This window comes from Clostridium sp. CX1, assembly GCF_025398335.1.
Lineage (GTDB): Bacteria > Bacillota > Clostridia > Clostridiales > Clostridiaceae > Clostridium_AM > Clostridium_AM tanneri.
In genome coordinates this window covers 57,672-115,342 of record NZ_JAODOO010000006.1, presented here as the reverse complement: position 1 = coordinate 115,342, position 57,671 = coordinate 57,672, and the positions used below count along the sequence as shown (strand labels likewise).

The following is a 57,671-nucleotide window of genomic DNA, read 5'->3' as shown; positions in this document are numbered from 1 at the left end:
ATACTATCCAGGAATTGATGCAGCACTTGCTGTTGTATTTGCAACACAATGTACTAGCTTTATAGATTTAACACCAGCACAGCAAAAGGGAATGGCTGTTGGCCTAATTATATTTTTGACTATAGTAAATCTAGTATCAACCAAGTTTGGTACTAAGTTTGCCGTTCTATTTACAATAGGCAAGCTAGTACCTATTGGTGTTATAATAGTATTTGGTTTACTTATGGGAAAGGTTCACAACTTTACGCCTATGTCCACTGAAGTGAGTACCGGCGCTGGATTTGGAGCTGCGCTGCTAGGAGTATTATTTGCTTATGAAGGTTGGATTGCCGTTGCTAATATGTCTGAAGAAATGAAAAATCCTGCAAAGGATTTACCAAAAGCTATAGTCTTTGGTCTTACAATCATAACAATTGCATATTTAGGGGTCAACTTAGCAATAATAAATACTATGCCGGCAGCGGATGTTGCAGTTTCCCAAAAAGCAGCTTCAGATGCAGCAGTTATACTTTTCGGACCAATAGGAGAAAAGCTTATTGCAGCAGGTATACTAATATCCATAACTGGGTGCATAAGTGCATTCATAATGACTGGGGCAAGAATTCCTTATGCTATGGCTGCAGACAACCTATTTGTATTTAAAAAGTTCTTTGGTAAGTTAACAGAAAAGGAAGCAATTCCTGCTAATGCCATAATATTTGAGTCAATATTGGCTTGCTTATATGCTTTATCAGGTTCTTACGATACATTAACGGATCTAGCTGTATTTGTTATGTGGTTGTTCTTTATCTTAGGAATATTTGGGGTGTTTGTACTAAGAAAAAATCATAAAGAGCTTATCAGTGAAGATTCTTATAAGGTTCCTTTTTATCCTATAGTACCGATAATTGGAGTAGCTGGGGCTCTCTATGTTGTGATTAGTACACTTATCACAGGAACTGAAAATGCTTTATTTGGTCTTGGGGTTACTTTAATAGGCTTACCTGTTTATATGTATATAAAAAATAAAGATACTAGTTCAAACAGTTCTGCTAGTGTATAATTATGCTAGTTAACAACTTTTTAACCTGACATTATTGGAGGAGTCAGAAGGATTAGATTGTATAATTTTTCTGACTCTTGAACTTTGCAACATTAAATAATATTTCGAGGTGATTAAATGATAGAAGCTATGATATTAATGTGCAGCATAGTGGCTGTGATATTAACTATAGTTGTGTTATTGGTGTTTTTTATAATATTTTTTCGAAAAAAATAACTATGGCGGGAATAAAAGGTTCTGTCCATAGTTTTTTTATTGTCTATTAAGGAATCGCAGGACAAATTAATTGCATTAATTGGAGATTTATGATATATTTTTAACATAAGCACATAAGAGTAATTTTTTTACAAAATATTAAATTCAGAAATTTATAAATTTTTACATAAATCGACATTGTATTTATCCATAAGAACGTTATAAGACTATGATGAAATGTGAAGGTGTATACTATGGAAGATTGGCTTTATAAAAAAGATGATTACATACCTAAGAAGGATAAAGATAGCTTTATAGATAAAAGCATAATGTCTATTATTCATATACTGTCTCTAATAAAGAGAAATGGTATAACTGGCAATGGTTTTGTATACAAGCTAAATCCTCTTATTAAGCTTATCTTTACAGTATTAAATATATTGTTAATAGCGTTATCTCAAGAGTTTACATATGTTTTAATTATTGATGCATATCTATTATTACTAGTTGCCTTATTAGATGTAAGAGAAATAAAGAAAATATTAGCTTTAAGTTTAATGGTGCCATTATTTACTATAGTAATGTTGACACCTTCTATAATAATGGGAAACGTTAGAAACAGTATTTTACTACTCTTTAAGGTTACAGGAACTATAATATCTATAAATCTGTTATCTTATACCACAAGATGGCATGATATCACTAAGTGTCTAAAGATTTTTTTTATACCAGATATATTTATATTAGTATTTGACATTACAATAAAATACATTTATATATTAGGTGAGTTTTCCCTTGAAATGTTTTATGCTTTAAAGCTGAGGTCTGTGGGGAGAAATAGCAGTAAATATTCTTCCTTAACTAAAATAATGGGTAACTTATTTTTAAAGTCAAAGGAGCTTGGAGATGAAATGTATTCTGCAATGGAATGTAGAGGTTTTACTGGAGAATACAAGGCTTATTCAAAATTTAGTTTTACTTTTAAAGATATTTTATACTCTTTTGTAAATGTATTAATAATAATGATGTATTTTTACTTTAAGTAGGATGTGAGAAAATGATTGAAGTTAAGAACAGTTGGTTTAAATACAAGGATATTGAAGTTTTGCGAGATATAAATGTAACCATTAAAGAAGGAGAATCAGTAGCGTTAATAGGTCCAAATGGTAGTGGAAAGTCAACTTTTTTAAAGTTGATAAATGGCATAATATTTCCAACTGAAGGAAAATATTATTTTAATGGAGAAGAAATAAACAGTAAGGTACTGGGAAATAACAATTTTTCAAAGGGTTTTCACAAAAAGGTTGGTTTTGTATTCCAAAACTCTGATGCTCAGCTTTTCTGTTCTAATGTTTATGAAGAAGTAGCCTTTGGATTAAGACAAATGGGTATGGATGAGAAAGAAGTGGAGAGAAGAGTTGGTGATTGTTTAAGACTTTTAGATATTGAGGATTTAAAGGATAGAGAGCCTTATAACTTAAGTGGTGGAGAAAAGAAAAGAGTAGCTATAGCTAGTGTACTTGCTTTAAATCCAGAGGTTTTAGTTTTGGACGAGCCTATGAATGGCATAGATCCAAAGGGAAAAAATTTTTTAAGAACCCTTTTGACTAGGTTAAATGAAAGCGGCAAGACCATAATATGTTCTACTCATGATTTTCAGTATGTAGAGGGAGTATTTAAAAGAGCATTGGTGTTTTCAGAAGATCATAAAATAATAAGAGACGATAACTATGAGGTAGTAATTAATGATACTGATTTTTTAGTTCAATATAATATAAAATAAATAGAGCTTGTAGTTTCTGCATTTGTAACTGATATGGAGTTAATGGATACCTTAGAAGCCATTGACATATAATGAAGCTTATAATAAACTAAAAGTGTAAAATAAAATAATTTATATAGGTGCCTTTTAAAAAAAGGTGAAAAGGGAATGCGGTTAGAATCCGCTACAGCCCCCGCTACTGTATTTGAGGACGAACCTTTGTTAAACCACTCTATTTAGAGGAAGGTAAAGGGGAGGAAGAATCATAAGTCAGGAGACCTGCCTAATATGTTTTATGGACTTTCGGAGGGAGAGTACTTTTAATATGATGTCTGGCTTTAGCCGGTTTTTCAGTGATGTTAAAAGCAGTAAACTTTCAGGGTTTACTGCTTTTATTTTTAGTAATACTAAAGTTTAACTATAAATAAATAGAACATAGAGTGGTATAAATGCTACATGGAAGTTTTATAAGGGGGAGATAGTCATGGCTAAGATAATGATACAAGGAACGGGATCATCAGTAGGAAAGAGTATATTAGTAACAGCACTTTGTAGAATATTTAAGCAGGATGGATATTCAGTTTGTCCTTTTAAATCACAAAATATGTCTTTAAATTCTTACATAACTTTAGATGGAAAAGAGATGGGACGTGCTCAGGTACTTCAAGCTTATGCTTCGGGACTTCAACCAGAGGCTTATATGAATCCTATACTTTTAAAACCTACTTCAGATAAAAAGTGTCAAATCATAGTTAATGGGAAGGTTTATGGTAACAGTACAGCTATGGAATATCACAACATGAAGTTAGAGTTTAGGGATATGCTTAAAGAACAGTTCGAAAAGATGGAAAAGGAATTTGACATAATTGTTATGGAAGGGGCAGGGAGTCCTGCAGAAATTAATCTAAGAGATAGAGACATTGTAAATATGGGAATGGCTGAACTTGTAGATGCTCCTGTGCTTTTGGCAGGAGATATTGATAAAGGAGGAGTATTTGCATCTCTTGCAGGAACTATGGTGCTTTTCACTGAAGATGAAGGAAAGAGGGTTAAAGGTACTATAATAAATAAGTTTAGGGGAGATGTGGAGATATTAAAACCAGGGCTTACTATGCTTGAGGACATAATAAAAGTGCCTTGTTTAGGTGTAGTCCCTTATTTTAATCTAGCTCTTGAAGATGAAGATGGTGCAGTACAATTTAATACTAAGGTTACAGCACCTATAGATATAGCTGTAATTAAACTTCCTCATATATCTAATTTCACAGATTTAGATGCCCTAAAAAGTGAAGCAGATGTCTCAGTGAGATTTATAAATTCCTTAGAAGAATTTGGTCACCCTGATTTACTAATAATTCCAGGAAGTAAGAATACTATTGAAGATCTACTTAAGTTAAGGGAGTGCGGTCTTGAGAGAGCTATTAAGGAATATAGCAAAACAGGTTTAGTAATGGGAATTTGCGGTGGGTATCAGATACTTGGAAAGCTCATAAAGGACCCTTATGGCGTTGAAACTGAGGTTAAGGAAGTAGAAGCTATGGGACTTTTAGATATAGAAACAATTTTTGAAGAAGAAAAGGTAACTACTAGAGTAAATGCTGAAAGTATAGAAGACTTCAATGTGTATAATGAGGATAATTCCATGGAAAATATAAAATTAAAAACCTATGGATATGAAATTCATATGGGAATATGCACCTATGGAAAGAATGCAAAGCCTCTATTTAGAATACTAGATAAAAATGGAGAAAAGGTTGAAATTCTTGACGGAGCAATTAATACAGACAGAAATATAATGGGAACTTATATACATGGAATTTTCGACGGAGTAGATTTTAGAGAATATATGTTAAATAGAATTAGAGTGAAAAAGGGAATGAAAACAAAAAAATCCGGTACCTATGAGAGTCTTAGGGAATTAGAACTAGATAAACTGGCAGATATCGTAAGGGCTAATATAGATATGAACAAAATTTATGAAATTATGAACATAAAAAAATAATTTAAAAAGGTTGGAGGGAACGGTTTGATTACATCTTTTTTTATCACTAATACAATAGCTATATTTTTAGCAGTTATACTTGACTGGATAATAGGAGATCCCTATTGGTTCCCTCATCCTGTTATATATATAGGAAAGCTTATATCCTTCTTAGAAAAGAGGGGAAGAAAGTTTTGTAAAACAAATAAAGGAATTAAGTTTTTTGGAGGATTGATAGTAGTCATTGTAGCATCCATAAGCTTTATGATTCCATTTATATTATTAAAGTTAATAGGGGATATTACTTGGCTATATATTATTATAAATACAGTTATAATATGGACAACTTTAGCTGCTAAGTGCCTAGCACAGGAAGCTAAAAAGGTTTACTATGCATTAAAGGATAACAATTTAGGAGATGCCAGAGTAAAGCTATCATATATAGTGGGAAGGGATACAACAGAACTTAGTGATAAAGAGATAATAAGAGCAGATGTAGAAACGGTAGCAGAAAATGCTGCAGATGGAGTAATAGCACCATTATTTTATGCCATTATAGGTGGAGCACCACTGGCTATGATGTATAAGGGCATTAACACTATGGATTCAATGCTTGGTTATATGAATGAAAAATATAGACATATAGGCTTTTTTCCAGCTAAGGTAGATGATGTTTTTAATTTTATACCTGCTAGAATTACTGGTTTTCTTATATGCGTAGTTGCTTTTGTGGTAAAAGGAAATATGGTGGAAAGCTTTAAGATAATGATTAGAGACAGAAAAAATCATAAAAGTCCTAATTGTGCTTATCCGGAAGGGGCAGCTGCAGGAGCTATGAAAGTACAGCTCGGTGGCACCAACGTGTATTTTGGGGAAGTGGTCTATAAGCCTACCATTGGAGATAAGATAAAGGAGTTAAGCTTTGAACATATAAATGACTCTGTAAAACTTATGTATGCAGCAGAAACTCTGATGATGATTTTATATGCAGCTGTAGTTTTAACTACTATCAGCTCATAAACTATCTGTTGTTAGAAAATAAAAGAAGCTGATATTAGTTCAAAATAAGAGTATAGGAGGTGATAACAGTGGAGCATGGAGGAGATGTATACACAGAGGGAATATTAAAGGGAATAGAGCTTTTAGATTTTAGCTCAAATATTAACCCTTTAGGAATACCTAAAAGCTTTAAGGAACATGTAAATGAAGCCTTGGAAAGTATGGAGAGATATCCTGATATAAAGTATAGAGAGTTAAGAAAATCCTTAAAGGAGTATATAAAATTTAGTGAAAGTTATTTTATATCTCAACATAAGGAAAGTACATATGGTCTTGGTAGCGGACTGCAGATAAGTGAGGATAATATAGTTCTTGGAAATGGTGCTGCAGAAATTATAGATCTAGTTATAAGCTGCTTCAGTAAAGTATGCATACCTATACCTTCCTTTATAGAGTATGAAAAAAGTGCAGCAAAATGGGGCTGTAGTATTGCATATTCTCTTATGAAGGAGGATATGACTTATAATTATGAAGATATATTAGAAAAATTAAAGGAATCAGAGGCTTTAATTATAGCAAACCCCAATAATCCTAATGGAATGGTATTGGATAAGGAAGTGTTTAAATCTATATTGGATTACTGCGAGAAGAATTGTAAGGTAGTTGTCATAGATGAGGCCTTCATTGAGTTTACTGGAAAAAGAGGTTTTAGCTTTTTAAAGGAAGTAGAAAAATATAGCTGTTTATTTATAATAAGGGCTTTAACGAAATTTTATGCTATGCCAGGAGTAAGATTTGGATATGGTATAACTAAAAATATGACTTTAATAAATAAAATACAAGATAAACAAAATCCATGGAATATAAACTGTTTTGCAGAATTAGCAGTAAAATATGTTTTAAAAGATAAGGGATATATAGAAAAGTCTATAGAATGGATTGATAAGGAAAGGCAGTTTATGCTCTGTAACCTTGAAAAAGTAAGTTTTATAGAAAAGGTGTATAACAGCTACAGCAATTTTATACTTTGTAAATTAAAAAACACAAACTGCCATGAGCTATATGAGCTTTGTTTAGAAAAGGAAATTGCAATAAGAAAATGCAATAACTTTAAAGGTTTAAACGAAAACTACATAAGACTAGCAGTTAAAGATAGAAAAAGTAATGAAAGAGTTTTAGAGGTTTTAAACTCCTTGAATCTTTAAGGGCTAAAATGAAAATCCTAGAAAACTACAAATAAGAAAGTTTACGGAGGAATATATTATGAAAAAAAGATATAGTTTGCTCATGGTAATGGCCTTAGTATTAAGCCTTTCGCCAAGGGTTTACGCGATGCATATATCGGAAGGATTCCTGCCTCCTATATGGTGTGGTGTATATTTTCTGTTATCGCTACCTTTCGTAGTAATTGGACTAAAGCATATTAGAGTAAAAACAGAAAAAAGTAAGGATTTAAAAATGCTTTTAGGTCTTGTTGCTGCTTATGTATTTGTTTTATCTGCCACAAAATTACCTTCTGTTACAGGAAGCTCTTCCCATCCAACAGGTACAGGCTTTGGAGCCATATTATTTGGACCTTTTGTTATGGCTGTTATATCCGTAGTTGTGCTTTTGTTTCAGGCCATATTTTTAGCACATGGAGGAATAACAACATTAGGAGCAAATGTATTTTCTATGGGAATAGTTGGACCTATAGTTTCTTACTTAGTCTTTACAGTAACTAAGAAGAAAAATAAGAAGGCAGCGGTGTTCTTAGCAGCGATGCTTGGTGATTTGGCAACTTATATAACTACAGCAATTCAACTAGGGCTAGCTTTTCCAGCTAGTAATGGGGGATTCCTAACTTCCTTTACCAAATTTATTTCCATATTTGGAATAACTCAAATACCTCTTGCTATAATAGAGGGTATTTTAACAGTTGTAATATTTAAATTCATTGAAAATTATGCAGCTAAAGAAATAAGTGATTTAAGAGAGGTGTAAGGTGTTGAAAAGGAAAAGTATAAGTATAGGAATTGTCTTTGTAGCTTTACTAGTGATGTTATTTATAGCAGGTTCAATTGGAAGTAAAGCTCTTGAGGGCACAGATGACCAGGCGCAAGCTGCAGTAGCACATTTAGATGAGAATTACAAACCTTGGTTTAACAGTGTATGGGAACCATCATCAGATAAAGTTGAAGAGGCTATATTTGCACTTCAAGCAGGGATAGGTATAACTTTTATAATATATTATTTAGGAAGAAAAAAACATGCTAAAACTAATAATGGCACTATCAAGAATTAATAAAATTTCAAAGATACATCCAGTGGAAAAAATACTTTTAAGTATATTTCCAATAATAGTTATAGGATTTTGTCAAAGGGCTATTCCTATTATTGGAAATATAATGGTTTTTATAATACTTCACTTAATATGTGAAAACAATAAAAAGATAGTTGTGAAATTTACTTTAGGGATAACAATTTTTGCTGCAATTTCATCCATTACTTTTGTTTTTGATTATGGATTGAACTACTCTGTAATTATTTTGTTAAAAAGTTTATCAGCGGGACTGTGTTTATCATTTTTTTCTTTAACTACAGCTATAGATGATGTGCTGCTTATTCTTTCTAAAAATAATTACCTTAGAGATATATGTGACATAGCAAAGAGTATGGAAAGATTTATATTACTAATCGATGAAGAGTGGAGAATTCTATATAATTCTATCAAGTCTAGAGGTGGATTTGACGGAGTAAAGTTAAAGATTGAGAATACTGGAAAGATGACAGGTTTGTTATTTATAAATACAATGCACAGATGGAAGAATATAAAGGATGGTATAGACAGTAGGGGGTATAAAGGATACATGCCCTATTTAAACAAAGATTTCAATTTTTCTTATCTAAGATTTGGAGGTATATGTATTTATCTGTTAGGGTTATCTACACTTATATATATTAATATTTAATTCTGCATAATAGTTTTTTTATCCTAAAGTTAAAGTTTTAATTTCAAGTATAATTAGGGGTTGGTAGTATGATACAGCTTATAGCACTAAAGAATGACATAGGAATTGAAATAAGAGAGAAATTTTCTGTAATACAAAAGCGATGCGAAAGTTCATTGAAAAAATTGTCTCAAATATGTGAAGAAGTAGTTATGATAAGTACCTGTAATAGAACAGAAATATACTTCAATTCTTCCTATGACGATTTGAGTATAGTAGAAAAGATATTTGAAACTTTAAATTGGGATAAAAGTTTAATGAAATATATTTGCCACCATAAGGAAGAAAAGGCTGTTAGACATCTTATGGACGTAGTTTGTGGGTTTGATTCTCTAATATTAGGAGAAGATCAAATATTGGCCCAGGTAAAAGAAGCTTATGAAACTGCTAGAACAGCAAAAACAGTACATAAGGAACTTCAGAAACTTTTTCTTACTGCAATAACCTGTGGAAAAGAGTTTAGAACGAAATCCAATCTATATAAGATACCAGTATCATCTTCTTCAATAGCAGTTAGTGAAAGTAGAAAAAAAGCCATGAATAGATTTATGATATTAGGTTTCGGTGAGGTAGGGAAGCTAACTGCAAAGTATATAATGTCCGGTGACTTTGAGGTTTTATACATAGCAGTTAGGGATATTAGTATGGTAAATATAGAGGATAGCAGAGTTAAGGTGATACCTTTTGAAAAACGATTAAAGTATTATGAAGATGTAAATTGTATAATATCCTGTACTTCAGCACCTCATACTGTAATAAAGAAAGATGATTTGCCTAACAATAGGAATATGCTTTTATTTGATTTAGCAGTACCGAGAGATTTAGATAGAGATGTGTGTGACTTAAAAAATGTTCAGGTTTATGATATTGACACAGTAAGCCTTATGGACGATAACAACAGAAAATTGAGAAAAGACATAATGAAAGAAAATAGACTTATACTAGAGAAATATATAAAGGAATTTGAACAGTGGCAAAGTTTGCAGAGTATTTCTCTGGAAATAGTGAAATTAAAACAAGCAGGAGAACGGGTATATAAAGAAAGATACAAAACCTTTAGAAACAAAAAGGATACAAAAGACACTGATAAATTAGCGGAAGTACTACTAAAGAGTACATCTGACGCCTTTATAAATAAGGCTATAGAGGTATTAAAAGAAGAACAATTGAAGGGACGTGTCAGTGATTGTATGAAAATAATACAGAGGATATTTTATGTAGTGGAATAGAATATACCTTTCTTTCTCTAATATCTGATAAAGTGAAGGTTCTCATAGTAGGTGGAGGAAGAGCAGCTTTAATAAAAGCTAAAACCTTTTTAAAAAAAGGATGTAATGTTTCTGTAGTGGCAAAGGATTTTATAGAAGAATTTATAGAGTTGAAAAATAAAGAAAATATAACTCTTATAGAAGGAGAATATAACAGCAATCACATAGATAAAAATCATTTAATAATAATTGCAACGAACTGTGCAAGTTTAAATGATGAAATAAGAAAGGATTGCGATAAGGTTTATAAATTATACATAGACTGCAGTAGTCCCAAAGATGGATTATGCATAACCCCTTGTCAAAGGAGTTCTAAGAATATCTCCTTTGGAATTCACACTAAAGCAGGAAGTCCTAAAACATCAGTTTATGTAGCAAATAAGGTTGAAAAGTATTTAGAGGACTTTGATAATTTTATAGAATTTACAGCTTGTATAAGAAATAGGATGAAAAATAGCAGTAACAAAAAAGAAATAATGAATTTTATATGCAGTGATGATTTCTACTTTTTCTGTGAAAGAGGAAAGGAAAGAGAGATTTTCAGCATGTTTTATGATTTAGACTAATTCTTACTCTAAGTAATATAAATGGGATGGTGATATATTGTGACTTTAAAAATTGCAACACGTAGAAGTAAGCTAGCTCAGGTTCAAGCAGATACTATAATAACTATGTTAAAGGAACAGCAAAGCGTAGAAGCTGAAAAGCTCCTTATAGAAACCACAGGAGATTTAAGATTAGATGTTACCCTAGATAAAATAGGCGGAAAAGGGCTTTTTGTTAAAGAAATTGAAATGGCACTGTTTGAAGATGAGGCTGATGCAGCTGTGCATAGTATGAAAGATGTACCTTTTGAAATTCCTGAATTCTTTGAAATAGCAGCAATTCCTATAAGAGAAGATGTAAGAGATGTATTTGTATCTATTAATGGCGTTCATTTTACTGAATTGAAAGAAGGAGCGAAAATCGGTACAAGTAGTAATAGAAGAGCTGAACAACTAAAGATATTAAGACCAGATTTACAAGTAGTACCAATAAGAGGGAATGTTCAGACTAGAATAGATAAAATTGAAAGAGAAAATTTAGACGGCATAATACTTGCAGCAGCAGGACTTAAGAGATTAGGAATGGAGAATATAATTACTGACTATTTTTCAGTAGATGGAATTATTCCAGCGGTTGGTCAGGGAGCTTTAGGTATAGAGATCAAAAAGGGAAGTAAGAATGGTGAATTGTTTAAAAAGCTGAATCATGAAGAAGCTAGAATATGCGTTGAGGCAGAAAGAAGTTTCATGAGAGAACTAAATGGTGATTGTCATTCCACTATAGGAGCTTACGCTGAAACAGAAGGAAGTTTAATGAATATCTTAGGCATATATAATGTAAATGGAAGATTAATAAAAAAAGAAGTAACGGGAAAAAGAGAAGATCATATAGAATTAGGCAAAGAACTAGCTAGAAAAATTTTAAATGGATAGAAGATAATTGTAGTAATATAAAGGACATAATAAGGAGGATAAAGATGGGTAAGGTTTATCTTATTGGTGCAGGACCTGGGGATGAAGAACTTATAACATTAAAGGCGGTAAGAAAGCTTAGTGAGTGTACAGCGGTAATGTACGACAGACTGTCCGGTACAGGAGTTCTAAAGTATTTAAATAAAGATTGCAAGATATACTATTGTGGAAAAGAACCAGGTTGCCATTATAAAACTCAAGATGAAATAAATGATATGCTAGTTAAACTGGCGAAAGATGGCCATATTGTTGGGAGAATTAAAGGGGGAGACCCATATATATTTGGAAGAGGTGGAGAAGAAGCCTTAAGACTTATTGAGGAAGAGATTGAATTTGAAGTTATTCCAGGAATCACCTCGCCTATTTCTGTATTAAATTACGGAGGAATACCTGTAACTCATAGAAAGATAGCTAGAAGCTTTCATGTTTTCACTGGAATGAGTGCTGATAAGCTAGAGGTAGATTGGAAAGCAGTTGCTGGTGTTGGAGGCACACTTATATTCCTAATGGGATTTGAGAACTTGGGAGGGATATCAAAGAATCTACTGGAAAATGGTATGGATGAGAATACTCCTAGTGCAGTAGTGATGAGAGGAACTACTTCTAAGCAGAAAAAGGTTGTAGGAACTTTAAAAGATATAAAAGACAAAGCTATAGAAGCTGGGCTCCACTCACCTTGTATTATAGTTGTTGGAAAAGTTGTTGAATTTAATGATAAGTTAAATTGGTTTGAGAGGAAGCCTCTTTTTGGACAGAATATCTGTATTACACGTTCAAAGGAACAATCAAAGGAGATAAGAGAAAAACTTATAGACTTAGGAGCACAGGTTACAGAGATAAACTCTATTGATATAAAATATACTTCTGAAAACCTAGATAATTTTATAAATAATTTAGCTGATTACAATTACATTGTTTTTACTAGTGTAAATGGAGTAAATAGCTTTTTTGATTACCTGAGACAGAAGGACTATGATATAAGAAATATAAAGGGAACCTTTGCAGCTATAGGACCTGCTACAGAAAAAGCAATAAAGGACAGAGGGATTATTCCAGAAATAATCGCAGAAAAGTTTGTTGCTGAAAGTCTTTTTGATAAAATGAAGAACTTTGTAAAGGCAGGAGATAAAATATTATTACCAAGATCAAAACAGTCTAGGCCTTACTTAGCTGAAGTTCTGAAAGAGGTTGGATGTTATGTAGATGAATGCTTCACATATGAAACTATAACAGGAGAATTGATAGATCCTAGTTCTTTTGAGGAAGTAGATACAGTTATTTTTACAAGTCCAACTACAGTAAATAATATGATAGAACTTGTAGGTCTGGAAGCTGTAAAAAAGAAGAAAGCTATTTCCATAGGACCTATAACTGGGAAAGCCTTGGAAATTAATAATATAACCTATGAAATATGTGAGGAATATACCACTGAGGGAGTTATTAAAAAGTTATTAGAATGCTAGTAACCCGATAAATCAATACTTTAAGCTTATAATTAAAATTAATTATATAAAAGTTGATAATAAATTATTTAACTGTCAACTAAAAATAAATTATAAAGGGGTAATGACAAATGTTTAGAAGACACAGAAGACTTAGACAAAATGAAGTTGTAAGATCCATGGTAAGAGAGACTATACTTGATCCATCAGATTTTATATATCCTCTATTTGCAGTAGAAGGAACAAATATTAAGAAGGAAATCTCATCATTACCAGGAAATTATCATATTTCTGTAGATAGATTACAAGAAGTAGTAGAAGAAATTACAGAAGCAGGAGTTAAAAGTGTAATATTATTTGGAATTCCAGATCATAAAGACGAATGTGGTAGTGGAGCTTACGATGAAAACGGAATAATACAAAAGGCTATAAGAAAGATAAAGGAAGTAAATAAGAATATTTATGTTATTACAGACGTTTGTATGTGTGAATATACAAGTCATGGACACTGTGGAATAATTCATGGTGAGGATGTAGAGAATGATGAAACTTTAGAATACATAGCTAAAATATCTTTATCTCATGCTAAAGCAGGAGCAGATATGATAGCTCCATCAGATATGATGGATGGCAGAATAGATGCTATAAGAGAAATATTAGATGAAAATGGCTATAAAAATATTCCTATCATGGCTTACAGTGCTAAATACTGTTCAGCTTTTTATGGTCCTTTTAGAGAGGCAGCAGACTCAGCTCCTCAATTTGGAGATAGAAAAACTTATCAAATGGATCCAGCTAACGTAAGAGAAGCTATGCTAGAAATTGAAGATGATATAAATGAGGGTGCAGACATTATAATGGTTAAACCAGCAATGTCTTATTTAGATGTAATAAGAGTAGCTAGAGATAGATTTGATGTGCCAGTAGCTGCTTATAATGTAAGTGGTGAGTATGCTATGGTTAAAACAGCAGCTAAAGCAGGACTTATAGATGAAAAGAGAGTTGCTTTAGAAATGCTTACATCTATAAAGAGAGCTGGAGCAAAAATGATTATAACTTACTATGCTTTGGAAGCAGCTAGATGGCTTAGAGAAAAGTAATAGAGCTCATAGGCAGAAATATAATAAACCCTTAGGAGATGAAAGTTGTGAGAAGTTCAGATATATTTAATGAGTCTAACATATATATGCCAGGAGGAGTAAACAGCCCTGTTAGAGCATATACAGGATTAGATATAACTCCACCTGTAATTAAGAAGGGATTAGGAGCTCATATTTTTGACGAAGATGGAAAAGAGTATGTAGATTTTATTGGAGCATGGGGGCCTATGATACTTGGCCATTGTGACGAGGATGTAGTAAAGGCAATAAAAGATACAGCAGAAAATGCAATAGCCTTTGGAGCACCTACAGAGCTTGAATTAAAATTAGCAAGACATATCTGTACCACAATAGATAATGTAGATATGATTAGAATGGTCAATTCTGGTACAGAGGCTACTATGAGTGCTATAAAGCTTGCAAGGGGCTGCACTAAGAGAGATAGAATTATAAAGTTTGCTGGCTGCTATCATGGACATTTTGATGGATTTTTAGTAGAAGCAGGTTCAGGAGTTCTTACAGCAAATATTCCTGGTTCACCAGGAGTACCAAAGGGCATCATAGAGAATACGTTAATAGCTCAGTATAATGACATAGAAAGTGTAAAAGTACTTTTTGAAAAGCACGGCGAAGAGATAGCAGCAGTTATCATAGAGCCTATTGCAGGAAACATGGGAGTTATACCTGCTCACAAGAAATTCTTGGAAGATTTAAGAGAACTTTGTACACAATACGGAACTATCTTAATATTTGATGAGGTTATGACTGGTTTCAGAGTAGCTTACAAAGGGGCACAAAGCCTTTATGGAGTTAAACCGGACTTGTCAACTTTTGCTAAGATTATGGGCGGTGGTCTTCCATCTGGGGCTTATGGCGGAAGAAGAGATTTAATGGAACAACTATCACCTATGGGGCCGGTTTACCAGGCAGGAACTATGTCTGGAAATCCCCTAGTTATGGCAGCAGGATATACAACCCTTACAAAGCTTCATAGTAATCCACAGTACTATGAGTATATGGATAAAATAGCAGAAAAGCTTCAAAAGGGAGCGGAAGAGGTAGCTAAGGAAAAAGGTCTTCCTTTAGTTATAAATAGACGTGTAAATATGATGACTCTGTTCTTTAATGAAGGTGGAGAAGTTACTAACTATAAGCAGGCAAGAGCTTGTGACACTAAATTGTATGGAAAGTTCTTTAAGCATATGTTAAAGGGTGGAATGTTTATGTCACCAGCACAGTTTGAAGCTATGTTTATAGGTGTAAGACATACAGAAGAAGATATAGAAAAGTTTATAGACTTAATGAGAAAATTTTAAACTGAAGCTTGACTTATAGATAAGGAAATCTAAAGCTAGACTTATGTTCTGGGATATGTTGTTAATAGCAATATATCCCTCTGTATAAATTAAGTTTCTAAGTTTGTTTATCTAATATGGACAAGTAGTTTAGAACTTAAACTTATTCTGGACATAGAAATATTAGAGGATAAGTATAAGTTTGGAGCTTGGCAATTATATAAAATACATTAAGAAAAGTGGTGATACACTTGAAAAGTATAGTTATATCCTCAAATAGCAGTGGTGGGGGAAAGACCACTGTAACATTAGGTATTATGAAGGCTTTGATGAAGAAGGGTTTTGATGTTCAGGGGTATAAAGTTGGACCAGACTACATTGATCCTGCTTTTCACAGCTATATAACAGGAAAGCCTTCCAGAAATTTAGATTTGTATCTTATGGGAGAAAAGGGGGTTAAGGCTTCTTTTTCCAGAGGAAAAGGTGATATGGGAATAGTTGAAGGTGTTATGGGACTTTACGATGGCAAGGGAATAGATTCACAGTACTCAACTGCCCATTTATCTAGGGTTTTAAATCTTCCTATTTTATTGGTGATTACACCTAAAGCACAAAGTGCAACTTTGTGTGCAGAAATTAATGGAATTATGAATTTTGAAAAGGTAAATATTGCGGGAGTAGTATTTAATAATATAAGTGAAAGTTATTACAAATTACTAAAAGCAGCAGTGGAGAAGAACTGCAATACTATTGTATTTGGATATGTACCTAAAAATGAAAAACTTTCTTTAAAGAGTAGACACCTTGGGCTGGTACAAAGTAGTGAAATAGACGATTTAAAGGAAAAAATTGATCTGTGCAGCGAATTGATTTTGCAGCATGTTAACTTAGAAAAACTTATAGGTTATTTTAAAGAAACTGAAAATTATGATGATAAATATCATTTAGAAAATAGAGGAATAAGAACAGCGGTACCTTATGATAAAGCCTTTAGCTTTTATTACAGGGAGAACATTGAACTATTACAAGAGGCTGGAGAAGTAGTTTTTTTTAGTCCACTAGAGGATGATAAGCTACCAGAGAATATAGATTTTCTTTATATTGGAGGTGGGTACCCAGAAGTATTTATAGAGGAATTAAATAAAAATAAATCCATGCTCAGCAGCATTAAAGAGGAGTTAGAAAAAGGTCTTAAATGTTATGCCGAATGTGGAGGGCTGATGTACCTTACAGAAGGTATTCAAGGATTAGACAGTTATGAAGTACTTAACTCTGTAGGTTTTTTAAAGGGAAAGACTTATATGACAAAAAAACTTCAAAATTTTGGGTATGCTAAATTAAAGGTAGAAAAGGATAACGGAGTTTTACCTAAAGGTACAGAAATAAACTGTCATGAGTTTCATAAGTCCTATGTAGACTTGGAAGAAGAAAAGGTTTATCTTCTTACAAAGGAAATTTACGATGGTACATTAAAAAACTGGAGTTGTGGATTCGTAAAGAACAATACTTTAGCAGCTTATGGACATGTTCACTTTTTTGGAAATATAGAGATGCTGAAAAAGCTATTATATAGATAAAAACTATGGATTTTAGAAAATCACATAAAACTTAATATTAAGGGGGAAAAATAATGAGGTTAATTGAAGAAACAATAGAAAGTATAAAGCCAGCATATGAGGATGTTATTAAGGAAGCATGGCTTAGAATAGATAGTCTTACAAAGCCCCTAGGAAGTTTAGGAGAACTTGAAGAAATTGCAGCAAAGATGGCTGGCATTACAGGTAAAATACATAATAAGATAGATAAGAAAAGTGTAGTGATTATGTGTGCTGATAACGGAGTATGTGATGAGGGAGTAAGTAATTGTCCTCAGGATTTTACAGTAACAATAACTAATAACCTAACAAGAGGCATAACAGGAGTATGTACCTTAGCACGTTTTGCAAATTCCGATATAACTGTAGTAGATGTTGGGGTAAAGGGAGAGTTTAACAATCCTAAGATAATAGACAAAAAAGTTGCATATGGAACTAAAAACATTGTTAAGGAAGCAGCTATGACAAGAGAAGAGGCAATACAAGCTATTGAAGCAGGTATTGAGATTGTAGACAAGCTAGCTAAAGAAGGATATAACCTGTTAGGCACAGGTGAAGTTGGAATAGGAAATACTACAACAAGTTCAGCAGTATTAAGTGCTTTATCAGGATTATCTGCGGATGCTGTAGTAGGTAAAGGCTCAGGATTAACAGAGGAACAGTTTCAAAATAAGAAAGCAGTAGTACAAAGGGCTATAGATGTAAATAAGCCTAATAAAGAAGATGTGATAGATGTTTTATCTAAGGTGGGAGGTTTTGATATAGCAGGACTTTGTGGATGTTTCTTAGGCGCTGCTAAAAATAGAATTCCTATTGTTATAGATGGTATTATATCTTCAGCAGCAGCACTATGTGCTTATAGATTAAATAATTATGCTAAGGATTTTATGTTCCCTTCCCATTTATCTGCAGAACCAGGTGTAGTTTATATAGCTAAAGAGTTAGGGGTAAACCCAATGCTTAATTTAAGAATGAGATTAGGTGAGGGATCAGGATGTCCACTTGCTTTTAATATAATAGAATCTGCACTTTATACCATGGATAACATGGCTACTCTTGAAGAGGCAACTATAGATGGAAGTTGTCTTGTAGACATAAGAGAAAAATAATAATAAAAAATCATAGAAGGGAAAATCACAGATGGATTATATAAAAATTCCTATGGATATAGAAAAAAGGAGCTTTGAAATAATAGGAGAAGAGATGGGAGACCACAATTTTTCAGATAGGGAGCTTCAAATAATAAAAAGAGTTATACACACCACCGCAGACTTTCAATTGAAGGATTTAACATATATTAGAGAAGGTGCAATAGAGGCTGCTTTAGAACTATTAAAAAAAGGTGTAACTATATATACAGATACTAATATGGCTGCATCTGGTATAAGTAAGACAACTCTAAAAAAGTTAAACTGCAAGGTGGAATGTTACGTAGGTAGAGAGGATATTGCTGAGATAGCTAAGGAAAGGGGAATAACTCGTTCAATGGCAGCTGTGGAAAAGGCAGTTGAGGAAGGGGTAGAGTTCTTTGTCTTTGGTAATGCTCCTACAGCCTTATTTAAGCTTAAAGAACTTACCTTAGCGGGAAAGGCAACTCCTAAGTTTATAGTGGGGGCTCCTGTGGGATTTGTAGGAGCTGCAGAATCTAAGGAAGAAATTGAAAAAATGGATATACCTATGATAACTATAAGAGGAAGAAAAGGTGGAAGCAATATTGCTGCAGCCATAGTAAATGCACTAATGTATATGATAATAAGGTGATAATATGTTAGATATGTATGTAAATTGTGATGGTAAAAGGCTTAGATGTGGATATACTACTGGTTCCTGTGCAGCAGCAGCAGCTAAGGCAGCAACTATGATGCTTTATAACGGAGGGCAATTAAAGGAGATAAAGATAGATACTCCAAAAGGAATAGAGCTTAATCTTCCTATAGAAAAGATAAATATGGGAGATAACTTCGTTGAATGTTGTGTAGTAAAGGATGGAGGAGATGATCCTGATGCTACCCATGGATTAGAGATATGGGCTAGAGCGGATAAAAGGAGCGAGGGGTATACCCTAAAAGGTGGAAAGGGTGTAGGAACAGTTTGTGGGGAAGGGCTTTATGTAAAAAAAGGTGAGCCTGCTATTAACCCCGTTCCTCGTAAGATGATAGAGAAGGAAGTTAAAGAAGTTCTTCCAAGGGATAAGGGAGTAGAAATTACTATATTTGTACCAAAGGGAGAAGAAGTAGCTAAAAAGACTTTTAATCCAAGACTTAACATACAAGGCGGTATATCTATTCTTGGAACTACAGGTATAGTAATGCCTATGTCAGAAGAGGCGCTTATGCAGTCTGTAGAACTTGAAATGAACCAAAAAATAGCTAAAGGGCATAAAGACATCATACTTATATTCGGAAATATGGGAGAAAAATTTGGAGAAAGTATAGGCTTAGACACTAGTAAGATGGTTGTTATGTCCAACTATGTCGGCTTTGCACTAAACTGTTGTATGTCTAAGAATATTAAAAAAATACTTGTGGTAGGCCACATAGGAAAGCTTTGTAAAATAGCTTCAGGATGCTTTAACACTCACAGTAGAGTTTGCGATGTTAGATTAGAAACCTTAGCCTTAGAGTTAGCTCTTATGGGAGAAGATAGAGAGCTAGTTGAAAAGGTTTATAATGAAGAGACTACAGAAGGGGCAGTAAGGCTTCTGGGTGATGGATATGAGCAGCTGTATAGGAATATAGGACTGAAGGTGAAAAAGAGAATAGAGCAGTATGCTTATGATAGTATAAAAGCTGACGTTATTATGTACTCCATGGATAAAGGAATATTATACAGTAGTGTAGAATAAATTAATTAGCTGATAAAGCTAAGTCAGTAAGGATTTTATTAAATTATTTATAGTAAAGAAATTTTATTAATAGAGGTTTATAGTATGGATGGTAAAGTATATGTTGTAGGTATAGGCCCTGGGCATAAAGATTATATATTACCTAAAGCAGTTGATACTCTAAAAAAATCTGATTTAATACTTGGATTTGAAAGAGCTATTGAAAGCTTAGCTTTTATTGACGGGAACAAAATTATTGTAAAAAAGCTCTCAGAAATAATTAATATAATAAATTCAAGTGAGTATAAAAGAATATCTATTGCAGCTTCTGGAGATCCTCTTTTCTATGGAGTAACGGATTATTTAAAAAAGAATTATTCAGGAAACTTAGAAGTTATTCCGGGACTAAGTTCTTTTCAATATATGATGGCAAGAATAGGGAAGAGTTGGCAAGGATGTTTTTTAGGAAGCCTTCATGGAAGAGAAGATAACTTCCATAAAGTTGTAAGAGAGAATAGAATTTCTATATGGCTTACTGATAACAAGCACTCTCCTTCATATTTGTGCGAGGTTCTAGAAGAAAAAAATATTAATGTTAAAGTTTATGTTGGAGAAAACCTTTCTTATGAGGATGAAAAAATAACTAAAGGAACTGCTGAGGAAATAAAAAATATGGAATTTAGTAATCTCTGCGTTGTAACAATAGAGAATGAAGATATGAGTAACAAGCTTTAAATCTAATTTTATTTAAGTAGGTGAGTTAATTATATGATTTATATAAAAGATGAAGAGTTTATACGGGGAGATTGTCCTATGACTAAAGAGGAAGTTAGGATTTTAAGCACCGCAAAGCTTGAATTAAAAGAAAATTACAGAGTTATAGATATAGGCGCTGGTACAGGTTCTATAAGCATACAGATATCTACAATGTGTACAAGTGGACAGGTAATAGCTGTTGAAAAAGATGAGGAAGCATTAAGAGTAATTAAATTAAACAGAGAGAAATTTGGTGCTAGTAATCTGACCATAATTGAAGGAGAGGCACTAGCTGTAGAAAAGGATATAGACCTTTTATTTGATGCTATATTTATTGGAGGAAGCGGTGGCAATATTGAAGACATTATAAGATGCTACGATTTAAAACTGAAGACTGGGCATAATATGGTTTTAAACTTTATTACTATAGATAACCTTTATAAAGCTATGAACACATTAAAAGGCTTAAATTATGAAGTAGAGTGCATGCAGGTTTCAATAAGTAAAGCTAGAGGGAAAAGCTATATGATGGCCTCTAATAATAGCATATTTATAGTAACAGGAAAGAAACAATAAGAAAGAAGTACACCTTCATAGAAAGTGAAGTATTAATATATTAAGAAAAGAAGATATATGAGACTGGAGGAAAGAAGTATGGAAAGGTTAGGAACACTATACGGTATAGGTGTAGGACCAGGAGATGAAGAATTGTTAACTCTTAAAGCTGTGAACGTCCTAAAAAAGTGTCCAGTAATAGTGGCACCGTCTGCTAGGGAAGGTGGCAGTAGTATAGCTTTAGATACTGCTAAGAACTTCATAGGTGAAGATAAGGAAGTTATGATAAAACATTTTCCAATGGGGGGAGAGGAGCAGGAAGGAAAGATATATGAAGCTTTCCAGGCTATAGAGGAGAAATTAAAGGAAGGTAAGGATGTAGCTTTTCTTACCATAGGAGACCCTTTTGTATATAGTACATATATATATCTTTTAAGATACATAAAAGAGCAGGGATATAAGACGGAAACAGTACCAGGAATTACATCCTTCTGTGCCGCTGCAAGCCTTGCAGGGGAAACTTTAGTAATTGGAGATGAAAGAGTTTTGATTCTTCCTGCAAACCAAGTGGATAAAATAACAGATGAAAAATTTGTGGTAATAATGAAGGTTTATAAACTTGAAGAAAAGGTTTTAAATGTTCTAGAAGAGAAGGGCTTCAGGTATACCTTTGTAAAGAGGGCTTACAGAGAGGGACAGGAAGTTCTAAGAGATAGAGAGGAAATATTGTCTGGCAGAGACTATATGTCACTTATAATAGCACAGAGAGATTAAAAGGAGAGAAGCACATGGAAAATGTAGTTTATTTTATAGGAGCAGGACCAGGGGATCCAGATTTAATAACAGTAAAGGGAAGAAAGATTTTATCAGAGGCAGATGTAATAATTTATGCAGGATCTTTAGTAAGTAAGGAACACTTTCAGTACTGTAAAGGTGATGTAGAAATTCATAATTCAGCTTCAATGACACTAGAGGAAGTTATTGAAGTAATAAATAACTCTTACAAGGAAAATAAAAAAATAGTAAGATTACACACTGGTGATCCTGCTATATATGGAGCTATAAAAGAACAGATGGATGAGCTTGAGAAATTAAACATACCTTATCAGGTTGTACCAGGAGTAAGCTCCTTTACAGCGGCAGCAGCAGCCATAAAAAAGGAATTTACTTTACCAAATGTAAGTCAGACAGTTATACTTACAAGAGTTGAAGGAAGAACTCCTGTACCTGAAAAAGAAGATTTAGAGAGACTAGCTAGCATAGGAGCATCTATGGCTCTTTTCCTTTCAGTGAATATGATAGATAAAGTAGTTGAGAGACTTAGAAAAGGCTATGGAAGAAATGTACCAGTGGCAGTTATACAAAGGGCTACCTGGGAAGATCAAAAGGCTGTTATAGGAACTTTAGATGACATTGCAGAAAAGGTTAAGGCAGAAAATATCACTAAAACAGCTCAAATACTTGTAGGAGATTTTATAAACTGTGAGTATGATAAGAGCCTTTTATATGATGAAAGCTTTACTCACATGTTTAGAACAGCTAAAGATGAAAATAGCAGTAATTAATGTTACTAAGTCAGGAGAGATTATTACTGAAAAACTAAGAGATAACTTAGATATAGATTTCTATCCTAGGGAACTTATAAAGGAACTTGGTATAAAAGAAATTGCCAAAAGGGCAATGGAGAAATATAAAGCAGTAGTATTTATAAGCTCCACTGGCATAGCTGTACGAGCTATAGCAGAATATATAAGAGGAAAAGATAAAGACCCAGCGGTGATAGTTATAGATAGCTGCGGTAATTTTGTTATAAGTCTTTTAAGTGGTCATCTAGGAGGAGCTAATGAACTTACTGAGAGGATAGCTGAAATACTGGGCAGTACTGCTGTAATTACCACAGCAACAGATAACCTAGGTGTTGTTGCACCAGATATGATTGCTAAAAATAATGGCTTAGTAATAGACAGTCTCAAGAATGCCAAGGAGATAGCTGCTTTATTAGTAGATAATAAAAGAGTAGCTTTTCTTGATCCAAAGGGCCGTATATCTGTACCAAAAGGATATACTAGTGAACTAGAGGACATAGATGGACTTGTTTTTATTGACCATAGCTTAAAAGATAAATATAAGTCTATGAAAATACCAGTTCTAAAATTGATAAGAAAAGATATAGTACTAGGAATTGGCTGTAGAAAAAATTTTGATACAGAGAAAATGAAAGAAAATATAGTAGATTTGCTAAAAGATAAGAATTTAGATGAAAGAGCAGTAAAAACTATAGCTACCGTTGAAGTTAAAAAGGATGAGGAAGCCATATTAAAGCTTGCTGAGTATTTTCATTGTGAACTTAAGATTTTTTCACTGGATGAAATAAAAAAGGTGCACAACAAGTATGAAGGCAGTGATTTTGTAGAAAAGACCATAGGCGTAAGGGCAGTCTCAGAACCCTGTGTAGAACTTTTAGGAGCTAAACTTATTACGGATAAGATTAAAATTAACGGTATGACAGTATGTATAGGAGAGATTTAATAAGTACATTTAACTTACATAAAGAAAAGGAAGTGTTAACATGGGAAAACTATACGTTGTAGGAATCGGGCCTGGTGGACTTGACCATATGACCTTAAAGGCAGTAAAAGCAATAGAAGAAAGTGAAGTTATTGTAGGATATACAAAATATATAGAAATGATAAAACCATTAGTTAAAGATAAGAATGTAGTTTCTACTGGTATGCGCGGAGAGGTAGAAAGATGTAAACAAGCCCTAGAACTATCTAAAGATAATATAGTATCAATAGTAAGTACCGGTGATGCTGGTATTTATGGCATGGCAGGACTTATTTTGGAGATGAGAACTGAAGAAGATGTTGAGGTAATTCCAGGTGTAACAGCATCTTCAGCAGCAGCGTCAAGGATTGGGGCACCGCTTATGCATGATAACTGTAACATAAGCCTAAGTGATCTCATGACTCCCTACGATTTAATTAAGAAGAGAGTTGAACTTGCAGCGGAAGGGGATTTCATTATATCTCTATATAATCCTAAAAGTAATGGCAGACCTCTGTATTTAAGGGAATGTATTGATATTGTAAAAAAGCATAGAGAAGGAGATACTCCAGTAGCAGTAGTTAAAAACGCTTTAAGAGAAGGGGAAGAAGTAACATTATTTACATTAGATACTTTTGATGATAGTATAGTTGATATGTTCTCTATAGTAATTATAGGAAATAGTAATAGTTTTATTAAAGGTGGACAATTTATAACTCCAAGAGGATATACTGTCTAAGCAGAAAGGCAAATTATAAAAAACAAGAGGTGACGGAAATGAGTAAAAAAGGAATATTAGTAGTAAGTTTTGGAACAAGTGTTTTAGAAACCTTTAGAGATTGTATTGAAAGTACAGAAAATAGAATTAAAGAATCTTTTGAAGGCTATGAAGTAAGAAGAGCCTTTACTTCATATATGATAATTAAAAAGTTAAAAGAAGAGAATAAGATTTTTATAGACACAACAGAGGAAGCATTAGAAAAAATGAAATCTGATGGATTTACAGAAGTTTACGTTCAGCCTCTTCATATTATGCCTGGTGATGAGTATGATAAAATAATCAATGGAGTTAATCAGTATAAAGAGTTGTTTGATAAATTAGTTTTAGGAAGACCTATATTATATAGAGAGAAGGACTATCTAATAGCAGCAGAAGCACTAAAGACTCAGCTTCCACAGTTAGAAGGAAATTCTGCAGTAGTTTTAATGGGCCATGGATCTACCCATCCAGCCAATGCAAGTTATACACTGCTTCAATCTATACTACATGACAATGTGTCAGATAAGATTTATGTGGGAACTGTAGAAGGCTATCCTATGCTAGAACATATTATTCCAAAGCTTAAAAAGGATAATATAGAGGAAGTTACTTTAATGCCGTTCATGTTAGTAGCAGGGGATCATGCTATAAACGATATGGCAAGTGATGAGGAAGATTCATGGAAAAGCATATTAGAAAAAGAAGGCTTTAAGGTTAACGTATATCTTCATGGTTTAGGGGAAAATGGAGCATATCAGCAGATATATGTTCAACATATTAAGGACTGTATAGATGGAAATCCTTTAATGATAGGATAAAAATTATTTGTAGATTGGGGTTTTTCAATGATAGGTTTAATTCTTGGAACTTCAGAAGGAAGAAAAATACTATCTCTTTTAAATAATTATACCGAAGATATATTTGTATCTACAGCTACAGATTATGGTGGTGAAATTTTAAAAGATTATAAGTATTCCTACTTGAACACAAAACCATTGCCTTTAGAAGAATTAATATATACCCTTAGAGAAAAGGAGATAAGGCAATTAGTAGATGCAACTCATCCCTATGCATTAGAAGTTACTAAAAATGCCATAAAGGCCTGTGAAGCCTTAGATATTGAATACATAAGATATGATAGACCTTCTTCTATTCAAAAGTTTATGAATGAAAAATATATCGTCAGAGTAAATGATTATGATGAACTCTATGATAAATTAAAAACTATAGAGGGAACAATACTTAACACCACCGGAAGCAGGAACTTGGACAAGATACTTTCGATGAATCTGGAAAACAGAATAGTACATAGAGTATTGCCTTCTATGAAGGTGATGCAGGAATGTTTTGATAAAGGGATAAAACTTGAGGATTTAATTGCTATAAAAGGTCCTATAAGCTATGAACTTAACTGTGCCTTTATTAAAGAGTATGCTGCTAAAGCTATGATTCTTAAGGACAGCGGTATTGAGGGCGGCACAGAAGAGAAGCTTAAGGCTTGTATTGATAATAGTGTATATGGGTTTGTCATAGAAAGAAAGTCAGTAGAATACAAAAATGTTTTTACTGATATAGAAGAACTAGTTAGATATTTAGTATTGAAACATAAATAAAATAAATTGCAAAGGGTGTAGCTTATGGAGTTTACAGTAAACTACCCAGGCAGCTTTGGAGAAGTGCTGCAGGGAAGAATAAATGATAAAGACTTGCTACTATCTTGCCCTGTTAACATTTATACTAAGGTTAGATTATTTGAATGTAATGAAGCTGATAAAAAGTTTAATAATAAAAAATCAGCGGATTTTCTTTATAATATCCTAAAGCTTTGGGGATATGAAGAATATTACAAAAATATTGATATAGAAATTAACTCTGATATACCCTATGGTAAGGGATTAGCAAGCAGCACTGCTGATTTGTGTGGAGTATATTATGCTCTGCTTAAAATGTTTAGAAGAGAGTTTAATGAACAGGAACTAGTAGAACAGTGTATAAAAATTGAGCCAACAGATAGCATCATATTTAAGGAAATGACCCTTTTTGATTATAAAAAAGGACTATTTAAGCAAGCTATTGGTAAGTATATGACCTATAATATTCTTGCTTTTGAAGGAAACAATATAGTAGACACTGTGGAATTTAACAATAAAAATCTACCACCTTTAAGTGATGTAGAAGATTTATTTACAACCTTAAAAGAAGCAGCAGCGGAAAATAACCTGAAAAAGCTTGCATTTGCAGCTACCGAAAGTATATTAAGAAATCAGAAGAGGTTAAAGTATGATTTCCTGGAAGAGGTAATGAGTATAAAGGATAAAACTTCTGGTATGGGTATAATAGGTGCTCATAGTGGAAGTGTATTAGGTATTATATATGAGGATTTAGAAAGTCTTAAGTTTGCTGAAAAATTGGCTAGAGGGTTGGATCTATGTAAGATATACCCAGTAAAGACTTTAGAAAATATAGATATATAGAAAAGAGGGCATTAATATGGATAACAAAGGATATATTCAAATTTATACAGGAAATGGAAAAGGAAAGACTACTGCAGCTTTAGGATTATCTCTTAGAGCAGTTTGTGCTGGAAAAAAAGTTTTCTTTGGACAATTCGTAAAGGGAATGGAGTACAGTGAATTAAATGCAGTAAAGTATTTACCTAACTTTACATTAGAGCAGTTTGGAAGAAATTCTTTTATTTTTGGCAATCCTACCAAAGCAGATATAAAGGTTGCTGCAGAGGGATTAAAAAGAGCAGAAGAGGTCCTAACTTCTGGAGAATATGATGTTGTAGTCTTAGATGAGATAAACATAGCTATTTTTTATGAACTTTTTAAAGTAGAAGAAGTGATGGAGCTTTTAGATAAGAGAGCTGAAAAGGTAGAAGTAATCTTAACTGGAAGATACGCAAATGACAAGCTTATAGAAAAAGCAGATTTAGTAACAGAAATGAAGCAAATAAAACACTACTATACACAAGGAGTTCCTGCAAGAAAAGGTATAGAGGATTAATAAGTTTAGAAAGCCCCCTATGTAAGTCTATAGTAACAATGTAAGTAGACTAGCATAATATATTACTAACAATAGATAAAAAGGGGGTAGACAAATGAAAGAATTATTATCCAAGCTAGTTAAAAATCATGTTGCTATTTTCTTCAAGTCAGGGGATCATATTGAAAGCGTAGTTATTCAGGCTGTAGTTGGGAATGTGCTGGTAGCTTCTTCTCACGGAAAGATACTATTTATCGAAATACCTCATATTGCCTATGTTGTAGCAGATGATGGAGCAGTAGATGCTATAAAAGAAATTTTAAGAAGTCAACAAGAAAAGGGAGAAGATAAAAAAGGCGATAAAAAAGATGGCAAAAAAGACGATAAGAAGGACGACAAGAAAGACGGCAGAAAAGATGGTAAAAAAAGATAGCAACAAACCATCCAGGAAGTAATACAATTAATAAGCTGGATAACAGCTCCTTTGCTTTTGTAATATATAAGGCAAAGGAGTTTTTTATATTTAAATAGTGTAATTTTGTTATATATAATAATTTTTTAATAATAAGGTTTTCCTCAGTGGTGTACAAATTACTTTCCTACAGCATATTATATATGAAAATTAATCTAAAGAAAAAGTAATTATGAGAGATACTATTAATTTTTAAAAAGAGGAGAGTAAACTTTTATGAGCAACACACTGATAATAATTTTGATAATATTATATACTATTTGGTGCTATGAACATGAAGATGAATTATTTGAAAAACCTGAAAAAAATCTTGCAGATCTTTATAGAGGGCCGAGACCGCCACAGGAAAAGAGAGATAAACTGCCCCATCTACAACATCCAGAACCACCCCATGAAAGGATTAAAGTTATTAGAGAAATTGAAACACCTGCACTACCCTCACAAACAGTTCAAGGAAAAAAGTTTTGGAAAGATAGAAAGGTGATTGTTCTCTTTACTATATTAATACTTGGAACTTTAATAATATTTTTTTTTAATATAGTAATAGCAACGATTTTCATATTTCTTATGACAATGATAATTATTTTTTTAAGACCGGCGGGAATAAATGAAGCATACCCTGCAGCAGCAGGAGCTATAATGATACTATTTATAGGAGTTGTAGGTTATGACAATTTAGTAGAGATTACTCATAAAATTGGTGGAGCTTCTATCACTATTATTGCAACTATTATTATGGCAGTTATACTAGAAAGCTTTGGATTTTTTCATTGGGCCGCTGCTAAGCTGTCAATTTTAGCGAAGGGGTCAGGATATCGGTTATATTGGTATATACAATTGTTATGTTTTTTCATGACTATGCTCTTTAATAATGATGGCAGTATTCTGATAACTACCCCTATTATTATATTATTATTAAGAAACCTACAATTAAAGACAAGTGAGCAACTGCCTTACCTATTAAGTGGAGCATTGATTGCAACAGGGTCAAGTACACCCATAGGAGTAAGTAACATTACAAACTTAATTTCCTTAAATATTATCAACTTGACACTTTATAAGTATACAGAGATGATATTTATTCCCGGCTTATTTGGACTTCTATTTATGTCGGTTTTGATGTTTCTTTTACTAAAAAAGAGACTTCCTCGGACTCTTCCGGAGCCAATAGTGGAATTAGATGAAAAATTCTTTGCAAGAGAGTTTCACCCATTTGAAGAAAATATTGCCCTTAATAACAAAGAGAAGAGAGTATATTTTATGCTAGGAATTTTGGCATTTGTATTTGGTATACGTTGTTTACTGTTTGTTGCATCTTATTATAGAATTCCAATAGAAATTGTAGCAGTATCAGGTTCACTTATACTTTTAGCACTTAGGTGGTATTATTTAAGGACAAACCCCCTGGATATTTTTAAGAAAACACCTTGGCATATTTTATTGTTTGCCTTCTCAATGTATGTGATTATTTATGGCTTGAACAATATTGGACTAACAGAATACTTTGTCAAAGTTTGTGAACCTATTGTAAGTAAAGGTTTATTTTACGCAAGCTTCGTAATGGGAGGACTAATGTCTCTTCTATCTAATATTTTTAATAACCATCCCGCATTAATGATAGGTACCATTACGTTAACTAATATGGGTTTAAGTCCACTTATATTAAAAACCATTTATGTAGCTACTATAATTGGCACTGATATCGGATCTCTTCTCCTTCCAATTGGAACTTTAGCCTCCTTAATATGGATGTATATCTTAAAGAGAAGTGCTATTAATGTATCCTGGAGGGAGTATTTGAAGGTGACAATTATAGTTATCCCGTTAACGGTAGTATTTACCTTATATCTATTGTATTATTGGGTTCAAGCAGTATTTATTTAGACATTAAATAGGAAAGAAGTTTGAATTTTCTATATCACGGAAATTGAGAATTCACTAGTAATTCATATGATAGCAGGAGAAATAGTCCATTTATTTTACAATTATAATTAAATGGACCTATAATTGGACTAATCCATGGATTAATCCATAGATTGGTCCTTTGACATAGATGCAAAGCTGTAATAGAATTTAGATAGTAGGTAGAAGGAGAGTAAGTTTAGCTAGTTTAACCTAAGAGGATATCCTCCTAACTACAGTAGAACTTTAGTTTTGTATAGGAGGCATATGGGATATATGAGTATGAAGAAAGAAAGTTTATTAAGAATTTTAATGGTGATAATAGGTAGTTTAATTTACTCCATTGGAGTCAATACCTTTATTATACCTCATAAGTTTCTTAGTGGAGGAGTAGCAGGTGTAGCAATAATCCTTCAATATATAACAGGTATATCCTCTGGTTATTTTGTAATACTTATAAATATTCCAATATTCTTGATTGGAGTTAAGGCTGTTAACAGGGAATTTGGTGTTTTTAGTTTCATAGGTATGATCGCTATGTCTCTTTCGTTAATACTAACAAGACAACTTCAAAGTTTATATTATATGAGTGACCCTTTGATTTCTTCACTATGTGGAGGTATCTTAATGGGAGTAGGAGCAGGTATAATATTTAGAAATAGAGCCTCACAAGGCGGTACCGATATTGTAGCTGTAGTAGTTAAAAAAAGATATGGAATATCAATAGGAAATATTGGATTTATAATAAATGCTATAATTGTTGCTATTGGAATGTTTATAGGAAATTTGGAAACAGCAGTGTACACTTTAATAGCTATGTATATGAGTTCAACGGTGGTAGATAAGGCTATTCAAGGTTTTGATAAGGAAAAAGTAGTATTCATAGTTACTGGTGACTGTGATAAAATTAAGCAAGTTATTTTACAGAAATTAGGTAGAGGAGTAACTTATCTCTATGGAGAAGGTGCTTACACTGGAGATAAGAAAAAGGTTATATATTGTATTTTAACCTCAAGAGAACTTGAACAAGCTAAAAGCTTAATTGAAGATATAGACTCCACTGCAGTAGTATCGGTAATGGATACCGCAGAAGTTCGTGGAAAGGGCTTTAAGGCAGCGGCCTTTTAAAAAGCTTAATACAGACCTATAAACAATGTTGTTTATATAGCAGCTTAAATAGATTAATTTGATAGAAACCTTTCTTAGTAATATGGACTAAGGAAGGTTTTTGATTTATTTAAAACATTTAACAGTAAACATATATCAATAATTCACCTAACTTATGCAGAAAATAAAGTTAAATTTCTTTAGGGATTAAAGGATGGTGATTGTGATAAGAGTATTACTGGAAGAGTATATGAATAGAATAAAGTCTATGGATAAAAAAGAGTACTTGTTTGGAGTGATATTATATAGTGCAGCACCTACAGTAGCAGGTCATAAGCCAGCTTCCATAATTACCTTAAGTAGGGATAAGGGTAACTTATATTCATTATGGGAAAAATATAAAAAAGAGTTCTTGTCAGAGTGGATGGTGGAATTCTGCGAGATTAAAAAAACGGAAAATGTAATAACTTTACTATTTTATGATAGTAATCAATTGACAAAGGTGATTTATGAAGAGGAAAACATGAAGTTCTTATACAAGTTTGGATATAGGGCATATTTTAGTTTAGAGGAAAATCTAGAGGTTTTAAAGTTAAGATTTGAGGAATCTTTCCCTCATGAGATAGGGCTATTTTTAGGAATACCTTTAGAAGATGTGATTTGTTTTATAGAATCACCAGATAAAGAATGTCTGCTTTGTGGTTATTGGAAGGTCTATAACAATGTTGAATATGCTAAGGAAAGTTTCTCAAAGTATGATACTGACAAAAACACTGTAATTAATTGTGTTTTACAAGGAATTCTCCCTTCATTGGTTATGAGAGGTTGACAATGAAAATATATGTTGATATTATAAAAAAATAGTGGTATTATGAAATCATAAAAAAATAAATCTTCAGGGCGGGGTGAGATTCCCCACCGGCGGTATAGCCCGCGAGCCGTAAGGTATGATTCGGTGAAACTCCGAGGCCGACAGTAAAGTCTGGATGAAAGAAGATAGATATGAGATAGCTTAATTTACATTAGAAGATATATGCATAAGTGGATATATTAAATGTAATACTATAAAAGTTACTCTATATTTGTGAAAGTTAACGCTCTGAATTTTTTCAGGGCGTTTTTTATGTGCGCCCAGCATGTGCGCTTACTTGTTAAATTGTCATACAAAAATTTTATAGAACGAACTTCTTGAATTGAAAGAATAGCAGTAACAAGTAAAATAAATATATGAAAGCTCCGCTTATTAAAGATGTAGCGATATTCACTTAAATAATTTTCTATTGTTTTAATTATTGATTTTTCGTCAATACTAATCATAGTACCAGATACCTCCTATCAGTGCAGGTTTTCATCAAGATTAGTATTGATAATTAAGAAGTATTTGGTACGCTGTATTTTTTGGTAATTTTAAATTACTTGTAAAATGGTGTTCTTTTTCAATAATTGGGGATTTATTTAATTATGAAAGAAACTTAGTTAAAAGGTTTGGAGGCTGACAACAGTTAAAGCAAGTTTATAAAAAAATATAAATATATGCTGATGTTTTATAAGGTTTGTTGAATAATATTTTCAAGGAGTGATTAACTTGAAATATTATTCAACAGGTGAATTTGCAAAACTAATAGGTAAAACAGAACAAACATTAAGAAATTGGGATAAAAATGGTACACTAAAACCACGCCATGTAACAGAAAGTGGATAGTTGTAAGTTACAAGGTAAAAGAGCTAATAAAGCAAAGAAAATGATTAAGGAGTTGTTAGAAGATGAAAAGGGCGATTAATATTAGGCTTTTTCCATCTAAAGAGCAGGAAATTCTTATGTGGAAACATGTGGGGTCAATGAGATATGTGTTTAATTGGGGATTGGATAAGCAAATTAAACACTATGAAACCACTAAAAAGAAATTGTCAGTTGTGGAATTAGGTGTAGAACTTACCAAACTTAAAAATCAAGAAGGATTTGAATGGCTTTATGATATTAGCCACGCTACCTTAAAAGAAGCATTAAGAGATTTAGATAGGGCATACAAGAATTTTTTTAGTGGGAGTGGTTTTCCTAAATTCAAAAGTAAGAAGAAGTCTAAGGATAAGTTTTATTCAAGATATGATAAAATCTACTTTAAAGAAAACATAGTTAATCTTGAAAAAATAGGTAAGATACAATGTAGGTATAACTACGACATTGATTTATCAAAAGTAAATAAATTCAGTAATCCAAGAGTAAGGTTTAATGGCAGAGTGTGGGTGCTGATTGCTGCTATTGAGATCGAAGAAGAAAATAGAAAAGAGCAATTAAATAATTTTACTGTAGGAGTAGATTTAGGTATTAAGACGCTTGCAGTAACTAATATTGATGAATTGGATACAAAGAATATTAATAAGACAGCAAAGGTTAAAAGAATAACAAAAAAGTTAAAAAGATTACAAAGACAATGTTCACAAAAATATGAGATGAATAAGAAAGGAGTATGTTACCAAAAGACTGCGAACATTGCAAAACTTGAAAAGAAGATTAAAAGACTTCATAGTAAGATCACACATATTAGAGAAAATCATATACATCAAGCTACTTGTAAAATAGCGAAAGCCAAGCCATTTAGAGTAGTCATGGAAGATTTAAAAGTATCTAATATGATGAAAAATAAGCACTTGTCAAAGGCAATACAAGAGCAAGGATTTAGTATGTTTATTACTCAAATGAAAAATAAATGTGCTAAATATGGAATTGAGTTTATCCAAGTACCTATTTTTTATCCTTCATCAAAGACTTGTAGCTCATGTGGTAGGATAAAAAAAGACTTAAAACTATCAGATAGAACTTACAAATGTGAATGCGGATTTGTAGCTGATAGGGATAAGAATGCTTCATATAACCTTGCAAAATATGGTTTAGAAATATCAGTTTAAAAGATATTCTAAATTGGGTATTCGTTGCAACCCACTACTGAAAAGTAGCAAGGCCTATGAAGTGTTATACAAACCAAAGTAGCTTCGGCAAAATGGAACACTATGAAGTAGGAAAGAAACAAAATAATAAACTTTTATAATCTTTTTATAAAGTTTTATAATATTTTGGTAACGGTGTGAAATGGAAACTAAATATATGAAAAGGGCATTAGAATTAGCTGCTATGGGAATTGGATATACTAACCCTAACCCTTTAGTTGGAGCTGTAATAGTCAAAGATGGAAAGATTATTGGAGAAGGATATCATGAAGTTTACGGAAGCAATCATGCAGAAGTAAATGCCTTTAAAAATGCCACCGAAGACGTTAAAGGTGCAACCATGTATGTGACACTGGAGCCTTGTTCACATTATGGTAAAACTCCACCCTGTGCAAAGGCAATAGTTGAAAAAGGAATCAAGAAGGTTGTTATAGGTTTAAAAGACCCAAACCCTCTAGTAAGCGGAAAAGGCATCCAGATACTAAAGGATAACAATATTGAAGTTGTTACTGGTGTTATGGAAGAAGAGGGGAGAAAACTAAATGAAATCTTTTTGAAATACATAACAACAAAGCTTCCTTTTTGTATTTTAAAAACAGCCATGACCTTAGATGGTAAAATTGCAGCCTATACTGGAGATTCAAAGTGGGTTACAAACGAATTTTCTAGAAAATTTGTTCATCAACTAAGGCATAGGGTTTCATCTATTATGGTAGGCATAGGGACAATACTAGCAGATGACCCTCTCCTAACAACAAGGCTTGATACTGGCAATGGAAGTGATCCAATAAGGATTATAGTTGATAGTAATACAAGAATTCCATTAGAAGCTAAGGTACTTCACGTACAGTCTAAAGCAAAAACAATCATTGCCACCACGGAATTGGCAGATGGAAATAAGTTAAAAGCTTTAGAAAGTGCTGGTGTAGAGATTATTATTACTCCATTAAAAAATAATAGAGTAGATTTAAGTTATCTTATGAAAGCCCTGGGAGAAAGAGCTATAGATAGTGTGCTTTTAGAAGGTGGAAGCGAATTGAACTATTCCGCTATTGAGGAAGGTATTGTTGACAAAGTTAATGCTTTTATAGCCCCAAAGATTATAGGTGGCAGAGAGGCAAAAACACCAGTTGGAGGATTAGGAAAAGCCCTTATGAGTGAAGCCATTTCAATTGAAAATATTGAAATACACAGCTTTAAGGAGGATGTAATGTTAGAGGGCTATGTAAAAAAACACTAGATTGGATTTAATATATGAGATTGACCAATATAGAAGGAAAGGAGGACTCCTTTATGTTTACTGGGTTAGTAGAGGAAGTAGGAATCATACAGGCTATAATTAAATCTACAAAATCTGCCAGGATTACTATTAAAGCAAAGAAAGTATTAGAAGAAGTAAAGCTGGGGGATAGTATAAGTACTAATGGAGTATGTTTAACAGTAACAGACTTTAGTACAAATCATTTTACCGTTGATGTAATGGCAGAAACTATGAGAAGAAGCAACCTAAAGAATTTGTCTTCAGGAGATGAAGTTAACTTAGAAAGGGCTTTAAGAGTAGGAGATAGACTGGGAGGTCATATGGTTAGTGGTCATATTGATGGGATAGGGGTAATAGCTAAATATGAAAATGAAGATAACGCTGTTTGGATTACCATCAGTACCTCCCCAGAAATATTAAGATATATTGTGGAGAAGGGATCTATTGCTATTGACGGAGTAAGTTTAACAGTGGCCTATGTAGACGATTCAATATTCAAAGTATCTATAATACCACATACAAGGGATGCCACAACATTGCTAAGGAAGAAAACAGGCGATATGGTTAATCTAGAATGTGATATGGTTGGTAAGTATATTGAAAAGCTAATCTTTGTTAAGGAAGAGCCGGAGATAAAAAAAGGTATTGACCTGGATTTTTTAAGTAAAAACGGATTTGTATAGACTTAATTTTCGAAATAGTAAAATTACGAAAAATACAATAAAAATTTAAAGAATTAAGATAGGGGGAATAAAAGTGTATAAGTTTAATACTATTGAAGAAGCTATTGAAGATATTAGAGAAGGTAAAATAATTGTTGTTGTAGATGATGAAGATAGAGAAAATGAAGGAGATTTACTAATGGCAGCAGAAAAGGTAACTCCTGAAGCCATTAATTTTATGGCAAAGTACGGAAGAGGATTAATCTGTATGCCAATTACAGGCGAAAGATTAGATGAACTACATATCCATCCAATGGTATCAGAGAATACAGATCCACATAAGACTGCTTTTACGGTGTCAATAGATGCAGCAGAAACTACTACAGGAATATCAGCCTATGAAAGAGCAGCTACAGTTAGAAAAGTATTAGACCCAAAGGCGGAAGAAAAGGACTTCAAAAGACCAGGTCATGTTTTTCCACTAGAGGCTAGAAAAGGTGGAGTGTTAAAGAGAGCAGGTCACACAGAGGCTGCTGTGGATTTTGCAAAACTTGCAGGATTATATCCAGCTGGAGTAATCTGTGAAATTATGAGTGAAGATGGAACAATGGCAAGAACTCCAGAACTTATGGAGTATGTAAAAGAACATAATTTGAAGATTGTTACCATTGCAGATTTAATTGCTTACCGTAGAAAAAATGAAGTTTATATAAAAAGAGTAACGGAAGCTAAAATGCCTACAAAATATGGAGAATTTAAAATAATTGGTTATGAAAATACGCTAAATGGTGAACATCATGTTGCTTTAGTTAAAGGAGAAGTTGCTGGTGAAGAACCTGTTTTAGTAAGAGTTCATTCTGAGTGTCTTACAGGAGATGCCTTTGGCTCTTTAAGATGCGATTGTGGAGAACAATTTGCAGCAGCAATGAAAGAAATTGAAGAAGAAGGAAGAGGTGTTCTTCTATATATGCGTCAGGAAGGCAGAGGAATTGGACTTATTAATAAGTTAAGAGCCTATGCTCTTCAGGATCAAGGTATGGATACTGTAGAAGCAAACTTAGCTTTAGGGTTTGAAGCTGACATGAGAGATTATGGTATAGGAGCACAAATATTAGCTGATCTTAAGGTTGAGAAAGTAAATCTAATGACAAACAATCCAAGGAAGATAGCTGGTCTTTCGGGATATGGAATAGAAATTCTAAATAGAGTACCAATTCAAATGAATCATAATGAGAGAAATGAATATTATTTAAAAACTAAAAAACAAAAATTAGGTCATATGTTAAATTTTAAGGAGGAACAATAAGATGAAAGTTTATGAAGGAAGTTTAATAGCGCAAGGGTTAAAGTTTGGGATTATAGTAGGAAGATTTAATGAATTTATAGGAGGAAAACTATTATCTGGTGCAATTGATGGATTTAAGCGTCATGGTGTTGAAGAAGAAAATATTGAAATTGCATGGGTTCCAGGAGCTTTTGAAATTCCCCTTGTAGCAAAAAAGATGGTAAACACAAAAAAATATGATGCTGTAATATGTTTAGGAGCTGTAATAAGAGGGGCAACACCACACTTTGAGTATGTATCTGCTGAAGTATCAAAAGGGGTTGCAAGCGTTTCTCTAGAAACAGGAGTACCAGTTGTTTTTGGTGTGTTAACTACAGATACTATCGAGCAGGCTATAGAGAGGGCAGGAACAAAGGCTGGAAATAAAGGATATGATGCTGCAGTTACTGCAATAGAAATGGCTAATTTACTAAAGCAAGTTTAATATGTAGAACTCTATAGAGCAGGATGGGAATTCAGGTAGATAAAATCTATCTGAATTTCTTTATCCGAATCTAATCCAAGTTTCACTTTATAAATAAATATAAGGAAGTGAAGAGCAAATGATTAATTTTGAGAATATAAAAACTATCTTTTTTGATTATGATGGAACTTTGCATGACAGTATGAAAATCTATGGCCCTGCCTTTAAGAAAGCCTACGCTTATCTTGTGGAAAATAAATTTGCAGAGCCAAGACAGTGGAAGGATGAAGAAATTAGCTATTGGTTAGGCTATAACAGCCAGGAGATGTGGGAAAACTTTATGCCTAATTTACCAAAGGCAATACAGGATAAAGGTAGGCAAATAGTTGGAGATGAAATGAAGTCACTTATAGAACAGGGAAAGGCAGTTTTGTATAAAGGTGCAGTAGAAACATTAGATTACTTAAGGAATAAAGGCTATAATTTAGTTTTCATCAGTAATTGTAGAATATACTATAGAGATTCACATGCAAAGCTATTTAACTTGCATAACTATTTTCAAGATATGATATGCTCAGAGGAATATGATTTTATTCCCAAGTATGAAATCTTAGCTAAAGTAAAAGATAAGTATTCAGAAGAGATGGTTATAGTTGGAGATAGAAAACACGATATAGAAGCAGGAAAGAAAAATTATATATATACTATTGGGTGTGATTATGGTTTTGCACAGCCCGGTGAGTTAGAAGAAGTTGATGTTGTTATCCGTAATATCAGTGAACTAAAAGAGTATTTTTAGGTAATAAGTTTAAGTTTATACATCAAAAGGGGCTGTGGCACTAAGAATAAAGTTCCCAACATATTGCGTTTGTTATTGAGCTGCAAACCAATATATTGTATGTAAATTTCTTAATGCCATAGCCCCATTTAGTTTGATACAGCTTGAGATTAGTATTGTTGTTTTTCAATATCTAACAAGGTTTTTCTAAAAGCCTCTAATGGCTGTGCACCTACAATGACGAATTTATCATCTATTATAAATGTTGGAGCACTATTTATTTCATACATCTGAGCTCTCTTTTGAACATCTCTTACGTTTTTTTCATAAATACCTGAGTGAAGCCTGCCTGTGAGTTCATCTATATTTAACCCACTGATTTGGGCAACACCTTTTATTACTTCTATATCACCTATATCTTTACCTTCACTAAAGTAAGCACGAAATATATTTTGGTGGAATTCATGAAATTTGCCTATTTCCTTTGAATACTCTCCTGCTTCTAGAGATTTACGGGAATTTGACAAAATATCATTTTTATTAAAATCTATACCATAGGGCATACCCATACTTTTGAGGTTGTCAAACATCCTATCTATTGAAGCTGATGGGAATTTTTCTGCCATAGGGACCCCTTCTTCTGGAGTTTCAGGGTGAATTTCAAAGGGAAGCCATTCATCTTCGATATCAAACTCTTCCTTTAATTTGTCGACAATACCTTTGCCAATATAGCAAAAGGGTCAAATGTTATCTGAAAATATTGTGAACTTATGCTTCATAAAAATTTCTCCTTATTCTCTTATTACATAGATATTACAGCCTTTCCTATAGGCTTATTAGTAATAGTATAAACAAAAAAGTGTTTTATATTTAGTGTTTTCAAGCTATTTTTCCTGCCTTTAAAGGCTGTCTGATGACAGATTTAAATTATATGATTTTTATATCATATATAAAGTCTAAACTATACACCTTATAAAATAATTATACTATATTATTTTGATGAGTAATAATTATTAATTTATTATTGGAAATAAGATGTTTTAACGAGATAGGCTTCCAACACAGGAATAAGTATCACATTGAAATTATGCACATCTATACCTTAAACTTATAATATAAGGTCAAGCTCTAATAATTATGAGTTACCTATTAAGGAAAACTTGAATTTTATGAGACTTTATTTAGGAAAGAGATCTAGTTTAACTTTTGGAGGTGTATTATTGAAAAGAAGAAATAAGTTTATTTCATTTATAGCAACAATAGTAGTAAGTACAATGTGTTTATCATATAAAACCTATGCAGCTGCACCAACAAATATAACTAGGCAGCAAGCGCAGAGCAGAGGATATGATATGGCCTATGTTCTTTGGAATTATGCCAGGGGCTTAAATGGAAATGTTAATAGTGGTACTGAATTACCGGATCAGCTAAAGGGAAAGGAAACATCACAGGAATTTGGTGTGCCTTATAATTGGGGAGGACTAGACGGAATTGATACAACCTCCGTGAAACAATGGAGCAGCTTCTTAGATGGAATAAATAAAGGGGCTACGGCAGGAAATGTACAAACAGAAGGTGGATATAAAGCTGGAACTGCAGGATTAGACTGTTCTGGATTTGTGCAAAGCTCTTTAAAGATTCCAGGATGGAAACAGTCAACTAGTACTTTAGGTCAATATTTAAATCCTATATCCATTGATGATTTAAGAAACATGGACGTGCTTTTAGATAAAGGCAGCCATGTAGCCTTTTTTCAGTCCTGGGTATATGATGATTATGGACAGGTAATAGGAGCTACTACCTTGGAGGCTACAGATGGAAATAGGGATGGTAGTGGACAAAAGGTTAAAGAATACTATAGATCTAAAAGTGAGTTAACTTCTAGATTTACCTTAGGAAGGTACAAATATATAGGCAATGATTTTATAGAGAACAATGCCTCTAAACCTATTATTGAAGCTCCCCTATATAGACAAGCTGTTAATAATAATGAGAACAAAATATATTTTAAGTGGGACTTTACAGACACAGCTAACGGTGGTTATCAGACAGCTTATAGAATTAGAATATATGAGGGAGATATCGAAGGAAGTTCAAAATTTATTACCCAGATATCAGAAAATACTTCCGCCACAGAGAAAGTTGTAGAACTACAGGGAATGCATGAAGGCAATTACTACTATATACTAGAGACTAAAAATAGCAGAGGATATTGGTCTAATCCAGTTGTTACTCCTTTCAAAATAGTAAGTGATATAAATAATGTCCAAACTAAAATTGATAAAATTGAAAGATTTGGTGGGCAAGATAGATATGAAACTTCTAGATTGATAGCTGAAAAGAACTTTGGCAGCAGTTTAGATAGTGTAGTTATTGCTAGTGGTAATGATTTTCCAGATGGATTGGCAGGGGTTACCTTGGCCAAGAAGGTTAATGCTCCTCTACTTCTTGTAGACAAAAGTTTAGAAAGCAAAGGAAGTAGTAATATACTAGAATATATTACTAATACTCTAAACAAGGATGGAAAAATATACATTTTAGGTGGAGAGGGTTCTGTAGATAACTCATATGTAGAATATCTTAAGGAAAAAGGATATTCTGATAGCAATATTATTAGAATTGGCGGGCTAGATAGAAATGAAACTAGTGTTAAAATTGCTGAGAGTCTATCCTTAGAAAAAGGAACTCCTATTGTAATATCTAATGATTCAGCTTTTGCTGACGCTTTAAGTATTTCACCAAAGGCAGGTTCTAGCCAATGGCCTATACTTCTAACATCTTCAAATAAACTTCATGAAGAGGTAGAAGAATATATTAAGGATATTCAACCTTCTGCTGTTTATATTGTAGGTGGAACTGGGGTTATTACTGATAATGTTAAAAATAAAATCAAGCAAATTACAGGGCTTGATAACAGCAAAATAGTAAGATTAGGTGGAAGTGACAGGTACCAAACTGGAGAAGCTATAAACAACTATTTTTATGCAAATAATTTGAACAAGGTCTTTGTAGCTTATGGTGAGAACTTTCCAGATTCACTAAGCGGAAGTGCAGCGGCAGCTATAGAAGGTAAGCCACTAATACTCGTATCAGATTACGCCTTTGTAAATGGGGCAAGATCCATTAATAGAGTAACTGGAGCCAACAAAGTAGACGTAAGCATATTTGGTGGGGATAAAATAGTAACAAATTATCTAATTTCTAAAATTGATAATTTGTGTTTGAAATTACAATAAGTCTCAACTTAAAGATATAAATGAAAATATATTAGAGATTTAAAAATTAAGTTAAGTTTTCTTTGGCGATATTATATAGATAAAAATATACTAATTTAGTATGATTAAAATATTGAAGGATTTGAAGTTACAACTTTATATTAGTTTTATTGGAATTAGTACTATCATAATCATAAAGTATTATCTGTACTATTGCATAAACTAAGGATAGTTCAACAGCATTTTATTATAAATCTTAAATATGCAAGGAGGGACAGATATGAGAAAAATTATAGTTTCTCTCTTGATAGCTAGTTCTATAATAAGTAGTTGTAACTTTATTTCTAACAATGAAGAAAAGAGCCACAAGAAGCATAGGTATGGAGAAAAAGTGTTGGTTTTAATATATAATTCATTAGACTAAAATAATTTTAGGGTAAAAACTTCCAGACTTTTACCCTAAAGTTATTTTTATTTATTGATTCTTTGTTTTATAGCATCTTGGATTATCCTACCGGCAGATGTTAAGTTTTCTTCGTGAAATAAAATACCGGAAGCTGAAGCAATCTTTTCTTTATTTCTTGTTTTATCTTCTTTTATAATATTTCGCATAGATACACTCCTTTATTTTTATTCCTGTAACTTATATATTATTTTTAATCATATGGTTATTAAATATTCAAAAATAAAATATAATTTTAAAAGTAAAACTCAATTTTCAAGAAGGTTGAAAATTGAGTTTATTAAAGTAGTTATTTATTTGTTTTATTTAACAGGAGCACTATGAGAAGTACAGCAACAGAAGTTAGTGCTATTGTTCCGCCAGGGGCACTATTGATATAGTAAGATAAAATTAATCCAACTATTATATCTATAAATCCAAATATTATGGAAAATATAAAGGTTATTTTAAAACCCTTCCTCAATTGAAGAGCTGCAGCTACAGGCATTGCTATCATTGAGGATATAACAAGGATACCCATAATCCTTATAGAAACAGAGATAGTTGCACCTACTAACAGGGCAAATAGATAATTAATAACCTTAACCTTGACTCCCGCTATCTTGGCACCATTTTCATCAAAGGTAATATAAAGGAGTTGATTATAAAGGATGGAAAGTATTATAACTGATAAAATACTTAAAATAAATACAGTATAAAGTTCGTTCTTAGATACAGTTAAAATGCTTCCGAATAAATAGGAATTTACATTTGCACCAGTTTTACCAGTGCTTATCAATGTAATGGCTATTCCTATAGAAAGAGTCATTACAATTACCAGAATAAGCTCAGCAAATTTTTTATAGTATCCTCTCAAAAACTCAATTAAAAGTCCGCAAACAGAGGTGAAAATAAAGGCACATATTATAGGGTTATAACCAAGAATAAGACCTACAGCAACTCCAGCAAAAGAAGCATGTGATAAAGCATCTCCCATCATTGAGTATCTTCTGAGCACAAGGAATACACCTACTGCAGGACATAGAATTGAAATAAATATTCCTGCAATAATTGCATTTTGCATAAAACCATATTGTAACATTGTTATCCTCCAGAACAAGTATTAGATTTGATAAATATCATTTATATAAACTAAGAAACTCTTATGAACTTTCTATATTCATCTATTGTATATAAGGTTGCCACTCCACTTTCCATTAGACATATATGGGTAGAGTTTTCTAAGGCAGCTTTTAGGTTATGCTCTACAGCAATTACTGTAATTCCTAGATGAAGGTTTAAATGTTTAATTATACTGTATATTTCCTTCTGACTTTGAATATCAATACCGGTAGAAGGTTCATCAAGGACTAAAAGTTTTGGGTTTCCCATTAAAGCGCGTGCTATAAAAACCTTTTGCTGCTGTCCGCCAGACATATCCCCTATAAGGTTGTTTATAAAATTATTCATGCCTACCGAATCTAGACTGTGAGAGATTGCTTTAGAACTTTTTAAATTTAAAACTTTCATATGGCATTTTAACATCTCGTAAACAGTAATTGGAAACTCAGAATTGAAATTTTCAACTCTTTGAGGTACGTAACCAATTCTATCTGTATTTAAAGATATGCTCCCGCTGCAAGGGTTCAGTAAGTTAAGTATTAGCTTTAAAAGAGTAGTTTTTGCACTACCATTTTCACCTAAGATTGAAACGTAACTGCCATTTAGGATGTTTAAATTTAAATTATTTAGAACATAAGGTGGATTTCCCGTATATGAAAAAGTTAAATCCTTAATTTGAATCATGAAAAGTTTTCCTCCGAATTTATATAATTTTAGTAAAACTGTCAATAATAACAGATAAATTATATACATAATGCTTATTTAAAACAATAGTTCTATATAAATATCATTGACAAAAAAAAGTTAAAGTATAATAATATTATATATCTAGTTGCGAATAATTTGCAACAACATAGTAAAAATTTAGGATTAGCATACAATGATAAATAATATGGTTATATAATTTTAAAATATTATAGCCAAAAATATTTTGTTGAAATATAGAAGTTTTATTATATTCTATTGAAAAAGTTATGATAGTATGCAAAATAAACAATATTTTAGGAGGAAAGAATATATGTTAAAAAAAATAACTTTGTCATTAATAAGTATGCTTTTATTAGTGACAGTTGGTGCTTGTGGCAATAAAAATGTAGGTACTTCTACAAGCAGCAATAGTGACTTTGAAGCTAATGATGGAAAAGTGAAAGTAGTAGTAAGCTTTAATGCTCTTGCACAGTTTACAAAAGCTATTGGTAAGGATAAGGTTGATGTACAGACAATAATACCAAAGGGAACAGAGGCCCATGATTTTGAGCCTAAGCCAAAGGATTTAACAAGTTTAAGCAAAGCAAAGATTTTTGTTTATAATGGACTTGGAATGGAGTCTTGGGTTGATAAAACTATAAAAGCAGCAGATAACAAGGAATTAGTTTTAGTTGAAGCATCTAGAGGAGTTAATCCTATAAAGAACGTAGATCAAGAATCTTCTGATAGTCATGAAGGTGAAGTACAACATGGACAGTATGATCCCCATGTGTGGATAAGTTTAAGTGGGGCTAAAATAGAAGCTAAGAATATCAAAGATGCATTAGTTAAAGTAGATCCTGGTAATAAAGATTTTTATGAAAGCAATTACAATGAGTTTGCAGCTAAATTAGATACTATGCTAAATGAATACAATGGAAAGTTTAGTGAAGTAAAAAATAAGAACTTTGTAACTGGACACTCAGCCTTTGCTTATTTCTGCAGAGACTTCAATCTTCAGCAAAATAGTGTGGAAAATGTTTTTGCTGAAGGAGAACCAACACCTAAGAAAATGCAGGAGCTTATAGACTACTGCAAGGAAAATGGGGTTAAAGTTGTATTTATGGAAGATATGGTAAGTCCTAAGGTTTCAGAAACTTTAGCTAAAGAGGTAGGAGCAAAGGTAGAAAAAATATATACTACTGAAAATGAGGAAGATGGAAAAGACTATATACAAAGTATGAAGGAAAACTTAGATAAGGTTTATAACAGTCTTAAGTAATTAGACGAAGATTTATAGTTTTTAACTTAGGAAAGGAGCACAAAAGAGGAATGAATTCAAAGGGAAAAGTAGTTGTTGGAATGTCTGGAGGAGTAGATTCCTCAGTATCAGCTCTTTTACTTAAAGAGCAAGGGTATGATGTTATTGGTATATTCATGAAGAATTGGGATGAAAAGAATGACGAAGAGTATTGTACTGCAGTTGAAGACTATGAAGATGTTAGAATGGTTTGCGATCATATAGGTATTCCATACTATACTGTAAATTTCGTAAAAGAATATTGGGATAGAGTCTTTACTTACTTTCTAGAAGAATATAAAAGAGGACGTACGCCAAATCCAGATGTGCTATGTAACAAAGAAATTAAATTTAAAGCCTTTCTTGAGTATGCTGAGAAGCTTGGAGCAGACTATATTGCTACTGGACACTATGCACAGATAGGCTTTGAAGATGGAAAGTATCAGCTTCTGAGAGGAAGAGATGAGAATAAGGATCAAACCTATTTTCTATGTCAGCTAGGACAATATCAATTGTCCAAAACAATATTTCCAGTAGGAAATATTCCTAAGGATAAGGTAAGAGAAATTGCACTTGGAGCAGGATTAACTACTGCCAAGAAAAAAGACAGCACCGGTATATGTTTTATTGGAGAAAGAAATTTCACAGAGTTTTTAAGCAATTATCTACCGGCAAAACCGGGACCTATAAAAACCTTAACAGGAGAAGTAAAGGGTACTCATAATGGCCTTATGTATTATACCCTAGGGCAAAGAAAAGGCCTTGGTATAGGCGGAGAAGGCACAGGAGAACCCTGGTTTGTAGCAGAAAAAGACCTGAAAAATAATATACTTTATGTAGTACAGGGTGAGAGCAGTCCAGAACTTTATTCCTATGGATTAGAAGCTAACAAGTTAAATTGGGTAAGTGGCGAAGGAATAAAAGGAAGTCTTAAATGTACTGCAAAATTTAGGTATAGACAGCCGGATCAAGGAGTAACCTTAACTGTTATAGATGATGAAAGAATATTAGTAGGTTTTGATGAACCTCAGAAGGCAGTAACACCTGGTCAGGAAGTTGTATTCTATCAGGAAAATGTTTGTCTTGGTGGGGGAACTATTGATAAGATTTTTAGGAATAAAGAAGATTTAAAAGCATAGGATTAAGAACAACAGGATAATAAAAACTGTTGTTCTTTTTGTTTGGATTTATAATTTTATAAAAATTAATTCATTTGTGGAAATAAATGAATATAATAGTAGTAATGGAAGAGGGGGGGAATAGATTTGAAGAGGACCTATGTTATTGATACCAATGTTATTCTGTACTCGCCAGGAGCAATTTTTACTTTTGGTGATAATAATGTAGTTATACCAGAGGTAGTACTTGAGGAGCTAGATAGCTTTAAGAAAGACAAGTCAGACCTCGGTGCAAATGCGAGACACGCAGCAAGATTGATTGATAGATTAAGGAGGCAGGGAAAGCTCAATAAAGGAGTGGTACTTCCAGGCGGTGGAAAGCTTAGAGTAGAAATGAATCATTATGACACTGAAATTCCTCCATCCTGGGATAAAGGTAAACCTGATAACAGAATAATACAGGTATGTAAAGGTCTAAAGGAACAGGGGGAAGATGTGTGTCTTATTACAAAGGACACCTTTGAGAGAATTAAAGCAGATACAGTTAACATAGATGTAGAGGATTTTTATGAAAAAGTAGTTCCTGAAAATGAAAGTCAGTACACTGGCAGAATAGAACTTTATGCTGCTGCAGAAAAAATATCAGAGTTTTATCAAAACAAATCTATAAAAGTAGAGGATGTATTATACTACTGCAATGAAACAAATAGATATTTGAAGCCGGAGCTTTATACAAATCAGTTTATTATAATTCATTGTCTTCAAAATCCAAAGCAAACGGCATTAGGAAGGTTTGATGGAAAAAAAATTGTTCAGTTGTTCTATAAGGATGCTATTCCATTAGGTATAAGCGCCAGAAATGTAGGACAGAAATTTATGATGGAGGCACTATTCATAGATGCAGATAAAGCACCATTAGTAATAGTAAAGGGGCCAGCAGGCACTGCTAAAACTTTATTTTCTTTGGCTGTAGGACTTCATAAAATTATAGAAGAAGGAACAGAACAATATAGGAGAGTTCTTGTTTGTAGACCAAACGTAACCATGGATGAAGAAATAGGGTTTCTACCAGGATCAGAACAAGAGAAAATATCACCATTTATGAGACCAGTTCTAGATAACCTTGAAATATTAGTAGACTCTGATGAAAAAGAAAGGTACAAAAATGAGAAAGAACTAGCAGATAAAATCAGAGAGCTTTTTGATAGAAGGATCATAACTACAGAAGCGGTGGCCTACTTGAGAGGAAGGTCTATAGTAAAGAACTGGGTAATTATAGATGAAGCACAAAACTTAACCCCTAAGCAGGTTAAAGCAATCATAACTAGAGTAGGATCCGGAACAAAGCTTATACTAATCGGTGATCCAGATCAAATAGATCAACCTTTTCTTGACTCAAGATCTAACGGACTTTGCTACGCTTCCGAAAAAATGAAGGGCAGCCATTTATGCTATCAAGTTACCTTAAAATACGATGAATGTGAAAGATCACCACTTGCATACGAAGCCTCTAAGAGGTTATAATTTAATTAAAGTTATAAGGGCACTAAAGACATCTATTGAGCTTTAGTGCTTTTTTTAGGTATTTAGTAAATTTTTAACATTCCAGTATTCTATAAAAGTTGAGGTTATTTTACATTTTAATATTTTACAGAAAAGTTTTTAATCTATTTATAATTATTTCTATTTAAAAAATATATCATTTATTGTACAATATTGAAAGATAAAGTTTTAGAAAGGAAAGGTTTTAACGTATGAATGAAAAGAAAACCGAAGGTAAGAAAAAGAGTTCCTTTTGGAAGTTATTTTTAGGTTTCTTAATATTTCAATTTATATTTACCGGAGTAACGGCTCCTCTTGTAGTGTTTTATGGACCTTTTGAAAATGTAAAAAGGACAATTGTAGGTGCAGCTATGACCACACTTAGTCATCAGTATATAGCTAAAGCATTTTTGTCTGATGAAGAAATAAATGAAATTTTAAGTGAAAATTCTATAGAGACTATTCAGCAGGATGACTCTCCAGATATTAAGATTGCTAATAAACATGATAGCAGCATAGAAAGAGAAGATATTAGTGACGGAAGAAAGTTTAAAGGTTACATGCTAATTATACACGATCCTACTAGGGTAAAAGTGGGATACAGTCAGAAGATAGGACAGGCTGGTGAGTTAACAAGCCAGATAGCCAAACGTAATGGTGCAGTAGCAGCTATCAATGGAGGCGGTTTTGTAGATAGTTCTTCTGAAGGAAGTCAATGGACAGGTACTGGAGGAAAGCCAGTAGGTATAATAATGAGTGATGGAAAAACAGTTTATAGCGATATGGAAGATGAAACTACAAAAGTAGAAATAATGGCTATAACTAAAGATGGGGTACTTTTGGTAGGACCTCATAGTTTGAGTGAAATGAAGAAGCTAGGTGTAACAGAAGCTATTTCTTTTGGACCAAGCTTGGTAGTAAATGGTAGAGGAACAATTAAGTCTGGTGATGGAGGCTGGGGGATTGCTCCTAGAACAGCTATAGGTCAGAGAAAAGATGGAGCTATACTTATGCTTGTTATAGACGGAAGACAAACCAAAAGTGCTGGTGCTACACTAAAGGATGTGCAAAATATAATGCTTCAGTATGGTGCAGTTAATGCCACAAATCTAGATGGAGGATCTTCTTCTACTATGTATTATGAGGAAGAAGTAATAAATAATCCTTCTGATCCTCTTGGGGAAAGATCTATACCTTCAGCAATATATGTAAAGCCTTAGAGATACACTAAAGATGATCATTAGAAGGGGAGGGTGAAATGAAGGTTTTTAAAAGAATATTTTTATGGATAATGATATCCCTAACTGTACAATTTGCTGGGCTTTATTATGCAAATAGTTATATTCTGTCTTCAGATACATCTATAAAAACTAAAAAGGTAGTAAAAAGCGATACGAAGAAACCAGATGCAGAAGTTAAGATTCCTGAAGGTGCAAAACATGTGGGAGTATCCTTTGATGGAAGGTATTTAGCTTACTATGATGGAGATGTACTAAAGGTAGTAGATACTAAGACCGGTGAAGAAAAAAATGTAGAATTTGATGATGGAGTTCAGGTATCCTTTTATAAATGGCTTTCAGACAGAAACAGGATGTTAATAGCAGAAAAGGAAACATCAAAACGCAGTTCCAATTTTAAATTAGCATACTATGATGTGGATAAAGACATAAAGGAAGAAATTAAAGAATTAGATTGGGCAGATAAAAACGCAGAAGTTGAAGATATACAGGCATCACCTTTAACAAATATAATATATGTTAAGGTGGCTAATAGCGGCAAAAGAAGCAGCATATACTGGATTAACATAATGAAGGAAATGAAGAAGGCTGATACAAACTCCTATGTAATAGGAAAAATAAGAGTAGTACCTCATGAAGATAAACTAGTATATGAAGATTTAACTTATAATAGAATATCAGTAACTGGAAAAAATAGATCTATAAATATTGACGGAGTGAAGACTCCATCGCTTATAGCTGTTGATGATAACGATAATGTTTATATTGGTGATACCCAAGATGGTAAGGTTACCAAGATTTATTATGGTAATGTAAGTGACGATGGAAGTAAGTATCAGTCTGTAGATCTAAGAGAGGCTGTAAATAAAGATGATATATTTGTGGCTTCACAAGGAAAGATTTATACCAATGATAATCTTAAAGGAACCGTAAGGGAATTTGGAAGTGGAAAAGAATTCATATATCCTGGAATTTTTGTTCAGATGTATGAAGGTGGAGTAGTGTCAATAAGCGATGGTAAGCTTGTAAAAACGATCTTTAATTAGCAGAAAAGGATTGATGGTAACATGCATCAATCCTTTTTCAATATACAACTGTGAAAGTTTCTTTAATTATAAGTTGCATTTATTGAGTATTAAACACTGTTTTGTTATAATTAAGTTACTTTTATTAGAGAAGGGATGATTATATTTGAATGATTGGTTATTAGGAAAAATTCTTATAATACCAGCTATATTAATAGGACTTACATTTCATGAATATGCTCATGCAATTGTAGCAGACAAACTTGGAGATAAGACTCCAAAATTTCAAGGAAGGCTTACATTAAACCCCTTTGTTCATATAGATATAATGGGATTTTTAATGATATTGATAGTAGGTTTTGGATGGGCAAAGCCGGTAGAAACAAACCCAAGTGCCTACAAGAATAGATATAAGGATGATTTAAAGGTGTCCATAGCAGGGCCTATAGCTAACTTAATAGTTGCTTTCCTTGGAGCTGTGCTTATGGCATTAACTCTGAAGTTTGGACACAATAGTTTAAGTGCAAATCCAACTCTTTACGGTATATTGATTAGTATATTTAGAGCTATTATCAGCATAAATTGTATGCTTTTTGTATTTAATCTAATACCAATCCCAGGACTTGATGGATTTCATGTTTTAAGAGATTTATTTCCAGCTGCTTATTATAGAATTTCGGATAAAATTTATAGATATCAGCTTATAATACTTTTAGTGTTCATAGCAACACCTTTGTCCAGTTATATAGTAGGAATTCCTACAGCATTTTTATATAATGTATTTACTAGAATTGCAGGAACTATTATATAATACTAATTCACAATGGAGGTAGCTATTGTTCTTCTGAGTGAAAATCTTCAGATCAAGTTACAGGTTGGAGAACTATAAGTTGTAATATTGGAGTAGTAATTATTATAAACTAGGAGGAAACATATGAGATTAAGAAAAAAGTGGTGGGCCAGACCAGAAATGGAGGCAAGTCATTTAACAATAACAAAACCACAGGAGTACAAAGGTAAGTGGAGTGAAGAATTTAAAAATAATAATGATATATATTTAGAATTAGGTTGTGGAAGAGGAAGATTTATATCCAACCATGCACAGCAAAATCCTAATATAAACTATATAGGTGTAGACTTAAAGGATGAGGTAATAATATATGCATTAAAGAAACTAGTTGAGGCAGAACTTGAAAATGGCAGAATTATTCCTATGAATATTGCTGGTATTGCAGAAATATTTGATAAAGATGAAGTAAGCAGAATATATATAAACTTCTGTAACCCATGGCCTAAAGAAAGACATAACAAAAGAAGGCTAACCCACCCGAAATTTTTAACAGAATACAAGAAATTCTTAAAACCAGGGAGCGAAATATGGTTTAAGACAGATGACACAGAGCTCTTTGAAGATTCACAGGTTTATTTCAGAGAAAGTGGTTTTAGCATAGAGTATTTAACTTATGATTTGCACAAAAGTGATTTCCAAGGAAATATTGTTACAGAGTATGAGGAAAAGTTTACTTCACTTGGAATGAAGACTATGTTTTTGTTAGCTAAGTTGTTGTAACCCCAAAATAATGATTTGAAAATCAAAATAAACTCTTGAAACTACAAATAAAGTTTTGAAGGAAGATATCCACAGTTGAAGCTAAACACAGCTTTCAGGTGTGGATTTTTTATCAACCAATTTTGGGTTAAGAGTGAATAGAAGCAAGGAAATAAGCAGGATAAGATATATAATAAAAAGCTAAAAACTGTAGTAAGTTTTTAGCTTATGTTACCGTCGTTCGTTTCTTATAATTTTTTTTCTTATACATATCACTATCAGCAATATCTAACGTAGATTGCATCTTCGAAATTGATGTTTCTGAATATGCTAATCCAACTGAAATTTGAATAGGGATATTTTTACTTTCTTTATTAAATATATCTATAGCTTTTTGAAGTTCTATATAAAGCTTTTGAAATTCATGAGATGATTTGTTTTTTATAATAATAACAAATTCATCTCCGCCTGTCCTTGAAATAACATGTTCACTATTGAATACTAGCTTTAAAACCTGCCCAGTACTTTTAATAAGGGCATCACCACTTGAATGGCCTAAAGAATCATTGGTATATTTTAATCTATCTAAATCGCACACAAGAATACCAACTGGTACATTAATCTCAGTATTTAACAAGTTCATTTCTCTTAAAAAGTAGTTTTTATTGAATAATCCAGTTAAAGTATCGGTATATCCCAACTTTTCAAGTCTTTGCTCTAACTCTTTTCTATCTTGAATGTTCCTAGTAATAGACTCAACTGCAACAAGTTGATTGTTTTCATCAAATTGAGGTATAACATAGTCTTCTACCCAAATATAATAGCCATCCTTATGCTTCATTCTTACCTGGAATACTTTTGAAAAGTCTGTGTCTTTATTGATTTTTGAGTACTGTATTTCTTTGTCATCAGAGTGCGTCATATCAAAAGGCAACATAGGATTTTTCATATGTTCTTCTAAGGTATAACCGAGGATTTTCTCCACTGATGTACTTAGATATGTAAACTTTGGTTTAGGTATTAGCTCTAATCTACACACAATATCTTTAGTTTGTTCAAACATTTTTAATTTCATCTTGTTCAAGTTTTCCAACTCTTTATATTTACTAATATCAAAAATTGAGAGGTAAATACATTTGGTTTTATTACCAATTACTATAGGAGTAGCCTGTATATCAAAATATACTTTTATTCCATCTTTTCTTAAAAATTCAGCATTAAAATTATTAATTGAAAGCAATTTATCAAAATTATAATTAAAGTAATTTGATATGCTAGTATTAAGTATTTCATAATCATTATAACCTAATATGTGATAACAATTACAAGAAACATCTGTTATAATACCATCCTTAGTTATCTCTATTTGAAGCTCTCTTGAGTCAAATCTCTTATTAATGTCAGCAAGTGAATCCATTTTATATTCCCCCAACTAAAAAATGTCCAATTAATCAAATAAATGATTACAGCAATTACAACAAAATTTTACATATAGTATATTATATTACAAAAAAGATGTTTTTTCCATCTATGTAAATAATGTTTATGGTTAAAAACAACAAATTAGGCCTAACTATGAACAACTACTAGTATTTCAGTATTGTAAATTTGTTTTATAACAGATAGAATATAACCATCGAAGATGTTCAACATATCAAGTCATGGAAAAATATTCTTAATAAGTTTTAATTGACTTTAAAATTGTATTTTCAAAAAATTCTTTTTAAATTATAAAGTCAAAAATGGAAAGATTAATTTCTTCAACGGATATATAGTTAGTTAATAATTTTAGGTAATAATAAATTTTGTAAAATAAAGGGAGATAAATTTATGCTAAAAAGAAAAAAGAACATTACATCACTAATATTATCAGTAGTTATGACAGCTTCTTTAAGTGGAGCAATGTCCACTTATGTTAGTGCTGCATCTTCAAGACTTGCAGGATTAGATAGATATGAAACTTCTGCGGCAATTTCTAACAGTGGATGGACAACCTCTGATTATGTAGTAATTGCAAATGGAGAAGATTATCCAGATGCTTTAAGTGCGTCACCACTTGCTAAAAAATATAATGCTCCAATATTATTGACAAGTGCAGGGGCCTTAGATAAAAATGCTAAAAAAGAGATAGAAAGATTAAAGCCAAGCCATGCTTTTATAATAGGTGGCAATGCTTCTGTATCTAAGGCTGCAGCTCAGGAAATATCATCTTTAATACCTAATGTACAACGTTTAGGTGGACTTGATAGATACGAAACTTCAGTAGATGTAGCGAAGGCACTTGGAACAGTAAGTAAGATAGTACTTACATCAGGAAATGGTTTTGCAGATGCTTTATCAATAGCACCTGTGGCAGGCAAAGAAAGCATGCCAATTTTATTAACTGAAAAAGATAAGTTACCGGATAAGGTAAAAGAGTATCTAGATGGTGTTAAGGATTCTATAGAAGAATCCTATGTTGTAGGGGGAGTAGGTGTCATAAACGAGGGTGTGGCTTCAAAATTGCCTACAGAAGCCGTAAGACTTAGCGGAGATGACAGATATGAAACTAATGTTGAAGTAATGACATACTTTAGTGACAAAATAGATTTTAGTAATCTTTACGTTGTAAAAGGTGACGGGTTAAATGGTAAAGCCTTTGCAGATGCTCTGTCTGGTTCAGCTTTAGCAGCAAAAAATTCTTCTCCCATAGTGTTAACAGATGGAATAGTTCCAAAGAATACTGAAAGCTTTATGAAATTTGTCCTAGGAGAAGACAGTAATTTTATTGCCTTAGGAGGAGAAGCGGTAGTTCCTCAAGGTATTATAACTAAATTGGAAGAGATGAAAGTAGAAAAAGTTAATCTAGTGAAGCAAATCACTGAGGAAGTACAAAAGTTTGTAAACCAAGTAAACGCTAAAATACCTGAATTAGCTACAGACAATGAAAAGAAGGTAGTTACAAAACTAATCGACTCTTTAAGCAAAGGTATATCTGATCCTAATTATGACTTAACAAGTGAATTAGATGAGTATAACAAGCTATATGAGCAGTTAACTGATGAGGAGAAACAGGACATTTCAAATAAACTAGCAGGTATTGATATTGGTAAATTACAAAGTTTGTTGCAGCAAGCAGGAGTACTATAGATTTAATAACAGCATTCATATGACCAAAACTTAATATGATATTTTAATAGATTAGGTTGTAAGTTTAAGGAAGGGCCATATCTCTTTGAAGGAGATATAGTCCTTTTTTATTGGTATTATTTACTAATAAAGAAATGAATAAAAATACTCGATACATATGGTATGGGCACTGGGATCAGCATATTCAGCTTAGAATCAATTGTACTAAATCTATATTAGGAAGGGTGTTATACATGAAATTGAAAGCTATAAAAGTTAAAAGCATAAAGTCTAAGCTTACTGTAAGTATGATTTCTATTTGTGTAATTTCAGTACTGGCTTTAGGAATCGCCTCTTACCTTCAGACTAAATCTCTTTTAGCGAAAAAATTAGAGGTTACAAGTAAACAAACCTTATCAGAAGTAAATAGTTCCTTAAACAATTATTTTGAAGGTATTTCTGTACAAATGAAAATGGCAGCTAATAATGTGAATTTTTCTGAAATAGATTTATCTGAGGGACGAATAGAATTTACGAAGAAATATCTTGAGGATATGAAGAAAAGCAGCGAAACCATTATAAGAACATTTTATGGAACGGAATCCGGTAAATTTGCAATATATCCACAAGTAGAACTAGGTAATGATTTTAGTTACAAGAGCAGAGACTGGTATACTCTAGCTGTAAATAATAAAGGTAAAACAGTATTTACTGATCCCTATAAAGATATAGTAACAAACAAAATAACTATTACTGCAGCTAGAGCTGTAGAACTTAATGGCAAGTTGGTAGGAGTAGCTGCCATGGACTTATCTCTTGATGTCCTTTCTGATACCTTTTCTAAGTCAAAAGTAGGAGAGACAGGTTACATATCTATATTTGATAAAAAAGGAATTATAATCTCCCACCCTAATAAAGAATTTATAGGTACAGATACTCCAACAAAGCAAAGTTTTTGGAAGGAAGTAAAAGAAAATAAAAGTGGGTTCATTTCTTATAGCTTTGAAGGACAAAGTAAGTTTGCGTCCTATGCTACAAATGAGGTAGCAGGATGGAAGCTGCTGGGCACAATGAATGAAAGTGAACTTCTAAAGGATGTAAATACTATAAAATACTTGATTTTTGTAACAATCTTAGTAGTAACAGTCTTAGCGTCCATTATAGCATTTCTTTTAAGTAGAGGGATAGGAAACAATATAAATAGAATTAAGACCTCCTTCAGCAAAGCGGCACAAGGAGATTTAACTACTGTGGTAGATATTAAGTCAGAGGATGAGCTTGGAGAACTAGGTAATGATTTTAATCTGATGATGTTAAACATATCTAATTTAATGAAAAACCTAGGATTATCTTCTAAAACTATTCTAGAGGCATCCTCCAATATTGCAGGTATGTCGGAAGAAACTACTGCATCTATTAATGAAGTTTCCAAAGCAATAGGAGAGATATCTCAAGGTGCCACCAATCAGGCGCAAAATGCTCAGCAAGGTGCTAGTAATATGGGAGAATTAGCCCAGAAATTGGATCAAATAACCGAATCAACTATTGAAGTATCAGAGATTTCTTCAGAGACGCAAAAATTAAGTTCAAAAGGACTGCAAATGGTTGAAACCCTCACTTTAAAATCTGAAATAGCAAAGAAGTCTTCTGAGCATGTAAGTGGAATTGTTGAAGAGGTAAACAATAGTATAAGTCAAATCACATCAATTTCAGAGTCTATATCACAGATTACAGAACAAACTAATTTATTATCTCTAAATGCATCTATTGAAGCAGCTAGGGCAGGAGAAGCAGGAAGAGGATTTGCAGTAGTAGCTGATGAAATTAGAAAACTTGCTGAACAGTCGAGAAACTCTACTGAGGAAATTAAGAAAATTGTAGAAGATATACAAAGTAAGTCAATGACAGCAGTAAGTGCTATGGGAAACTCGGAAAGTATAATAAAGGAACAGGAAGAAGCTGTAATTGAAACAAAAGAAATATTTAATAACATAATAAATGGAGTTATATTGTTAACAGATAAGATAAGCAAGATCCAATATTCAATAACAGATATAAATGGAAACAAGAATATTGTGGCATCTCAAATTCAGGATATATCTGGAGTATCTGAAGAAATTGCATCAGGTACGGAGGAAGTCTCAGCGGCTACAGAGGAAGTTAACTCCACAATGGATGAATTGACAAAATATGCAGAGGATCTACAGGAGCTAGCTGAAAAGCTACAAGAAGAGATGAATAAGTTTAAGGTTAACTAAAGAAAGCAGTAAAGGTTTATCTATTTTGTTGCCGAAAGGCAAAATAGATAAACCTTTATTTATATTTAATATAAATGTAGCATAATTCACTCTTTTAGCTTAAAATATTAAATGAACTTTAAAATACTGAAGATTAAGGAGAGAATTATCTATGAGAAAAAATTTTCCCGTAAATAAAAGAACAGATGATGCAAAAAAGCCTATTCTACCTACAATTATAATTTTAGGATTACTTCTTTATATTCAAGGTTTTATTTTTGTTTCAAAGCTTAATACTATAATGATGTTGGCAGGAGGATTGTTTATATTCATACCACTTTTTATTATTGCATTTTCTAAGAGAAAAAAGCAGAAAGTAATGTCATCACTATTAATAATAATTTCAATTTATTTTATATTTCTTTTAATATATATGTTATATACAGTGCTTCGCACAATGTTATAAAGACATAGTATTTAAATTGATTTCTAGTTATAAAAATGTAGGCTAAAATATATACTTTATATAAGCCTCATAAAAACTTTACAGATACTTAATTTGAAAAATTCTAATTTTTGTGATATTATTCTTAGTA

Annotated in this window: 57 protein-coding genes, 1 pseudogene and 2 riboswitches (1 of these 60 only partly in view); of the genes and pseudogenes, 53 read left to right on the top strand and 5 right to left on the bottom strand. The window is 32.5% G+C overall.

Annotated features, from left to right (window positions below):
• The 41 genes and pseudogenes from N4T77_RS08555 to N4T77_RS08360 all read left to right on the top strand — a co-directional run.
• Positions 1 to 1,042, top strand: partial view of an APC family permease gene (locus tag N4T77_RS08555; protein ID WP_261671350.1) — the 3' portion only. 308 nt of this gene lie to the left of the window's left edge; the window shows 1,042 of its 1,350 coding nt (coding positions 309-1,350); its start codon lies off the left edge, out of view; its stop codon occupies positions 1,040 to 1,042.
• 449 nt (positions 1,043 to 1,491) lie between these two features.
• Positions 1,492 to 2,283 (top strand): energy-coupling factor transporter transmembrane protein EcfT, encoded by a 792-nt coding sequence (locus tag N4T77_RS08550; protein ID WP_261671349.1) that lies wholly within the window; start codon positions 1,492 to 1,494, stop codon positions 2,281 to 2,283.
• An 11-nt stretch (positions 2,284 to 2,294) separates the two neighbouring features.
• The gene (locus N4T77_RS08545; protein ID WP_261671348.1) at positions 2,295 to 3,020 is read left to right on the top strand and encodes an energy-coupling factor ABC transporter ATP-binding protein; all 726 of its coding nucleotides are present in this window, start codon (positions 2,295 to 2,297) and stop codon (positions 3,018 to 3,020) included.
• A gap of 100 nt (positions 3,021 to 3,120) precedes the next feature.
• Positions 3,121 to 3,301: riboswitch (cobalamin riboswitch) on the top strand.
• Positions 3,302 to 3,483: 182 nt separating this feature from the next.
• Positions 3,484 to 5,001 (top strand): cobyric acid synthase, encoded by a 1,518-nt coding sequence (locus N4T77_RS08540; protein WP_261671347.1) that lies wholly within the window; start codon positions 3,484 to 3,486, stop codon positions 4,999 to 5,001.
• Between the two features lie 24 nt (positions 5,002 to 5,025).
• Complete coding sequence (gene cbiB / locus N4T77_RS08535; protein WP_261671346.1) at positions 5,026 to 6,000, top strand: adenosylcobinamide-phosphate synthase CbiB; 975 nt, start codon at positions 5,026 to 5,028, stop codon at positions 5,998 to 6,000.
• A 68-nt stretch (positions 6,001 to 6,068) separates the two neighbouring features.
• Complete coding sequence (locus N4T77_RS08530) at positions 6,069 to 7,184, top strand: histidinol-phosphate transaminase (RefSeq protein WP_261671345.1); 1,116 nt, start codon at positions 6,069 to 6,071, stop codon at positions 7,182 to 7,184.
• Positions 7,185 to 7,242: 58 nt separating this feature from the next.
• Entirely contained in the window at positions 7,243 to 7,962 is a 720-nt protein-coding gene (locus N4T77_RS08525) for an energy-coupling factor ABC transporter permease (RefSeq protein ID WP_261671344.1), read from the top strand.
• Between the two features lies 1 nt (position 7,963).
• Entirely contained in the window at positions 7,964 to 8,263 is a 300-nt protein-coding gene (locus tag N4T77_RS08520; RefSeq protein WP_261671343.1) for an energy-coupling factor ABC transporter substrate-binding protein, read from the top strand.
• On the top strand, positions 8,229 to 8,930 hold the full coding sequence (locus N4T77_RS08515; RefSeq protein ID WP_261671342.1) for a CbiQ family ECF transporter T component: 702 nt from the start codon (positions 8,229 to 8,231) through the stop codon (positions 8,928 to 8,930). The genes N4T77_RS08520 and N4T77_RS08515 overlap by 35 nt, the downstream gene beginning before the upstream one ends.
• A 68-nt stretch (positions 8,931 to 8,998) precedes the next feature.
• Entirely contained in the window at positions 8,999 to 10,198 is a 1,200-nt protein-coding gene (hemA, locus tag N4T77_RS08510) for a glutamyl-tRNA reductase (RefSeq protein WP_261671341.1), read from the top strand.
• Positions 10,156 to 10,803, top strand: coding sequence for an NAD(P)-dependent oxidoreductase (locus N4T77_RS08505; protein WP_261671340.1), 648 nt, complete (start codon positions 10,156 to 10,158; stop codon positions 10,801 to 10,803). The genes hemA and N4T77_RS08505 overlap by 43 nt, the downstream gene beginning before the upstream one ends.
• A gap of 39 nt (positions 10,804 to 10,842) precedes the next feature.
• Complete coding sequence (hemC, locus tag N4T77_RS08500; protein WP_261671339.1) at positions 10,843 to 11,715, top strand: hydroxymethylbilane synthase; 873 nt, start codon at positions 10,843 to 10,845, stop codon at positions 11,713 to 11,715.
• A gap of 44 nt (positions 11,716 to 11,759) precedes the next feature.
• Complete coding sequence (gene cobA / locus N4T77_RS08495; protein ID WP_261671338.1) at positions 11,760 to 13,217, top strand: uroporphyrinogen-III C-methyltransferase; 1,458 nt, start codon at positions 11,760 to 11,762, stop codon at positions 13,215 to 13,217.
• Positions 13,218 to 13,327: 110 nt separating this feature from the next.
• Positions 13,328 to 14,296, top strand: coding sequence for a porphobilinogen synthase (hemB, locus tag N4T77_RS08490; RefSeq protein WP_261671337.1), 969 nt, complete (start codon positions 13,328 to 13,330; stop codon positions 14,294 to 14,296).
• A gap of 47 nt (positions 14,297 to 14,343) precedes the next feature.
• The gene (hemL, locus tag N4T77_RS08485; RefSeq protein WP_261671336.1) at positions 14,344 to 15,612 is read left to right on the top strand and encodes a glutamate-1-semialdehyde 2,1-aminomutase; all 1,269 of its coding nucleotides are present in this window, start codon (positions 14,344 to 14,346) and stop codon (positions 15,610 to 15,612) included.
• Between the two features lie 230 nt (positions 15,613 to 15,842).
• Positions 15,843 to 17,168: a cobyrinate a,c-diamide synthase gene (locus N4T77_RS08480; protein ID WP_261671335.1), complete on the top strand. Its 1,326-nt coding sequence runs from the start codon at positions 15,843 to 15,845 to the stop codon at positions 17,166 to 17,168.
• 53 nt (positions 17,169 to 17,221) lie between these two features.
• The gene (gene cobT / locus N4T77_RS08475) at positions 17,222 to 18,295 is read left to right on the top strand and encodes a nicotinate-nucleotide--dimethylbenzimidazole phosphoribosyltransferase (RefSeq protein ID WP_261671334.1); all 1,074 of its coding nucleotides are present in this window, start codon (positions 17,222 to 17,224) and stop codon (positions 18,293 to 18,295) included.
• A 31-nt stretch (positions 18,296 to 18,326) separates the two neighbouring features.
• Positions 18,327 to 18,947 carry a precorrin-8X methylmutase gene (locus tag N4T77_RS08470; RefSeq protein ID WP_261671333.1) on the top strand — a complete coding sequence of 207 codons (621 nt, stop codon included), beginning with the start codon at positions 18,327 to 18,329 and terminating at the stop codon, positions 18,945 to 18,947.
• A gap of 4 nt (positions 18,948 to 18,951) precedes the next feature.
• Positions 18,952 to 20,031 carry a cobalt-precorrin-5B (C(1))-methyltransferase CbiD gene (gene cbiD, locus N4T77_RS08465; RefSeq protein WP_261671332.1) on the top strand — a complete coding sequence of 360 codons (1,080 nt, stop codon included), beginning with the start codon at positions 18,952 to 18,954 and terminating at the stop codon, positions 20,029 to 20,031.
• Positions 20,032 to 20,115: 84 nt separating this feature from the next.
• The gene (gene cbiE / locus N4T77_RS08460) at positions 20,116 to 20,745 is read left to right on the top strand and encodes a precorrin-6y C5,15-methyltransferase (decarboxylating) subunit CbiE (protein WP_261671331.1); all 630 of its coding nucleotides are present in this window, start codon (positions 20,116 to 20,118) and stop codon (positions 20,743 to 20,745) included.
• A 33-nt stretch (positions 20,746 to 20,778) separates the two neighbouring features.
• Positions 20,779 to 21,342 carry a precorrin-6Y C5,15-methyltransferase (decarboxylating) subunit CbiT gene (cbiT, locus tag N4T77_RS08455; RefSeq protein ID WP_261671330.1) on the top strand — a complete coding sequence of 188 codons (564 nt, stop codon included), beginning with the start codon at positions 20,779 to 20,781 and terminating at the stop codon, positions 21,340 to 21,342.
• Between the two features lie 78 nt (positions 21,343 to 21,420).
• Positions 21,421 to 22,095, top strand: a complete 675-nt coding sequence (locus N4T77_RS08450) for a cobalt-factor II C(20)-methyltransferase (RefSeq protein ID WP_261671329.1) — start codon at positions 21,421 to 21,423, stop codon at positions 22,093 to 22,095.
• Between the two features lie 14 nt (positions 22,096 to 22,109).
• Positions 22,110 to 22,886, top strand: a complete 777-nt coding sequence (gene cobM, locus N4T77_RS08445; RefSeq protein WP_261671328.1) for a precorrin-4 C(11)-methyltransferase — start codon at positions 22,110 to 22,112, stop codon at positions 22,884 to 22,886.
• A complete protein-coding gene (cbiG, locus tag N4T77_RS08440; RefSeq protein ID WP_261671486.1) occupies positions 22,867 to 23,850 on the top strand; it encodes a cobalt-precorrin 5A hydrolase in 984 nt (327 codons plus the stop codon). Before cobM ends, cbiG begins: the two co-directional genes overlap by 20 nt.
• A gap of 40 nt (positions 23,851 to 23,890) precedes the next feature.
• Positions 23,891 to 24,607 carry a precorrin-3B C(17)-methyltransferase gene (gene cobJ / locus N4T77_RS08435; RefSeq protein WP_261671327.1) on the top strand — a complete coding sequence of 239 codons (717 nt, stop codon included), beginning with the start codon at positions 23,891 to 23,893 and terminating at the stop codon, positions 24,605 to 24,607.
• A gap of 38 nt (positions 24,608 to 24,645) precedes the next feature.
• Positions 24,646 to 25,446, top strand: a complete 801-nt coding sequence (locus N4T77_RS08430; protein ID WP_261671326.1) for a sirohydrochlorin cobaltochelatase — start codon at positions 24,646 to 24,648, stop codon at positions 25,444 to 25,446.
• 27 nt (positions 25,447 to 25,473) lie between these two features.
• Entirely contained in the window at positions 25,474 to 26,241 is a 768-nt protein-coding gene (locus N4T77_RS08425) for a cobalt-precorrin-6A reductase (RefSeq protein WP_261671325.1), read from the top strand.
• Between the two features lie 24 nt (positions 26,242 to 26,265).
• The gene (locus N4T77_RS08420; RefSeq protein WP_261671324.1) at positions 26,266 to 27,102 is read left to right on the top strand and encodes a kinase; all 837 of its coding nucleotides are present in this window, start codon (positions 26,266 to 26,268) and stop codon (positions 27,100 to 27,102) included.
• Positions 27,103 to 27,118: 16 nt separating this feature from the next.
• Positions 27,119 to 27,637 carry a cob(I)yrinic acid a,c-diamide adenosyltransferase gene (cobO, locus tag N4T77_RS08415; RefSeq protein WP_261671323.1) on the top strand — a complete coding sequence of 173 codons (519 nt, stop codon included), beginning with the start codon at positions 27,119 to 27,121 and terminating at the stop codon, positions 27,635 to 27,637.
• Between the two features lie 94 nt (positions 27,638 to 27,731).
• Complete coding sequence (locus tag N4T77_RS08410; RefSeq protein WP_261671322.1) at positions 27,732 to 28,049, top strand: hypothetical protein; 318 nt, start codon at positions 27,732 to 27,734, stop codon at positions 28,047 to 28,049.
• A 255-nt stretch (positions 28,050 to 28,304) separates the two neighbouring features.
• Positions 28,305 to 29,972 carry an arsenic transporter gene (locus N4T77_RS08405; protein ID WP_261671321.1) on the top strand — a complete coding sequence of 556 codons (1,668 nt, stop codon included), beginning with the start codon at positions 28,305 to 28,307 and terminating at the stop codon, positions 29,970 to 29,972.
• 294 nt (positions 29,973 to 30,266) lie between these two features.
• A complete protein-coding gene (locus N4T77_RS08400; protein WP_261671320.1) occupies positions 30,267 to 31,118 on the top strand; it encodes a YitT family protein in 852 nt (283 codons plus the stop codon).
• A gap of 202 nt (positions 31,119 to 31,320) precedes the next feature.
• A complete protein-coding gene (locus tag N4T77_RS08395) occupies positions 31,321 to 31,926 on the top strand; it encodes a DUF3793 family protein (RefSeq protein ID WP_261671319.1) in 606 nt (201 codons plus the stop codon).
• A gap of 58 nt (positions 31,927 to 31,984) precedes the next feature.
• Positions 31,985 to 32,099: riboswitch (FMN riboswitch) on the top strand.
• Between the two features lie 574 nt (positions 32,100 to 32,673).
• On the top strand, positions 32,674 to 32,799 hold the full coding sequence (locus N4T77_RS08390; protein ID WP_396125102.1) for a MerR family DNA-binding transcriptional regulator: 126 nt from the start codon (positions 32,674 to 32,676) through the stop codon (positions 32,797 to 32,799).
• A pseudogene (locus N4T77_RS20280) lies at positions 32,792 to 32,878 on the top strand (IS607 family transposase); the annotation flags it as partial. The gene N4T77_RS08390 and the pseudogene N4T77_RS20280, both read left to right, overlap by 8 nt.
• Positions 32,862 to 34,004 (top strand): transposase, encoded by a 1,143-nt coding sequence (locus tag N4T77_RS08385; RefSeq protein ID WP_261671318.1) that lies wholly within the window; start codon positions 32,862 to 32,864, stop codon positions 34,002 to 34,004. The pseudogene N4T77_RS20280 and the gene N4T77_RS08385, both read left to right, overlap by 17 nt.
• A 181-nt stretch (positions 34,005 to 34,185) precedes the next feature.
• A complete protein-coding gene (gene ribD / locus N4T77_RS08380; protein ID WP_261671317.1) occupies positions 34,186 to 35,283 on the top strand; it encodes a bifunctional diaminohydroxyphosphoribosylaminopyrimidine deaminase/5-amino-6-(5-phosphoribosylamino)uracil reductase RibD in 1,098 nt (365 codons plus the stop codon).
• A gap of 53 nt (positions 35,284 to 35,336) precedes the next feature.
• A complete protein-coding gene (locus N4T77_RS08375; RefSeq protein ID WP_261671316.1) occupies positions 35,337 to 35,987 on the top strand; it encodes a riboflavin synthase in 651 nt (216 codons plus the stop codon).
• A gap of 67 nt (positions 35,988 to 36,054) precedes the next feature.
• Positions 36,055 to 37,272, top strand: coding sequence for a bifunctional 3,4-dihydroxy-2-butanone-4-phosphate synthase/GTP cyclohydrolase II (locus tag N4T77_RS08370; RefSeq protein ID WP_396125105.1), 1,218 nt, complete (start codon positions 36,055 to 36,057; stop codon positions 37,270 to 37,272).
• A gap of 1 nt (position 37,273) precedes the next feature.
• The gene (gene ribE, locus N4T77_RS08365; protein ID WP_261671314.1) at positions 37,274 to 37,735 is read left to right on the top strand and encodes a 6,7-dimethyl-8-ribityllumazine synthase; all 462 of its coding nucleotides are present in this window, start codon (positions 37,274 to 37,276) and stop codon (positions 37,733 to 37,735) included.
• 118 nt (positions 37,736 to 37,853) lie between these two features.
• A complete protein-coding gene (locus tag N4T77_RS08360) occupies positions 37,854 to 38,513 on the top strand; it encodes an HAD family hydrolase (protein ID WP_261671313.1) in 660 nt (219 codons plus the stop codon).
• Positions 38,514 to 38,662: 149 nt separating this feature from the next.
• Here N4T77_RS08360 and N4T77_RS08355 read toward each other — a convergent pair whose 3' ends face one another.
• Positions 38,663 to 39,220 carry a DsbA family protein gene (locus N4T77_RS08355; protein ID WP_261671485.1) on the bottom strand — a complete coding sequence of 186 codons (558 nt, stop codon included), beginning with the start codon at positions 39,218 to 39,220 and terminating at the stop codon, positions 38,663 to 38,665.
• Positions 39,221 to 39,712: 492 nt separating this feature from the next.
• On the opposite strand from N4T77_RS08355, the gene N4T77_RS08350 reads away from it, so the two are divergent.
• Together N4T77_RS08350 and N4T77_RS08345 are read left to right on the top strand one after the other, a co-directional pair.
• Entirely contained in the window at positions 39,713 to 41,728 is a 2,016-nt protein-coding gene (locus N4T77_RS08350; protein WP_261671312.1) for a cell wall-binding repeat-containing protein, read from the top strand.
• A gap of 259 nt (positions 41,729 to 41,987) precedes the next feature.
• A complete protein-coding gene (locus N4T77_RS08345; RefSeq protein ID WP_261671311.1) occupies positions 41,988 to 42,131 on the top strand; it encodes a hypothetical protein in 144 nt (47 codons plus the stop codon).
• A 47-nt stretch (positions 42,132 to 42,178) separates the two neighbouring features.
• On the opposite strand, the gene N4T77_RS08340 is transcribed toward N4T77_RS08345, so the two are convergent.
• From N4T77_RS08340 to N4T77_RS08330, 3 genes are all read right to left on the bottom strand, one after another.
• Positions 42,179 to 42,319 carry a hypothetical protein gene (locus N4T77_RS08340; RefSeq protein ID WP_261671310.1) on the bottom strand — a complete coding sequence of 47 codons (141 nt, stop codon included), beginning with the start codon at positions 42,317 to 42,319 and terminating at the stop codon, positions 42,179 to 42,181.
• Positions 42,320 to 42,459: 140 nt separating this feature from the next.
• Positions 42,460 to 43,251: a metal ABC transporter permease gene (locus N4T77_RS08335; RefSeq protein WP_261671309.1), complete on the bottom strand. Its 792-nt coding sequence runs from the start codon at positions 43,249 to 43,251 to the stop codon at positions 42,460 to 42,462.
• 50 nt (positions 43,252 to 43,301) lie between these two features.
• Complete coding sequence (locus N4T77_RS08330; RefSeq protein ID WP_261671308.1) at positions 43,302 to 43,955, bottom strand: metal ABC transporter ATP-binding protein; 654 nt, start codon at positions 43,953 to 43,955, stop codon at positions 43,302 to 43,304.
• 334 nt (positions 43,956 to 44,289) lie between these two features.
• On the opposite strand from N4T77_RS08330, the gene N4T77_RS08325 reads away from it, so the two are divergent.
• The 7 genes from N4T77_RS08325 (at position 44,290) to trmB (ending at position 51,751) form a co-directional block, all read left to right on the top strand.
• Complete coding sequence (locus N4T77_RS08325; protein ID WP_261671307.1) at positions 44,290 to 45,240, top strand: metal ABC transporter substrate-binding protein; 951 nt, start codon at positions 44,290 to 44,292, stop codon at positions 45,238 to 45,240.
• Between the two features lie 50 nt (positions 45,241 to 45,290).
• Positions 45,291 to 46,397, top strand: coding sequence for a tRNA 2-thiouridine(34) synthase MnmA (gene mnmA, locus N4T77_RS08320; RefSeq protein ID WP_261671306.1), 1,107 nt, complete (start codon positions 45,291 to 45,293; stop codon positions 46,395 to 46,397).
• Positions 46,398 to 46,523: 126 nt separating this feature from the next.
• A complete protein-coding gene (locus N4T77_RS08315; RefSeq protein WP_261671305.1) occupies positions 46,524 to 47,900 on the top strand; it encodes a PhoH family protein in 1,377 nt (458 codons plus the stop codon).
• A 230-nt stretch (positions 47,901 to 48,130) separates the two neighbouring features.
• Positions 48,131 to 49,138: a phosphodiester glycosidase family protein gene (locus tag N4T77_RS08310; protein WP_261671304.1), complete on the top strand. Its 1,008-nt coding sequence runs from the start codon at positions 48,131 to 48,133 to the stop codon at positions 49,136 to 49,138.
• Between the two features lie 38 nt (positions 49,139 to 49,176).
• Positions 49,177 to 50,202 carry a hypothetical protein gene (locus N4T77_RS08305; RefSeq protein WP_261671303.1) on the top strand — a complete coding sequence of 342 codons (1,026 nt, stop codon included), beginning with the start codon at positions 49,177 to 49,179 and terminating at the stop codon, positions 50,200 to 50,202.
• A 145-nt stretch (positions 50,203 to 50,347) separates the two neighbouring features.
• Positions 50,348 to 50,992 (top strand): site-2 protease family protein, encoded by a 645-nt coding sequence (locus tag N4T77_RS08300; protein WP_261671302.1) that lies wholly within the window; start codon positions 50,348 to 50,350, stop codon positions 50,990 to 50,992.
• A gap of 123 nt (positions 50,993 to 51,115) precedes the next feature.
• A complete protein-coding gene (gene trmB / locus N4T77_RS08295; protein ID WP_261671301.1) occupies positions 51,116 to 51,751 on the top strand; it encodes a tRNA (guanosine(46)-N7)-methyltransferase TrmB in 636 nt (211 codons plus the stop codon).
• Between the two features lie 205 nt (positions 51,752 to 51,956).
• On the opposite strand, the gene N4T77_RS08290 is transcribed toward trmB, so the two are convergent.
• Entirely contained in the window at positions 51,957 to 53,147 is a 1,191-nt protein-coding gene (locus tag N4T77_RS08290; RefSeq protein WP_261671300.1) for a sensor domain-containing diguanylate cyclase, read from the bottom strand.
• Between the two features lie 413 nt (positions 53,148 to 53,560).
• Between N4T77_RS08290 and N4T77_RS08285 the strand changes: the two genes are divergently transcribed.
• The 3 genes from N4T77_RS08285 (at position 53,561) to N4T77_RS08275 (ending at position 57,541) form a co-directional block, all read left to right on the top strand.
• Positions 53,561 to 54,859, top strand: a complete 1,299-nt coding sequence (locus tag N4T77_RS08285; protein WP_261671299.1) for a cell wall-binding repeat-containing protein — start codon at positions 53,561 to 53,563, stop codon at positions 54,857 to 54,859.
• 233 nt (positions 54,860 to 55,092) lie between these two features.
• Positions 55,093 to 57,096: a methyl-accepting chemotaxis protein gene (locus N4T77_RS08280; RefSeq protein WP_261671298.1), complete on the top strand. Its 2,004-nt coding sequence runs from the start codon at positions 55,093 to 55,095 to the stop codon at positions 57,094 to 57,096.
• A gap of 151 nt (positions 57,097 to 57,247) precedes the next feature.
• Complete coding sequence (locus N4T77_RS08275) at positions 57,248 to 57,541, top strand: hypothetical protein (RefSeq protein WP_261671297.1); 294 nt, start codon at positions 57,248 to 57,250, stop codon at positions 57,539 to 57,541.
• Positions 57,542 to 57,671 lie beyond the last annotated feature (130 nt).

What these genes read in the sequence shown, in the direction of transcription:
- N4T77_RS08550 (WP_261671349.1), top strand. Translation starts at nt 1,492, where the DNA reads ATGGAAGATTGGCTTTATAAAAAAGATGATTACATACCTAAGAAGGAT.
- N4T77_RS08545 (WP_261671348.1), top strand. Translation starts at nt 2,295, where the DNA reads ATGATTGAAGTTAAGAACAGTTGGTTTAAATACAAGGATATTGAAGTT.
- N4T77_RS08540 (WP_261671347.1), top strand. Translation starts at nt 3,484, where the DNA reads ATGGCTAAGATAATGATACAAGGAACGGGATCATCAGTAGGAAAGAGT.
- N4T77_RS08525 (WP_261671344.1), top strand. Translation starts at nt 7,243, where the DNA reads ATGAAAAAAAGATATAGTTTGCTCATGGTAATGGCCTTAGTATTAAGC.
- N4T77_RS08515 (WP_261671342.1), top strand. Translation starts at nt 8,229, where the DNA reads ATGCTAAAACTAATAATGGCACTATCAAGAATTAATAAAATTTCAAAG.
- hemA (WP_261671341.1), top strand. Translation starts at nt 8,999, where the DNA reads ATGATACAGCTTATAGCACTAAAGAATGACATAGGAATTGAAATAAGA.
- cobA (WP_261671338.1), top strand. Translation starts at nt 11,760, where the DNA reads ATGGGTAAGGTTTATCTTATTGGTGCAGGACCTGGGGATGAAGAACTT.
- hemB (WP_261671337.1), top strand. Translation starts at nt 13,328, where the DNA reads ATGTTTAGAAGACACAGAAGACTTAGACAAAATGAAGTTGTAAGATCC.
- cobT (WP_261671334.1), top strand. Translation starts at nt 17,222, where the DNA reads ATGAGGTTAATTGAAGAAACAATAGAAAGTATAAAGCCAGCATATGAG.
- N4T77_RS08470 (WP_261671333.1), top strand. Translation starts at nt 18,327, where the DNA reads ATGGATTATATAAAAATTCCTATGGATATAGAAAAAAGGAGCTTTGAA.
- cbiD (WP_261671332.1), top strand. Translation starts at nt 18,952, where the DNA reads ATGTTAGATATGTATGTAAATTGTGATGGTAAAAGGCTTAGATGTGGA.
- cbiE (WP_261671331.1), top strand. Translation starts at nt 20,116, where the DNA reads ATGGATGGTAAAGTATATGTTGTAGGTATAGGCCCTGGGCATAAAGAT.
- cbiT (WP_261671330.1), top strand. Translation starts at nt 20,779, where the DNA reads ATGATTTATATAAAAGATGAAGAGTTTATACGGGGAGATTGTCCTATG.
- N4T77_RS08450 (WP_261671329.1), top strand. Translation starts at nt 21,421, where the DNA reads ATGGAAAGGTTAGGAACACTATACGGTATAGGTGTAGGACCAGGAGAT.
- cobM (WP_261671328.1), top strand. Translation starts at nt 22,110, where the DNA reads ATGGAAAATGTAGTTTATTTTATAGGAGCAGGACCAGGGGATCCAGAT.
- cbiG (WP_261671486.1), top strand. Translation starts at nt 22,867, where the DNA reads ATGAAAATAGCAGTAATTAATGTTACTAAGTCAGGAGAGATTATTACT.
- cobJ (WP_261671327.1), top strand. Translation starts at nt 23,891, where the DNA reads ATGGGAAAACTATACGTTGTAGGAATCGGGCCTGGTGGACTTGACCAT.
- N4T77_RS08430 (WP_261671326.1), top strand. Translation starts at nt 24,646, where the DNA reads ATGAGTAAAAAAGGAATATTAGTAGTAAGTTTTGGAACAAGTGTTTTA.
- N4T77_RS08425 (WP_261671325.1), top strand. Translation starts at nt 25,474, where the DNA reads ATGATAGGTTTAATTCTTGGAACTTCAGAAGGAAGAAAAATACTATCT.
- N4T77_RS08420 (WP_261671324.1), top strand. Translation starts at nt 26,266, where the DNA reads ATGGAGTTTACAGTAAACTACCCAGGCAGCTTTGGAGAAGTGCTGCAG.
- cobO (WP_261671323.1), top strand. Translation starts at nt 27,119, where the DNA reads ATGGATAACAAAGGATATATTCAAATTTATACAGGAAATGGAAAAGGA.
- N4T77_RS08410 (WP_261671322.1), top strand. Translation starts at nt 27,732, where the DNA reads ATGAAAGAATTATTATCCAAGCTAGTTAAAAATCATGTTGCTATTTTC.
- N4T77_RS08405 (WP_261671321.1), top strand. Translation starts at nt 28,305, where the DNA reads ATGAGCAACACACTGATAATAATTTTGATAATATTATATACTATTTGG.
- N4T77_RS08400 (WP_261671320.1), top strand. Translation starts at nt 30,267, where the DNA reads ATGAGTATGAAGAAAGAAAGTTTATTAAGAATTTTAATGGTGATAATA.
- N4T77_RS08385 (WP_261671318.1), top strand. Translation starts at nt 32,862, where the DNA reads ATGAAAAGGGCGATTAATATTAGGCTTTTTCCATCTAAAGAGCAGGAA.
- ribD (WP_261671317.1), top strand. Translation starts at nt 34,186, where the DNA reads ATGGAAACTAAATATATGAAAAGGGCATTAGAATTAGCTGCTATGGGA.
- N4T77_RS08375 (WP_261671316.1), top strand. Translation starts at nt 35,337, where the DNA reads ATGTTTACTGGGTTAGTAGAGGAAGTAGGAATCATACAGGCTATAATT.
- ribE (WP_261671314.1), top strand. Translation starts at nt 37,274, where the DNA reads ATGAAAGTTTATGAAGGAAGTTTAATAGCGCAAGGGTTAAAGTTTGGG.
- N4T77_RS08360 (WP_261671313.1), top strand. Translation starts at nt 37,854, where the DNA reads ATGATTAATTTTGAGAATATAAAAACTATCTTTTTTGATTATGATGGA.
- N4T77_RS08345 (WP_261671311.1), top strand. Translation starts at nt 41,988, where the DNA reads ATGAGAAAAATTATAGTTTCTCTCTTGATAGCTAGTTCTATAATAAGT.
- N4T77_RS08340 (WP_261671310.1), bottom strand. Translation starts at nt 42,319, where the DNA reads ATGCGAAATATTATAAAAGAAGATAAAACAAGAAATAAAGAAAAGATT.
- N4T77_RS08335 (WP_261671309.1), bottom strand. Translation starts at nt 43,251, where the DNA reads ATGTTACAATATGGTTTTATGCAAAATGCAATTATTGCAGGAATATTT.
- N4T77_RS08330 (WP_261671308.1), bottom strand. Translation starts at nt 43,955, where the DNA reads ATGATTCAAATTAAGGATTTAACTTTTTCATATACGGGAAATCCACCT.
- N4T77_RS08325 (WP_261671307.1), top strand. Translation starts at nt 44,290, where the DNA reads ATGTTAAAAAAAATAACTTTGTCATTAATAAGTATGCTTTTATTAGTG.
- mnmA (WP_261671306.1), top strand. Translation starts at nt 45,291, where the DNA reads ATGAATTCAAAGGGAAAAGTAGTTGTTGGAATGTCTGGAGGAGTAGAT.
- N4T77_RS08310 (WP_261671304.1), top strand. Translation starts at nt 48,131, where the DNA reads ATGAATGAAAAGAAAACCGAAGGTAAGAAAAAGAGTTCCTTTTGGAAG.
- N4T77_RS08305 (WP_261671303.1), top strand. Translation starts at nt 49,177, where the DNA reads ATGAAGGTTTTTAAAAGAATATTTTTATGGATAATGATATCCCTAACT.
- trmB (WP_261671301.1), top strand. Translation starts at nt 51,116, where the DNA reads ATGAGATTAAGAAAAAAGTGGTGGGCCAGACCAGAAATGGAGGCAAGT.
- N4T77_RS08290 (WP_261671300.1), bottom strand. Translation starts at nt 53,147, where the DNA reads ATGGATTCACTTGCTGACATTAATAAGAGATTTGACTCAAGAGAGCTT.
- N4T77_RS08285 (WP_261671299.1), top strand. Translation starts at nt 53,561, where the DNA reads ATGCTAAAAAGAAAAAAGAACATTACATCACTAATATTATCAGTAGTT.
- N4T77_RS08280 (WP_261671298.1), top strand. Translation starts at nt 55,093, where the DNA reads ATGAAATTGAAAGCTATAAAAGTTAAAAGCATAAAGTCTAAGCTTACT.
- N4T77_RS08275 (WP_261671297.1), top strand. Translation starts at nt 57,248, where the DNA reads ATGAGAAAAAATTTTCCCGTAAATAAAAGAACAGATGATGCAAAAAAG.